Genomic DNA, 51,561 nt, shown 5'->3' with positions numbered 1-51,561 from the left:
GTGTGCCTGCACCAGCAGGGCCTTGGCTCTGTTGCCCTGCTCTCCTTTCACTGACTTGATGGCCGAGAGCTGGATCATGGCGGCATCCGTCTTGCCCTGTTGCAGCAGCAGTTCGGCGGCACGCATGGCGGCCTTGGGGTGAGCATGTTCCCGGGCAAGCAGTTGCCAGCTGTCCACAGCCTTCGGCCACTCACGTGCCCCTTCCCACAACTGGGCCAGCAATTGGCGATTCTCTGCGCTCTGCTTCATCTGTCCCTTGGCCATGGCAGACTCCAGCAGACGCGCACCGCGATAGGGCAGTCCCTGCCAGGCATACAGGCGGATCAGCTGGTTGCGGGCGGCGGCATCATCCATCAGTTGACGGTCGATGGCGGTTTGCAGCAGTGCAAGCGCTCGATCACCACGCTTGGCGGAGATATTGAGCGACACAGCCTGCTGCCACCACTTGCTCTCTTTCGGCTCGCTGCGGATCAACTCTTCGGCCTGATCCGCAGCCACGCCGTAACGCTGCAATGCAGTGAGGGAGGAGAGGCGGATGATGGCTGCCTGCTTCTGCCAGCTTTTCTTCAACAGTTGTTCACTCTGGCTGGCTGCCTCGCCGTACTGCTTGTTGTGGTAATAGAGGCCAGCCAAGCGCAGACGCAAGGTATCGTCAGCCTTGATGGCCAATGCGGCCTTGTAGCTGGCGATGGCGCCGGACCACTTGGATTGCTGGGCCTGGATATCCCCGCGCAGACGCAACAACTGAAGTCGTTGCTGCTCTGGCCACTCTTTATAGGCAAGAGCCTGCTCCACGTAGCGACTCGCCTGTGCGGTCTGCTGCAGATTGGCGGCCAGAGAGGCCTGTAACTGCGCCAGCCAGGCGTGCTCAGCCTCGGAACCGGGTTTGAGCACAGCCGCCTTGCTCTGGGCCTGTTGCCACTGGCCGGATTGATAGAGCTTCATCACGGGCTCCAGCTGGCGGGAGAAATGAGGGCTCACCTCCATCGCCAGACAGGCTTGGCTGACCAGGGCCAGCAGACAGATCCAGATCCGCAACATGGTTATGACTCCAATTTGAATTTGAGCGTGATGACTTGCACCAGCTTGTCGGTGGCGCCCGGCCTCGGCTGATAGCGCCACTTGTTGATCGCCTGAATGGCCGCTCGCTCGAACTGACGCTTCGGCTTGGCCTCGACCACCTCCACATCCTGTACCCGCCCATCGGCATCGACGCTGAAACGCAAGGTCACGGACCCCTCGATGCCGGCCTGCTGGGCCCGGTAGGGATAAACAGGCTCAACCCGTTGCAGTGGCATCAAGAGGTCACCGGCACCGATTCCAGCGCCCTGCTGCTGACCATGGAAATTGCCGCTCGCGACCGGAGTGGGACTGGTCGCCACGCCAGGGGCAAAGACCTGTACCGCACTCAGGGTCGAGACCAGATCCAGGCTCGGTTGTACCGAAGGCAACGGGGCCGCCGCCGGCATGGGCATCGGTGTCGAGGCCAGCGCGGCAGGCGGCTCCGGCAGGGGTTCCGGCTCCTGGGGTACCGGCCGCTCACGCACCTGTACCTCGGTCACCTCGTTCTGCATGTTGATGACGATGGATTTCTGCTCTGTGGTCGCCTTCTCCCCTCCGGGCGGCTCCACCAGGGTGGCCATGAACAACAGGATGCCCAGACTGAGGGCGATCCCCAGTCCCAGGCTCATCAACTTGTGTTTCATTTCGGTGCCACCGCCACGGCGATGTTGGCGATGCCTGCCGCCTTGGCTTCATCCATCACCCGCACCACCTTGCCGTGGGGTACCCGTTCATCGGCCTGGATCACCAGGCTTGCCTCGGGCTGCTCCGCCAACAGTCGGGCGAGGGTGGCCTGTACCCGCTCCACATCCACCTGTTTGCGGTCGAGGAAGATCTGCCCCTGAGCGCCGATCGCCAGCATGATGCTGGACGATTTCTGCGCCTTGGCCTGGCTGGCCTGGGGTCTGTGTACCTCAAGCCCGGCTTCGCGCACGAAGGAGGTGGTCACGATGAAGAAGATCAGCATGATGAAGACGATATCCAGCATGGGGGTCATGTCGATCTGCACTTCATCGCGCTGGCGTTTGGATTGCCGTCTCATTGCATTACCTTCTCTTCTCGCAGGCCGTCCCGGGTCTTGGCCAGCGCACGCTTGGCCTGACTCTCGAGCCGGCTAAGTAACAACACGCCGGAGAGGGCCACCACCATGCCTGCCATGGTGGGGATGGTGGCGCGGGAGATCCCGCCCGCCATGCTCTCCGGGTTAAAGCGGTTGGCCGCAGCCAGCGCATCGAATACGCCTATCATGCCGGTCACTGTACCCAGCAACCCCAGCATGGGGCAGAGCACCACCAGGGTGCGGATGAAGATCAGATGACGGTTGAGCGCCAGCTCCACTTCTGCCAGCCAGCGCCCGCGAATCGCGCGAGCGTGCCAGCTGTGACGCTCGCGACGCGCCTGCCAGCGGCCCAGCAGCTCACGCTGCAACGGTGCAAACCCCAGGTTGAGGTAGAGCAGCCGCTCGATCATCAGAATCCACATCAGCACCAGCAAGGCCAGAATGACCCAGAGCACCGGGCCGCCACGGCCCATGAAGCTCTGCAACTGCTGCCAGATGTCGAGCATCATGCTACCCGCTCCACCCTGTCACCATTGCTTTCGGCCCGCTCGGCCAGGATCCCGGCCACCTGCTGTTCCAGCACGTTGGAAAGCTCGGTGAAACGGGACTGCAACAGGCTGTGGGCCAGGATCAGCGGAATGGCCGCCACCAGACCCTGCACCGTGGTGACCAGGGCCATGGAGATGCCGCCCGCCATGATCTTGGGATCGCCGGTACCGAACTGGGTGATGGCCTGGAAGGTGCCGATCATACCGGTCACTGTCCCGAGCAGACCCAGCATGGGGGCGATGGCCGCGATCACCTTAACCATGCCGATGCCGCGCTCCAGGCGAGGGGTCTCCTGCAGGATCGCCTCATCCAGACGCAGTTCGAGGGTCTCCATGCTCAGTTCTGGATGCTTGTCAGCCACCGTCAGCACCCGGCCGAGGGCGTTGTCGGCATGATATTCACCGCTCTTGAGCTGGCGACGAACCCGACCCAGTTCGCGAGAGAGGCTCCACAGCCGTACTCCAGCGATCCCCAGGCCGATGGCTGCCAGCAGCACGATGATGGCGCCGACCTGGCCGCCCTGCTGGACTTGCTGCCAGAAGGTGGGCGCCTGGGCCAGCATATCGAGCAGAACACCGTGGGAGGGATCCAGCGGCAACGCTTCTCCCTCCTGACCCTGATAAGCGGCCACAGCGGAAAGCACGCTGCCTGGCAGGCCCAGCACCGGACTCAGGCCTTCGGCCTCCGGTTGCAAGAAACCCGCATCGCCCAGCAGGGCGAAGCTGCCGATCCGGGTCAACGTCTGCTCGCTGGCAACGCCCTGGGCATCGAGCACCTTGCCGTTGAACTGGGCAACCCGGCCCGATTCGCGGATCTCCTGCAGCAAGGTGGCTGGCAGCAGGGCAAGGGCGGCGCGATCAGGCACCTGTTTATCCTGTGCCATGGTTTTCAGCGGGGCGAGACGATCAGGATACTGGCCCTCGACGGCGGATTCGCTCAGCAACTTGACCGCATCGCTGGCGCCCTGACGGGTGACCGCAAAGATCTCGTTCATGTCGCCGGAGGCCTGCTCCCACTGGGTATTGAGATCCACCAGCTGCTTTTCATTGGCCGCGAACTGGCTGGCCAGCTCCTTGCTCAGGCGCTGGGCCTCGGCCAGCTTGGCACGGGCACTGCTCAGCTCCCTGGAGACAGACGCCAGATCCTGCTGAGCCTTCTGCTCACGGGCCTGTTCCTGCTGCTGCCAGGCTTCCTCGGCCACGGCGGCTGTGGTGCCCAGAGAGAGGGCGAGGGCAAGGGGTAACCACTTCATGGTGACGCTCATGACTGGGCCTCCTGACCACGGCTGACGGAAAGGGGGACATTCAACAACTGGGGAACTTTCTTGTCGGCAGCCATTTCCAACGCCTCGGCGATGGGGGAGAGCCACTGGCCGTCGAGGGCTTGCCACTGCTTGTGCTCGGCAGACCAACGCCACGCCTGGGAGCGATCGGCGGTCATCGCCAGCAGGGAGACCCGACCCAGAGCCAGCACATCGACCCGGCGCGGTGCGCCATCCAGCACCAGCTCGGCGGAATAATGGTCCAGCCTGCTGCCGTATTCGGCTTCAATCTGATAGGCCTGCAATAGCTGGCGGAACTTCTCCGCCTCGCTCACATCGGCTCTGGCCAGCGTCGCTTTCAAGGCAGCAACCCGCGCCAGACGATCCTCCCTGCGCAGCGGGATGTCATCCTGTACCAGCTGTTCCAGATCGGCTTGCATCTGCAGCATCAGGGGGACAAGCCCCTGCCTGGTCTCCTGTACCGCTTCCAACTGCTGGCTCAGCTTGCCCAGCTCGTTTTGCTGATCGGCCACCAGAGACTGCATGTAGCGGTTGTAGGCTTCCAGATCCCGCAGTTGCAGTTGGGCATTTTGCAGCTCAATCCTGGCGGCGACGGCTCCATCGGCGGCTTTCTCCACACGCAGCTGGGAGGCTTTCCCGTCGGCGATACTGTTCTTCAATGCTGGCGCAACCACTTCGTCGGCGGACACGACGCAATGAACGGCCATGGGTAACAAGGTCAGACCCCAAAACTTGTTCATGATATAAATCTTAACAATGATAACTATTCTCATTGTCTCAAAGAGTAGGGTCACTGGCAATCAGATGATTTTCTTGGCCTCTGGCCGAAAAAACAGGATACTTTTTAGACAAGTACGGGAATAACTGGCGTTGGTAGTCGCAACACCATTTTAAATAACTAAAAAATGTCTTTTCGATCAGCAAGATAAGTGATCGAAAAAGGAGACTTACATGTTTAACGATGCGATCTGGGAACACATAGATCGGTTCACCAAGGCGAAGAAGACCAGCGAGATCCAGCAACAACTGGAGCGCTTCAGTCATCAGATGGGGTTTGATTACTTCCGTTTGCTGATTATTTTCCCCATCAGTATGCAGAAATCCCATGTGGCCTTGTTCAACAACTGCCCCACCAGCTGGTTTGATGCCTATTCGGAACGGCACTACCTGACCCAGGATCCGGTCGTCTTCCTGGGACTGAAGCAGACCCAGCCCATCTTCTGGAACAAGCTCGATTGTGATGCCCCCTGGTTGCCCAGCGCCAGCAGGGAAGTAATGAACCTCGCCGCCGACTTCGGGGTGAGGAACGGCGTCTCCTTCCCGCTGCACACGCCGCAGGGGGAACACGGCATCCTCTCTTTCATCAGCAAGGAGAAGTCCAATTCCGATCTGATGTTTGAAAACGTTCCCCTGCTGTCATTCTGTGCCAGCTACATCTTCAACTCGGCCCTGACCCTCATCAAGGCCAGGCCAGACCTGATGAAATACCTGGCCGAGCTGTCGGATCGGGAGAAGGAGTGCCTGTTCTGGGCCAGCGAGGGCAAGACCTCCTGGGAGATCGCCACCATCCTCGGCATCAGCGAGCGAACCGTGAACTTCCACCTCAATCAGGTCACCAACAAGACGGACTCGCGCAACCGCAACCAGGCGATTGCCAAGAGCATCTCCAGCGGCATCATTGTGCCTTCCCTGGACGACGTCACCATCACCAACCTGCGGCTGTCATAGCCTGTTTTGCCAAAACAAAAAGAGCCGCAATGCGGCTCTTTTTTCATTTCCGGCGACGGCTTATTCCACCGTCACGGATTTTGCCAGGTTGCGCGGCTGATCCACGTCGGTACCCTTGATGAGGGCAACATGGTAGGAGAGCAGCTGCAGCGGCACAGTATAGACGATCGGCGCGATCACCTCTTCCACGTGGTTCAGGCTCATCACCCGCATGGTCTCGTCGCTCTTGAAGCCGGTATCGGCATCGGCGAAGACGTAGAGGATACCGCCACGGGCACGCACCTCTTCCACGTTGGACTTGAGCTTCTCCAGCAGATCGTTGTTCGGCGCCACCACTATGATGGGCATCTCGGCATCGATCAGCGCCAGCGGACCGTGCTTCAACTCACCGGCGGCATAGGCCTCGGCGTGGATGTAGGAGATCTCTTTGAGCTTGAGTGCCCCTTCCATGGCGATGGGGTACTGGCTGCCGCGACCCAGGAACAGGCTGTGGTGCTTGTCGGCAAACTCTTCGGCCAGGGCCTCGATATCCTTGGCCAGCGCCAGGCTCTCCTTGATGCGCAGCGGCAGGGCCTGCAGCGCCTTGACCAGCTCAGCTTCGGCGGCGGTGCTCAGGTGGCCACGGCAACGACCGATGGAGGCCACCAGCATCAGCAGACCGGCCAGCTGGGTGGTGAACGCTTTGGTGGAGGCCACGCCGATTTCGGCACCGGCTCGGGTCATAAAGGCCAGATCCGATTCACGCACCAGGGAGGAGCCCGGCACGTTGCAGATGGCCAGCGAGCTCATGTAGCCGGACTCCTTGGCCAGACGCAGGGCCGCCAGGGTATCGGCGGTCTCGCCGCTCTGGGAGAGGGTCACCAGCAGGCTGTTGGGGCGCACCACCGACTTGCGATAGCGGAACTCGGAGGCGATCTCCACGTCGCAGGAGACGCCGGCGATCTCTTCGAACCAGTAGCGAGCCACCATGCCGGAGTGATAGGAGGTGCCACAAGCGACGATCTGCACGTGATCGACCTTGTCGAAGATGGCGCGCGCACCATTGCCGAACGACTCGACCACCACGTGATCGCTGCCCAGACGCCCTTCCAGGGTGTTGGTGATGGCCTTGGGTTGCTCGTGGATCTCTTTGAGCATGTAGTGGCGATACTCGCCCTTGTCACCGGCGTCGTGGGAGAGTTCGGACTCCTGCTCTTCACGCACCACGGCCTCGCCGTGGGTATCGAAGATGTGCACGTCGCGACGGGTCACTTCGGCCACATCGCCCTCTTCGAGGAAGATGAAGCGGCGGGTCACCGGCAGCAGGGCCATCTGGTCGGAGGCGATGAAGTTCTCGCCGATGCCGCGGCCGATCACCAGGGGGGAGCCGGAACGGGCCACCACCACGCGGCTGTCGTCACGGCTGTCCATCACGACTGTGCCGTAGGCGCCGCGCAGTTGCTTCACCGTGACCTGCATGGCCGCCAGCAGGCTGGGGGCGGATTTCAGCTCGTGGTGCACCAGGTGGGCAATCACCTCGGTGTCGGTGTCGGAGCTGAACACATAGCCCAGCGCCTTGAGCTCTTCCCGCAGCTCTTCGTGGTTCTCGATGATGCCGTTGTGCACCACCACGATATGCTCGGAGACGTGGGGGTGAGCATTGCGCTCGGACGGCTCGCCATGGGTAGCCCAGCGGGTGTGGGCAATGCCGGTACCACCGTGGACGGACTGCTCCTCCAGTGCCTTGGCCAGCTCGGCTACCTTGCCGAGGCGACGCACCCGCTGCAGCGGCTGGTCGGCGCTGAACACGGCGACACCAGCCGAATCGTAGCCACGGTATTCCAGACGGCGCAGGCCCTCTACCAGGATTTCAGCCACATCACGTTGGGCGACGGCCCCGACGATGCCACACATAGACTTCTCCTTGAAACGTAAGACGTTAATTCGGTTGGATAATGGTTTGTTCAAATCACACGGCCACGGGGGCGCAAATCAGCGTGATCCCCCTGGCCTGAATCTGTTCTCTGGCCGCATTGCTCAGCCCCTCGTCGGTCACCAGGGTATGGATGCCGGACCAGGGCAGCTCGAGATTGGGGATCTTGCGGCCGATCTTCTCCGACTCCACCATGACGATGACCTCCCGCGACACTTCGGCCATGACCCGGGAGAGGCCCACCAGCTCGTTGAAGGTGGTGGTGCCCCGCTCCGGGTCGATGCCATCGGCACCGATGAAGAGCTGGTCGAAGTCATAGGAGCGCAGCACCTGCTCCGCCACCTGCCCCTGGAAAGATTCGGAATGGGGATCCCAGGTCCCGCCAGTCATCAGCAGGGTGGGCTCGTTTTCCAGCTCGCGCAGGGCACCAGCCACATTGAGGGAGTTGGTCATGACGATGAGGCCGCGCTTGTTGCCCAGCATGGGGATCATGGCGCTGGTGGTGCTGCCGCTGTCGATGATGACGCGGTTGTGATCGCGGATCCGCTCGGCGGCGGCGCGGGCAATGGCCAGCTTTCGATTCGAAACTTGTTCCGGGTTGCTGTCCACCACCATCTCGCTGGGGAGGGGAACGGCACCGCCGTAGCGACGCAGCAACAGGCCACCGGTCTCCAGCACCGCCAGATCTTTGCGGATGGTCACTTCGGAGGTGGCGAAGTGTTTGGCCAGGGCATCGACGCTGACTTCCCCCTGCTCCTGCACCAGACTCACTATGGTGTGACGGCGCTGCTGTGTGTTGCGTTTGGTCATCTTTAAATTTCGATTCGAAATAATGGCGAAATATTAATGCCTTTTCGGGAAAAATCAAACGGCAAATAGGATCCGATTTGGTTCGATGCCAGAATGAGGAGCCGATTTGCGACGAGGACGCCATGCAAAAACGACTCATCTGGCTGGTGGAAGATGAAGCCAGCATTGCCGATACCCTGATCTATGCCCTGCAGACCGATGGTTTCGAGGTGGAGTGGTTTCCCCTCGGTCAGCCGTTGCTGGCGCGACTGGAACAGACGCGACCGGATTTTTTGATCCTGGATGTGGGGCTACCGGACATCAGCGGTTTCGAACTGTGCAAGCGGGTGCGGGCACTGACCGATATTCCCCTGATGTTTCTCACCGCCCGCAGCGAGGAGATAGACAGGCTGATCGGGCTGGAGATAGGAGCAGACGACTATGTGGCCAAACCCTTCTCGCCCCGTGAGGTATGCGCCCGGGTGCGGGTCATCCTGCGCCGCAGCCAGCCCGCCCCCTACCAGCCGATACAGCCACTCGCCCTAGACGAGGAGCGGGCACGGATCTGCTTCCTGGGCCAGCCCCTGACGCTCACCCGCTATGAGTACCTGCTGCTCAAGACCCTGATGCTGGCGCCGGGTCGGGTCTACTCCCGCCAGCAGCTGATGGATCTGGTGTGGCAGGATGCGGAAGAGAGTCTGGATCGCACCGTCGACACCCACATCAAGACTCTGCGGGCCAAGCTGCGGGAGCGGGACCCTGACGCCAACCTGATCCTGACCCACCGCGGGCTGGGCTACAGTCTGGAGCTGGCATGAACTCAGAGTGGCCGGGCATCGGCAGGGGGATGAGATGAGAATCGGATTGCAACTGCTGTGCGGCCTGGTGCTGATCTTCGCCCTGGCTGCCTGGTTCGTGCTGGAGATCTTCGTCGAGGAGATCAAGCCCGGGGTACGCAGCGCCACCGAAGATACCCTGGTCGACATGGCCCAGATGCTGGCCCCCCTGGCCCTGGACGACATGCAGGAAGGAAAGATGGCGAATGGCCGGCTGGCCAGCGCCTTCGCCCGCCTCAACCAGAGTCCCATCAATGCCCTCATCGATGGCCACCTCAAGCAGCAGGCGGAGTACCGCATCTATGTGACCGACGCAAAAGGCAGGGTGGTCTACGACTCGGACGGGGTGGATCTGGGCAAGGACTACTCGCGCTGGAACGACGTCTACCTGACCCTGCGTGGCGAATATGGCGCCCGCAGCACCCGTACCGATCCCGACGATGCTGCCAGCTCGACCATGTATGTGGCAGCTCCGCTGCGGGAAGGGGCCGAGATCATCGGCTCCCTCACCGTCGCCAAGCCCAACAGCACCCTGCAGCCCATGATAGAGCGCAGCGAACAGCAGTTGCTGAAAGGGGCGGCCCTGCTGCTGTTCATCTCGCTGCTCATCGGCGCCTTGCTGGTGTGGTGGCTCAACCGCGCCATCGGCAAGCTGGTGCACTATGCGGATGCAATCAGCCAGGGTCAGCCCGCCAGCCTGCCGCGCCTCTACAGCCCCGAACTGGACAGGCTAGGCCACTCCCTGGAAACCATGCGCCGCCAACTGGACGGCAAGGCCTATATCGAGGCCTATGTCCACAGCCTGACCCACGAGCTCAAAAGCCCGCTGGCGGCCATTCGCGGGGCGGGGGAGATCCTGGCCGAGGCGCCGCCGCCGGACATCGCAAAGCGCTTTATCGGCAACATCAATCTGGAGACGGCCCGCATGCAACAGCTGATCGAGCGCATGCTGCAACTCGCCCGCCTCGAATCAGGGCAGGGGCTGGACAGACAATCCGTTGAGCCGGCCCGGCTGGGCAGACGGGTGCTCGACGCCCGCCAGATCCAGGCCCAGCGCCGCCAGATCGCCCTGCACGCCGAGCTGGGGGAAGGTCAGAAGCAGAAGTGGGATCCCCTGCTGGTGGAGCAGGCCCTTGGCAACCTGCTGGACAACGCCCTCGATTTCGCCCCCATCGGCAGTACCCTGGTGCTGAGCGGCGCCATGGTGGAGGGGGGTTATTGCTTCCGGGTGCGGGATCAGGGGCCAGGCATTCCCGACTTTGCGCTGCCCAGGATTTTCGAGCGTTTCTACTCCCTGCCAAGGCCAGACAAGGGAAAAAGCAGCGGCCTCGGGCTCAGTTTTGCCATGGAGGTGGCACGCCAGCACGGCGGCCATCTTGCTCTTGCCAATCAGCCGGACGGGGGGGTGCTGGCCACACTCTGGCTGCCCGGCAACTGAGGACACTTCACACCAAGCACACAGAGCCGGGCTAAGCTGCACCTCCTCGATGACGACCGTCCCCGTCGATGCGCATTCATATTAATCAAGGAGATAGATATGCCCCGTATGCTGTTGTCCGGTCTGCTTGCTGCTGGCCTCTTCTGTGCACTGCCTGCCAGCGCCGCTTCTGGCTGCATGCTGTTTGCCGACGGCACCGGCAAACCCGTCAGCACCCAGGGGGACTGTGCCGCCCAGTTGACCCCGGCCTCCACCTTCAAGATCCCGCTGGCACTGATGGGCTATGACAGCGGCTTCCTGGTGGATGAACAACTGCCTGCCCTGCCGTTCAAGGCCGGTGATCCTGATTTCCTGCCGGAGTGGAAACAGACCACCACCCCGAGCAGCTGGATGCAATTCTCGGTCATCTGGTACTCGCAGCGCCTCACCGAGTGGCTGGGAGAGGCTCGCTTCCAGCACTACGTGGACAGCTTCGACTACGGCAACCGGGATCTCGAAGGCAACCCGGGCAAGCACGACGGTCTGACCCAGGCCTGGCTCAGCACCAGCCTCGCCATCAGCCCCCAGGAGCAAGCCCGCTTCCTTGGCAAGATGGTGAGCGGCAAGCTACCGGTCTCCGCCCAGACCCTGCGCCATACCGCCAACCTGATGCGTCAGCCCGACATCGACGGTTGGCAGATCCACGGCAAGACCGGCATGGGCTACCCCAAGCTGCTGGATGGCAGCCTGGACAGGGAGCAGCAGATCGGCTGGTTCGTCGGCTGGGCCAGCAAACAGGACAAGACGCTCATCTTCGTCCACACCGTTATCCAGAAGCCGGGCAAGCAGTTCGCTTCCCTCAGGGCCAGGGAGGAGGTGTTCGCCGCCCTGCCGGCCCGGTTGAAGACACTCTGATGCCAGCAACACCGGCGCCTGGCGCCGGTTTTTTTATCCCCCTTCACCACCACTTCACACTGCCCCATCCTCCCTTCACGCGACCCCGGCACACTCCCGTTCAACAACAAGGAGACGTGTCATGGTCAAACAAATTTTCACCCACAAGATCGCCCTGCTGCTGCTGCTCTGCCTGCTGATGATGATCCCGGTTCACGCCATCATGGAGCTGAATCGGGAGCGCCAGGCCTATCGCAGTCAGGCCATTCACAGCATCATGGCCAGCCACAGCGGGCCCCAGCGCCTGATGGGGCCCGTACTGGTACAGCCCTATACCCGGACCGTCACCGTCGAGCAGGATGGCAAACATTTCGTTCGCAAGGAGCAGGTCTATCGCTACCTGCTGCCCCAGAGGCTGGACGTGCGGGCCAGCATGGAGGTGACCCCGCGCAAGCTCGGTATCTATCAGGCCCAGATTTATCACAGTCGGCTCTCCCTCTCCGGCCTGATGCCCACCAGCCTGGCTGACAAGGGGCTGGTGGCCGGCAACCCGAACCTGAGCTTCGACCCGGCGGATCCCGCCCTGGTGCCGGGCAAACCCTATCTCAGCCTGATCCTCTCCGATGCCCGGGGCATCAGCCGCGTACCCGAACTGCAATGGGGGGAGAAACGCATCCCGTTTGCCCCTGGTGCCCAGCTGGGGGACGGGCGAGTGGGGATCCATGCCCCGCTCGACGCCTTGCCAGACGAAGATGGCCGCTTTCACATCGAGCTGGATCTGCAGGGCATGAACGCGCTGGAAGTGTTGCCGCTCGGACAGGACAGCCGGTTTCACCTGAGCGGCAACTGGCCCCATCCCAATTTTCTCGGCGACTTTCTGCCCGGTGAACGCACCCTTGCGGATCAAGGGTTCGAGGCAAGCTGGCAGACCAGCTGGTTCGCCACCGACATGGAGAGTCGCTTCAACCGCATGATGAAGGGAGCGGGCACCAAACTGCCGTCATTCAGCGTCAGCCTGGTGCAACCGGTGGATCACTATCAGCTGAACGAGCGGGCCGCCAAATATGCCCTGCTGTTCATCGGCCTCACCTTCATCAGCTTCTTCATGTTCGAGCTGCTCAAGGGGCTGCGGGTACACCCCATCCAGTACGCGCTGGTGGGCATGGGGCTGGCCATCTTCTATCTGGTGCTGCTGGCGCTGACCGAGCATCTCGGCTTTGCCTGGGCCAATCTCATTGCCGCCCTGGCCAGTGTGGCCCTCAACGGCTTCTACCTGAGCCATGTGCTGGGCGGCCCGAAACAGGGCATGGGATTCGCCGCCCTGCTGGGGCTGGTCTACGCCATCCTGTTCGGGCTGCTGCAGGCCGAGGAGACAGCCCTGTTGCTTGGCGCCCTGCTGCTGTTCGCCACCCTGGCGCTGGTCATGGGGCTGACTCGCAAGCTCGACTGGTATCAGGTGATGGAGAACAGTCCCTCCGCCACCGCATGGGCGGCCCCCCAGCCATCGACCAATGACACCAGCCATCAGCCATAAGCAAAAAAACCGGCGCCCTCGGGCGCCGGTTTGCATTTCATTGATCGGGCATCACTTCTTCTTGACCGGGCGAGCCCAGTTCGGAATGTGGCGCTGGGGCACCCGGGTGATCACCAGCTCGTTTTCCGCCACATCCTTGGTGATGGTGGAACCCGCCCCCAGGGTCGCCCCCTTGCCGATCCGCACCGGCGCCACCAGCTGGGTATCGGAGCCGACGAAGACATCGTCCTCGATGATGGTCTGGAACTTGTTCACCCCGTCGTAATTGCAGGTGATGGTGCCGGCACCGATGTTCACCTTGGCGCCGACGTCCGCATCCCCCAGATAGGTCAGATGACCGCACTTCGAGCCCACACCCAGCCGGGCCTTCTTCATCTCGACGAAGTTGCCGACATGGGCATCCTGCTCCAGCACGGCACCCGGGCGCAGGCGGGTAAAGGGCCCGACCGAGCACTGGTCAGCAATTTGCGCACCTTCGATGACGGAGTAGGGTTTCACCTCGGTGTGGTCGCCGATCACGCAATCCTTCAATACGCTGCCGGCACCGATGCGCACGTGATTGCCCAGCACCACCTTGCCTTCGATGATGACGTTGACGTCGATCACCACCTCCTCCCCGATTTCCAGGGTGCCGCGCAGATCGAAGCGGGCCGGGTCGATCAGGGTGGCGCCGGCGATCATCAGCTTCTCGGCCTGCATCTGCTGGTAGCTGCGCTCAAGCGCAGCCAACTGCACCCGGTTGTTAGCTCCTTCCACTTCCATGGCGCTGTCCGGATGGACTGCAGCGATGGGGCAGTTGTCACCGTGGGCCATGGCAATGACGTCGGTCAGATAGAACTCGCCCTGGGCATTCTTGTTGTCCAGACGCGACAGCCAGCTGCGCAGCTGGCCGCCGTTGGCCACCAGCACGCCAGTGTTCACCTCGCGGATGGCGAGCTGCTCGGCGTTGGCATCCTTCTGCTCGACGATGCCGACCACCTGGCCATTGTCGCGCACGATGCGGCCATAGCCGGTCGGGTTGTCCAGCACCACGGTTAGCAGGGCCATGCCATCGCTTGCCTTGGCGGCCAGCAGCCGTTGCAGGGTCTCCGGCTGGATCAGCGGGGTATCGCCGTAGAGCACCAGCACGTCGTCTTCGTCGTTCCAGAACGGGATGGCCTGGGCCACCGCGTGGCCGGTTCCCAGCTGCTGGGCCTGCAGTACCCAGTTCACATCTTCCGCGACGATCCGCTCCTTGAGCAGCTCGGCACCGTGGCCATAGACCAGGTGCAACTGTTCGGCACCAATCTGGCGAGCGGTATCGATCACATGGGAGACCATGGGCTTGTTGGCCACGGGGTGCAGCACCTTGGGGAGAACAGAACGCATACGAGTACCTTTACCCGCAGCCAGGATCACGACATTGAGAGACATAGCTAGCCTTTGAAACAGGTGGAAATACTGGGCGGAGTCTATCCAACGGGCAAAAAAAAAGCGACCCGAAGGTCGCTTTTTGCATCACCGTGATTAGCGGTAATTCTTTTTGACGATATCGATAACCCGCAGCTGGGCCATCGCTTTGGCCAGCTCGGCAGACGCCTGAGCATAGTCGATATCACCATGGGAGCTGTTGATCCGCTCTTCGGCACGACGCTTGGCTTCCTGGGCTTTCGCCTCATCCAGATCGTCTGCGCGAATGGCGGTATCGGCCAGCACGGTCACGGCTTCGGGTTGTACTTCCAGCATGCCGCCGGAGATGTACAGCACCTCTTCGCTACCATTTTGCTTGATCAAGCGGACCAGGCCCGGCTTGATGGCAGTCAGCAACGGAGCATGACCGTGGCGGAGACCCAGCTCACCTTCGGAGCCTGATACCTGGGCGGATTGCACGCGACCGGAAAACAGTTTTCCTTCGGCGCTCACCACATCCAGGTGAAAGGAGATCATCTCAGCCATGGGCCCTCCTATCGAGGCTTACAGTTTCTTGGACTTCTCGACGACTTCGTCGATGCCGCCAACCATGTAGAACGCCTGCTCCGGCAGATCGTCATACTCGCCCTTCAGGATGCCCTGGAAGCCACGGATGGTTTCCTTCAGCGGCACGTATTTGCCCGGAGAACCGGTAAACACTTCTGCCACGAAGAACGGCTGGGACAGGAAACGCTCGATCTTACGGGCACGGGCTACGGTCAGTTTGTCTTCTTCTGACAGTTCATCCATACCCAGGATGGCGATGATGTCCTTCAGCTCCTTGTAGCGCTGCAGTACGGTCTGAACGCCACGAGCGGTCTCGTAGTGCTCCTTGCCAACCACCAGCGGATCCAGCTGACGGGAGGTGGAGTCCAGCGGGTCAACGGCCGGGTAGATACCCAGAGCCGCGATCTGACGGGACAGTACGACGGTCGCATCCAGGTGGGCGAAGGTGGTCGCCGGAGACGGGTCGGTCAAGTCATCCGCAGGCACGTAAACGGCCTGGACGGAGGTGATGGAACCGGTCTTGGTGGAGGTGATGCGCTCTTGCAGAACACCCATCTCCTCGGCCAGGGTCGGCTGGTAACCTACTGCGGAGGGCATACGGCCCAGCAGTGCGGATACTTCGGTACCGGCCAGGGTGTAACGGTAGATGTTGTCCACGAAGAACAGCACGTCACGACCTTCGTCACGGAACTTCTCGGCCATGGTCAGGCCGGTCAGCGCCACGCGCAGACGGTTTCCGGGCGGCTCGTTCATCTGACCGTAAACCAGAGATACTTTGTCCAGTACGTTGGACTCCATCATCTCGTGGTAGAAGTCGTTACCCTCACGGGTACGCTCACCTACACCGGCGAACACGGAGTAACCGCTGTGCTCGATCGCGATGTTACGGATCAGCTCCATCATGTTGACGGTCTTGCCTACACCGGCGCCGCCGAACAGACCAACCTTACCACCCTTGGCGAACGGACATACCAGGTCGATAACCTTGATGCCGGTCTCCAGCAGCTCGGTGCTGTTGGACTGATCTTCGTAGCTGGGGGCTTCGCGGTGGATGGACCAACGCTCTTCTTCGCCGATCGGACCCTTCTCGTCGATGGGGTCGCCCAGTACGTTCATGATACGGCCCAGGGTCGAGGTACCGACCGGTACCTGGATGGCCTTGCCGCTGTTAACTACTTCCAACCCACGACGCAGACCGTCGGAGGAACCCATGGTGATGCAACGCACGACGCCGCCGCCGATCTGTTGCTGAACTTCCAGTACCAGACCCTGGCCTTGGCCTTCGCTGACAACCTTCAGTGCATCGTACACCTGGGGCACGGCATTCTGCGGGAACTCGATGTCCACCACAGCGCCGATGATTTGGACGATGAAACCGTTACTCATGTCAAATCCTCTAAACCTTTGATAACCCTTGCCTTACACCGCAGCAGCACCGGAAACGATCTCTGTGAGCTCCTGGGTAATACTGGCCTGACGGGCCTTGTTGTATACCAGTTGCAGATCGTTAATCAGGTTGCCGGCGTTGTCAGTCGCGGCTTGCATGGCAACCATTCGGGCTGCCTGTTCACTTGCCAAGTTTTCTACCACACCCTGGTAGACCTGGGATTCGACGTAGCGAATCAGCAGGGTATCCAGCAGTTGCTTGGGATCCGGCTCATAGAGGTAGTCCCAGTGGTGCTTCTTGGCGAGCTTGCTGTCTTCTGTTACGGGCAAAGGCAGCAGTTGATCGACTTTTGGTTGCTGAACCATGGTGTTGACGAACTTGTTGTACACCAGATACAGCCTGTCAATCTCACCGTTGTCGTAAGCCTTCAGCATGACCTTCACTGAACCGATCAGGTCATTGACGCTCGGGTTGTCACCCAGTCCGGAGACGTGGGCTTTCACCTTGGCGCCGTGCCGTTCAAAGAAGTTGGAGGCCTTGTTACCGATCAATGCCAGGTCAACCTTGGCACCTTTCGCGCTCCATTGCTTCATATCATTGAGGGCAGCCTTGAACAGGTTGATGTTCAGACCACCACACAGGCCACGGTCGGTGGAGACGACGATGTAACCCACTCGCTTCACCTCACGTTCGATGAGGTAGGGGTGCTTGTATTCCAAGTTCCCCTGAGCGATATGGCCGATCACCTTGCGCATGGTTTCAGCGTACGGACGGCTGGCAGACATGCGTTCCTGCGCACGGCGCATCTTGCTCGCTGCCACCATTTCCATAGCGCTGGTGATCTTCTGAGTGTTCTTCACACTCCCGATCTTGTTACGTATCTCTTTTGCGCCGGCCATCTCTTCTCTCCATCAGGTGGCAGCTTGCGCTGCCACACACGCTTACCAGGTCTGGGTTGCCTTGAAGTCATCCAGCAACGCAGTCAGCTTGCCAACGATCGCGTCGTTGTAGTCGGCCTTGGCATTGATTTCAGCCATCAGCTCGGCATGCTGGGTATTGGCGTAAGAGAGCAGAGCGGCTTCGAAGTCGACGATCTTGCTCAGTTCGACATCGGCGAGATAACCCTTCTCGGCGGCGAACAGCACCAGGGATTGCTGGGCCACGCTCATCGGAGAGTACTGCTTCTGCTTCATCAGCTCGGTGACTTTCTGACCGTGATCCAGCTGCTTGCGAGTAGCATCGTCCAGGTCGGAAGAGAACTGGGCAAATGCCGCCAGTTCGCGGTACTGGGCCAGCGCGGTACGGATACCACCGGACAGCTTCTTGACGATCTTGGTCTGAGCAGCACCGCCCACACGGGATACGGAGATACCCGGGTCAACCGCCGGACGAATACCGGAGTTGAACAGCTGGGAGGTCAGGAAGATCTGGCCATCGGTGATGGAGATCACGTTGGTCGGAACGAACGCGGAGACGTCACCGGCCTGGGTTTCGATGATCGGCAGGGCGGTCAGGGAACCGGTCTGGCCTTTCACGGCACCATTGGTGAACTTCTCTACGTACTCGGCGTTGACGCGAGCAGCACGCTCCAGCAGACGGGAGTGCAGATAGAAGACGTCACCCGGGTAAGCTTCACGTCCAGGCGGACGGCGCAGCAGCAGGGAGATCTGGCGATAGGCAACGGCCTGCTTGGACAGGTCATCATAGATGATCAGTGCGTCTTCGCCGCGGTCACGGAAGTACTCGCCCATGGAGCAACCGGCGTAGGGAGCCAGATACTGCAGAGCAGCCGCTTCGGAGGCAGAAGCCACGACCACGATGGTGTTGGCCAGGGCGCCGTGCTCTTCCAGCTTGCGCACCACGTTGGCGATGGTGGAGGCCTTCTGGCCGATCGCAACGTAGACGCACTTAATGCCGGAATCTTTCTGGTTGATGATGGTGTCGATGGCGATGGCGGTCTTACCAACCTGGCGGTCACCGATGATCAGCTCACGCTGGCCACGACCGATAGGGATCATGGCATCGATGGCTTTCAGACCGGTCTGGACTGGCTGGTCAACAGACTTACGCTCGATAACGCCCGGGGCGATCACTTCGATCGGCGAGAAGCCGTCGTTGTCTACCGGACCCTTACCGTCGATCGGCTGACCCAGGGTGTTGACCACCCGGCCCAACAGACCACGACCGACCGGCACTTCCAGAATGCGGCCGGTACCCTTTACCTTCATCCCTTCGGCCAGATCGGCATAGGGACCCATTACTACGGCACCAACGGAGTCACGCTCCAGGTTCAATGCCAGAGCGAAGCGGTTGCCCGGCAGCTCGATCATCTCACCCTGCATGGCATCGGCCAGACCGTGGATACGAATGATACCGTCGCTTACAGAAACGATGGTACCTTCGTTACGCGCTTCGCTTTTGACATCAAACTGCGCAATGCGCTGCTTGATCAGCTCGGCGATTTCAGTGGAATTCAGTTGCATGCTCTAATACCCCAATCAAGATTGCAGCGCATCGGCCATGCGATCCAGCTTACCGCGGACCGTGCCGTCGATAACGAGATCACCGGCCTTGATGAGCACCCCGGCCATCAAGGACGCATCTGTGCTGCAATTCAGCTTCACTTTGCGCGCGAGACGTTGTTCCAGAGAAGCCTGAATATTGGCTTTCTGCTGGTCGGTCAGTTCGATCGCCGAAATCACGTCAGCCTGAACTTCTTTGTCCAGTTCAGCCTTGAGCGCGACGAATTCGGCAACGACCGCCGGCAGCACACCCAAGCGACCATTCTCGGCCATCACCCGGATCAGGTTCTGACCGTGCTCGTTGAGCTGCTCACCGCAGACACCGACAAACAGCTTTGCCAGTTCTTCGGCAGCAACGGAGCCGTTTACCAGGCTGTGCATGGTCTCGTTTTCTGCCACCTGAGCGGCGAAATCGAGCATCTCCAGCCATTGGTCAACCGCCTTGTGCTCAACGGCAAACTCGAAAGCAGCCTTGGCGTAGGGGCGAGCGATTGTAGTCAGTTCAGACATAGCCCCGTTCCCGTTACAGTTCTGCTACCAGTTTGTCGACGATGTCGCTGTTGGCAGCCTGGTCGATTTGGCGTGCCAGGATCTTCTCTGCACCCGCGATGGCAAGAGCAGCAACCTGCTTGCGCAGTTCTTCTTTGGCACGATGACGTTCAGCTTCGATCTCTGCACGGCCCTGAGCCAGGATTTTCTCCCGCTCAGCTTGGGCTCCGACAGCGGCCTCATCAATGATCTGGGCCTTGCGTTTGTTGGCCTGATCGATGATTTCAGCAGCCTGAAGCTTGGCTTCTTTCAGCTGATCGGTGGCGTTGGCCTTGGCCAGCTCCAGATCTTTCTTGGCACGCTCTGCAGAAGAGAGGCCGTCAGCGATTTCTTTCTGACGGGCTTCGATGGCAGCCATCAGCGGCGGCCATACGTACTTCATGCAAAACACTACGAAGATGAAAAAAGCAACTGCTTGGCCGAGGAGGGTGGCGTTGATATTCACAGCCGATGTCCTCTTTAGTTAGTTAATGGGTTCTGCGTGAGTCGTAATGACTTAGGCAACCGCAAACATCACATACAGACCCAGACCAACGGCGATCATCGGGATCGCATCCACCAGACCCATCACGATGAAGAACTGGGTACGCAGAACAGGGATCAGGTCAGGTTGACGGGCTGCACCTTCCAGGAACTTGCCACCCAGGATACCGATACCGATGGAGGCGCCGATAGCCGCCAGACCCATCATCATTGCAGCAGCGATGTACAGCAGGTCCATGTTCAAGTTTTCCATGAGGATCTCCATTTATTTAGATGTAATTGATTGTATAAAAAGGATTATTTGAGTTGCATCAACCATGGTCTTCCTGCGCCATCGACAGATAGACGATGGTCAGAACCATGAAGATAAACGCCTGCAAAGTGATGATCAGGATGTGGAAGATTGCCCAAGGCACGGACAGGATCCACTGTGACCACCAGGGTAACAAACCCGCAATCAGGATGAAGATCAGTTCGCCAGCATACATGTTGCCGAACAGTCGCAGACCCAATGAAACAGGCTTGGAAATCAACGTGACGGTTTCAAGGATGAAGTTAACCGGGATGGCAGCAGGGTGATTGAAAGGCTGAAGCGTCAGCTCCTTCACGAACCCGCTGATACCCTTGACCTTGATGCTGTAGTACAGGATCAAGAAGAACACGCCCAAAGCCATGGACATGGTGATGTTAACGTCAGCAGAGGGAACCACACGCAGATAGGGAACACCCATCAACTGTGCAGCGTGAGGGATAAAGTCAACGGGGATCAGGTCCATGAAGTTCATCAGGAAGATCCACACGAACACCGTCAGGGCCAAAGGTGCGATGACCTTGTTGCGACCATGAAAGATGTCCTTGACGTTACCATTCACAAACTCGACCAGCATCTCCACAAAGCACTGCAGCTTACCGGGCACACCGCTGGTGGCCTTGACGGCAACCTTGCGGAACAACCAGATAAACAGGGCGCCTAGCACGACGGAAAATATCATGGAATCGATATTCACCGTCCAGAACCCGGACCCTACCTGCAGGTGGGTCAGGTGGTGGGAGATATATCCCTGAGGAGTCAGGACTTCTCCGGTTGCAGACATGAGTTTTCCTAATAGTGGTTGTTAAGCGTGAATGAAACTATCCACTGTACAACGAGGGCGAGGATATAAGTGGCGAAGAACGAGGCGGTGTCGACCTCAATCCCGGCGCCAAACAGCAGGGCGAAAAGTCCTGTTGTAGTAATGAGCTTAATCCCTGCCCCACCATAAAAGTCCCGCAAAACCAGGCCTACGCTCTCTTTCGTCACCTTGCGGCGTAGAACCCAGAGCGTGAACAGGGCTTGAGGAACCCAGTACATCCCCCCTCCGTAGAGAGAGGATTGTCCGGCGAACTTTCCCGCCTGATAAAACCAGACGGTGGCGATCGCCAGGATCAGGACCAGCTGACAAACGAGCATAGCCAAGGCCAGCGTCAAACCTTCCAAGGCTATTTTCTGCTTCACCAACCTACCCCTGAACATTACAGAACTGTAAAAAATCGGGATCCGAAGACCCCAGGTTCACAGCTCGAAAAGCCGGTCAAATTATACCCGTGAAGACGGCTATTGCAACATGGCAAAAATCCTTAATTTTTGCGGCTTTCCGCGCGAAATTAAGGTTATGTTCATATCGAAAGTAATGGATGTTTTATTACTACAAAAAGCGTAAAAATCACGATTCTGACAGGCCAAAATAGCCCAATACCCGGTCCAAATCTGCCAAGTTATCGTAACTTATTACTAACTTGCCGCTATCTTTCTTGCCCGGCTGAAGTTGCACCTGATTGCCAATTTTTTCAGAAATCTGGCGCTCGAGATAACCAAACTGCGGATCGCGGACGGGTTCAACCCTGGTTTTTGCCGGTTCCAGTGCTTTTTGCACCAGCTTCTCGGTATCTCGCACTGTCAGCCCCTTCTGGGCCACCAGTTTGGCCAGCTCTGACTGGGCCTGGCCGCTCAGGGCCAGCAGGGCACGGGCATGCCCCATGTCGAGGTCGCCGTGCTCCACGAAGCGCTTCACGTCCTCGTTGAGCTGGTTGAGACGCAGCAGGTTCGTGACCGTGGTGCGGGACTTGCCTACCGCCTCGGCAACCTGCTGGTGAGTCAGTTCGAACTCCGTCAGCAGGCGCTGGAGGGCGACGGCCTCCTCGATGGCGTTGAGATCTTCACGCTGGATGTTCTCGATAAGTGCGATGGCGACGGCCGCCTCGTCGGCGACATCCTTGACCAGGCAGGGCACCACTTCGAGACGGGCCAGCTGGGAGGCACGCCAGCGGCGTTCACCAGCAATGATTTCGAAATGGTTTTCACCGATGGAGCGAACCACGATGGGCTGGATCACCCCTTGTGCACGGATGGAGTTGGCCAGCTCCTCCAGCGCATCCTGGGACATATCCTTGCGCGGCTGGTATTTGCCGGACTGCAACCACTCCACCGGCAGCTTGCGCAATTCCCCCTGATTGGTCGGGGCCATGGCCTGTTCGGTGCGCTGGTCGCTCATCACCTGTTTCTGGCGGGCGGCCGTGCTGGTGCTGAGCAGGGCGTCCAGCCCCTTGCCCAGCCCACGTTTCTTCGGCGTCATATGCTCTCTCGATCTGCGGTGAGCGGCTGGGACTCCTGTTCCTGGCGGCGCAGGATCTCGCCAGCCAGGGCCAGATAGGCCTTGGCCCCCACCGATGATTTGTCATAGTGCATGGCTGGCGCGCCAAAGCTCGGCGCCTCCGCCAGTCTTACGTTGCGGGGAATGATGGTGCGATAGACCTTGTCCCCGAAATGCTGTTTCAGCTGATCGGACACATCATTGGCCAGCCGGTTGCGATGATCGAACATGGTGCGCAGCACCCCTTCAATCTTCAGCTCCGGATTGACCACGGCTGCCAGCTTGCTGATGGTGTCCACCAGGGCGGTCAGCCCTTCCAGCGCATAGTATTCGCACTGCATGGGCACCAGCACGGAGTCGGCGGCGGCCATGGCGTTCACCGTCAGCATGTTGAGAGAAGGCGGGCAGTCGATGAAGACGTAGTCGTACTTGTCCCTGACCGAGGCCAGGGCGTTGCGCAGGCGGATCTCGCGGGCAAAAAACTCCATCAGGCGGATTTCTGCCGCGGTCACGTCGGCATTGGCGGCGATCAGGTGATAGCCTCCCGAGGTTTCGGGGATGATCACCTCGCCGATAGGGGCATCTTCGATCAGCAGTTCATAGGCGGTGCGTTCGACATCGTACTTGTCGACGCCACTGCCCATGGTGGCATTGCCCTGCGGATCCAGATCGATCACCAGCACCTTGCGCCGGGTAGCGGCCATGGAGGCGGCCAGATTCACACAGGTGGTGGTTTTACCCACTCCACCCTTCTGGTTGGCTATGGCAATGACTTTTCCCACACTGTCCCCTAAATGAATGCGGCGGCCCTATTCGGGCTGGATGGCTTTAAACTCCAGCAGATGGCGTTCGCCTTCCAGTTCCGGCACCACCAGCTTGTGGGTGGCAACCAGGCGAATGCTGGCAGGCAACTGTGCCAGTTCCTGCTCGGGGTATTGTCCCTTGAGCGCCAAGAAGCTGCCCTCGGGTGACGGCAGATGATGACACCAGCTCAGCATGTCCTCCAGGGAGGCGAAAGCCCGGCTCAGTACACCATCAAATCCGGTCTCGGGTTGATACTCCTCCACCCGGGATTTGACGGGGGTCACATTGGTCAACCCCAGCTCCAGGATCACCTGGCGGATGAAGTTGATCCGCTTGCCCAGGCTGTCGAGCAGCACGAACTGTTTGTCCGGATTGATGATGGCCAGCGGCAGTCCGGGCAGACCCGGACCCGTTCCCACATCGATGAAGCGTTCACCGTGCAGGTGAGGACTCACCACCAGGCTGTCGAGGATATGCTTGACCAGCATGGCGTCCGGATCTCGCACCGAGGTGAGATTGTAAGCCTTGTTCCACTTGTGCAGCAACTCGACCAACTGCACCAACTGGGTCTTCTGGGTTTCGGTGATAACAATTCCGGCCTGCATGAGCAGGCCGTTCAATCTTTGCAGCATGTTGTCCAACGGGGAATTCCTCAGGCGGTTTTACGCAGCAGGCCGTGTTTCTTCAAGTGCACCAGCAAGATGGAGATGGCGGCAGGGGTGATGCCGGAGATGCGGGACGCCTGACCAATGGTCTCTGGCTTGGCATCGTTGAGCTTGGCGATCACCTCGTTGGAGAGACCGTTCACGTCGCGGTAGTTCATATCCAACGGCAGCAGGGTGTTTTCGTTGCGCAGCTGTTTCTCCACCTCGTCGTGCTGACGCTCGATATAACCGGCGTACTTGATCTGGATCTCCACCTGATCCGCGGCAGCCGCATCGGTCAATGCAGGCCCCACACCCTCGATGGCCATCAGGGCATCGTAGGTCACCTCGGGGCGACGCAACAGCTCTTCCAGGCTCTGCTCCCGGGTCAGGGGAGTGTTGACCAGGGCGTTGACGGCCTCCAGAGACGGATGCTGTGGATGGATCCAGGTCGAGCGCATGCGCTGACGTTCCTGCTCCACCTGTTCCACCTTGGCATTGAACAGGCTCCAGCGATGATCGTCCACCAGACCCAGCTCGCGGCCGATGGCGGTCAGGCGCAGATCCGCGTTGTCTTCCCGCAGCAGCAGGCGATATTCGGCACGGCTGGTGAACATGCGATAGGGTTCGCGGGTCCCCAGTGTGGAGAGATCGTCCATCATCACGCCCATGTAGGCTTGATCCCGGCGTGGGTGCCAGGCTTCCTTGCCCTGGGCGCGCAAGCCCGCGTTCAGACCGGCCATCAGACCCTGGGCAGCGGCCTCTTCATAGCCGGTGGTGCCGTTGATCTGGCCGGCGAAGAAGAGGTTCTCGATGCACTTGCTCTCCATGTTGGCCTTGAGATCCCGCGGATCGAAGAAATCGTACTCGATGGCGTAGCCAGGGCGAGTGATATGGGCATTCTCGAAGCCACGGATCGAGCGGACGATCTGCACCTGCACGTCGAACGGCAGGCTGGTGGAGATCCCGTTCGGGTAGAGCTCGTGGGTGGTCAGGCCTTCCGGTTCCACAAAGATCTGGTGCGCCGTCTTGTCGGCAAAGCGGGTGATCTTGTCCTCGATCGACGGACAGTAGCGCGGACCTATCCCCTCGATCACCCCGGCGTACATGGGGCTGCGATCCAGGTTGTTGCGGATCACCTCGTGGGTTTGCTCATTGGTATGGGTCACGTAGCAAGGCATCTGGCGCGGATGCTGGCTGGCGTTGCCAATGAAGGAGAAGACCGGGCGAGGATCGTCACCATGTTGCTGCTGCATCACAGAAAAATCGACGGTGCGTGCATCGATGCGTGGTGGCGTGCCCGTTTTGAGGCGATCGATGCGCAGCGGCATTTCACGCAGGCGCTGGGCGAGGGCAATTGAGGGAGGATCCCCGGCGCGGCCCCCTTTGTAGTTCTCCATGCCGATGTGGATCAGACCATTGAGGAAAGTGCCAACGGTCAGTACGACCGTCTTGCCGCTGATGCGGATCCCGCTCTGGGTAACGACCCCGGCGACGCGATCCCCGTCCATGACCAGATCGTCACAGGCCTGCTGGAAGATCTTCAGGTTCGGGTAGTTCTCCAGGGTCTGACGCACCACAGCCTTGTACAGCAGGCGATCAGCCTGGGCACGAGTAGCCCGCACCGCAGGGCCCTTGGAAGAGTTGAGCGTGCGGAACTGGATCCCGCCGAGATCGATGGCCTGCGCCATGATCCCGCCAAGGGCGTCGACTTCCTTGACCAGGTGTCCCTTGCCGATCCCGCCGATCGCCGGATTGCAGGACATATGCCCCAGCGTATCTATGTTGTGGGTGAGCAACAGGGTATTGAGACCCATTCGGGCTGCCGCTGTTGCTGCTTCGGTTCCTGCATGACCGCCACCGACGACGATCACATCAAATTGTTCATGGTATTGCATTGGGGATCACCTTGATCTGCACGCCTGAAGATCTTTGTTTGCCTGGTCTGAAGGGCGGATCATTCTATCTGTTTAGCATCCGGAGGGGAACGTCTACTTCAGGATCAGTATGGATCAGGGATCGGTTAAATAGATCTTAAGGATCTTTAGATCGATCTTTTATTGGATCTTTTATTAGGATCCGAGACTTCTGTTGATAAGGCATTTTTGATCATAAAGATCATTCGGTTAAGGTCGATCGCTGCTTGTGGAAAAGCTTGGATCCAGAGGGGGCGAACGGGGGGATAACATGGGTTTTTATACACAGACACATGGTCGTCAAGATCTAATACATGAATAACTATAGGTTTTGCAGAGCTTAGCACCTAAGTTATACACAATTATCCGAGCTCATGTGGGGAGCTCTCGGGAAAAACTTATCCGGATCCCCCTGTTAATAACCTGGTGGATAGGGATCTGGGGATAACCAGGGAGATCGGGGGTCGTGACCGGATCTCCCTGTCCCTGATCAGCCGATCAAGGTCATCCAGTCGTGGATCCAGGTTTCTGCGGCATCTTCGGGGATCTCGTGCTGGGTCACGTCTATTTCCAGGAGATCCCCCAGTCGGCTGGCACCGCACCCGGCCAGCAGCCGATCCAGCGTCTTGCCGCCCTGGCAGAAGGTGTCATAACTGCGATCCCCCAGGGCGATCACTCCGTACTTGAAGGCGGCGAGATCCGGCTGCTGCTCGGCAAGATCCCGGGCAAAGGGCTGCAGATTGTCGGGTACATCCCCCGCACCATGGGTGGAAGTGACCACCAGCACGATGGCTTCTGGCTCGGTCAGGATCCTGGCCAGGCTGGCGGGGTTGTGGATCTCCGCCTGGTGGCCCGCCTGTTCAAGCAGGCCGACCACATGATCTGCGACATATTCGGAGGCCCCCAGCATGGAGCCGACGACGAGGTTGAGTTTGGCCATGGAATGGATCCTGATGTCATCGAAAAAGTGAAGAGGGGGGATCTTACCGCCAAAGCATGTGGATAAATATGGATAAAGCTTGGGGATAAGGATCCTGTCCACTTTTTTGCAGCCAAAACCGGTCTCGTGGCCGTCGTGGCGCCTTCTTTCCGCCTGTTGCGACCTCATCGCACCTTTCGTTGTCAAACGACACTTCAAAACATCAATTAACAATGCAGATGCAAATGATTAGCAATTATTGAATCGATTCGATCACAGCACCTGTAGTAGCATGGCGCTGCTTTATTCGCCTGAGGCGCCGGGCTGACCGGTCCAATTGGGCACCCATAATAAGAAATCAAACATAACTTATTGATATTTGAGACACTTATATGATTGCGCAAAAAAATACCCCGAATGCCGTGATGCGAAAGAGAGGCGCACAGCTGCTGCCGCTCTCCTGTCTGCTGGCGTCCCTGCCCGTGTTGGCGGCGGAACAGGCGGATAAAGAGTTGCCCAAGGCGGGCGAAACCATGGTCGTGACCGGGACCGCCATGAAGGTCGAGGTCCCCATGGCAGAGACCCCCCGTGCCGTTTCCGTGGTCAATCGCGAAGAGCTGGACCAGCACGCCGTACTCAAGCTAGACGAGTCCCTGCGCTATCGCTCCGGCGTCCTGTCCCAGTCCTATGGTTCGGACACGGATGCTGACTGGTTCAAGGTGCGCGGCTTCGATGCGGCTTCTTACCTGGATGGCAACCGCCTGTTCAGCACCGGTTACTATGTCTGGACCCCGGAGCCCTTCGGCCTTGAGAGCGTGGAAGTGCTCAAAGGCCCGGCCTCCATTCTGTATGGCGAAGCCCCTCCCGGAGGCGTCATCAACGCCATCAGCAAGCGTCCGACCGCGACCCCGCAGGGACTGGTGAACCTGCAACTGGGCAACCGGGATCTGCGCCAGGTCGGGGTGGATGTCTCCGACACCCTTACCGACAACAGCCGGTATCGTCTGGTGGCCCTCTACAACGAGCGGGACGGCGTGCTGGACGGCACCTACAACGAGCGCGCCTATCTGGCGCCGAGCGTGACCCTGGATATTTCGGATCGCACCACGCTGACGCTGCTCTCCAGCTTCAAGCACGATGAAGGGGTGCCGACCAACGGCTTCTTCCCGGTCTATGGCACCCTGAATACCTCCGGCGGCCAGATCGATCCCTCCACCAACCTGAGCCAGCCGGATTACGATCGCAATCGCAATACCCAGATCTCCGCCGGGTACGAGCTGGCCCACCAGCTCAACCAGACCTGGGAGTTCAAGCAGAACGTTCGCTTCAATTACAACGATCTGCTGCTGCGCCAGACCTATATCTTTCCGACCTATGAAGGCACCACCGCCTACCGCGGCCTGGTCTACCGGGATGGGGATACCAAGAGCGCCACCATGGACAACCAGATGGTGGGTTACTGGAACACCGACAGCACGGAGCAGACCCTGCTGCTGGGGGTGGATCTGCAGCGCCATGTAAATGAAGGTCAGGAAGCCGACAACTATGGCATGGGCGCCATCAACACCATGAACCCGGATTACAGCGGTTTCCCCGGTTTTGATGAATCCACCGCGACCCACCAGAAGAGCACCAAGGGTCAGAGCGGCCTCTATGCCCAGCACCAGATCCGCTGGGATGATCGCTGGCTGCTGACCGCGGGCGGTCGTTTCGATTACGTGGAAACCCACAACATCAGCGAAGCCAAGAGCAAGAACGAGAAACAGTACGACGACAACCTCTCTCTCTCCGGCAGCCTGATGTACCTGGCCGACAACGGTCTCTCCCCTTACTTCGCCTATGCGGAATCCTTCGAAGTGCTGCCGGGGATAGACCCCAACACCGGCAACTCCTACAAGCCGCTGGAAGGCAAGCTCTACGAGACCGGGGTCAAGTACGCACCCAGCTTCCTCGATGGCTACATCAACCTGGCGCTGTTCGATCTGGAGCAGACCAACTCCCTGGTCTCTACCGGCTCCGGCCAGCAGACCCAGGCCGGTGAAGTGACCTCTCAGGGGGTCGAGCTGGAAGGGAGCGTGCAGGCCACCGAGGCGTTGCGCCTGACCGCTGCATATACCTATACCGATGCCAAGACCAACGACACCGGCAACGGCGATCGTCGTGCGAGCCTGATCCCGCGCCACCAGGCCTCCTTCTGGGGCAACTACAAGGTGCAGCAGGGCCCGGTATCCGGTCTTGAGCTGGGTTCCGGCGTGCGCTATGTGGGTTCCAGCGTCGGCATCGGCGCGGTGAATGCGGACTACACCCCCATCTATGGTTCCGCCCAGGTACCGGCACACACCGTATGGGATGCGATGATCGGGTATGACTTTGCCAAGAACTGGCGTGCCCAGATCAACGTCAACAACCTGCTGAACGACACCTATGTGGCGAGCTGCGACTACTACTGCTACTACGGCGAGCCGCGCAGCATAGTCGGCACCGTCAACTACCGCTGGTAAGCGACAGGCCGGGCGGGGGCGAAGGCTCCCGCCCTCCTTCCATTCATCTACAGGCCTGTCATGGAACTCTTGTCACTGGTTTATCGCCAATACCGTTGGCCCTTCATCGCCATTACCCTGCTCAGCCTGCTGAGTGCTGTCAGCGGGATAGGCGTCATTGCCTTCATCAATCAATCACTTATCGAATCAGTCGGGGATCCGCTGCCGATCCTGGGTCAGCTTGTCGGCCTGGTCTTGCTGCTGCTGGTGATCACGCTCGGATCCCAACTGGCCCTGACCACCCTGGGTCACCATTTCGTCTACCGGTTGCGTGGCCGCCTGCTCAAGCAACTGCTGGATACCGACGTCGCCCGTCTGCGTCAAATAGGGCAGGGGCCGCTCCTGGCCTCCCTTTCCAGCGACATCGGTCAGATCACCATCGCCTTCGTGCGCCTGCCGGAACTGGTACAGGGTCTGGTGCTCACCCTGGGCTCCATCATCTACCTTGGCCTGCTCTCTCCCGCCTTGCTCGGTGTTACCGCCCTCTGGGTCACCGTGACCATGGTGGTGGGCTGGCTGCTGGTGAACCGGGTCTATCGCCACCTGGCGCACATGCGCCAGGCCGAAGACAGGCTCTACCAGAACTACCAGTCCATCATCGCCGGGTGCAAGGAGCTGGCGCTCAACCGCGAGCGTGCCCACTTCGTCTACCACCAGCTCTATGAGCAGAATGCCCGGGACTACCGGGAGCAGATCATCCGCGCCGATACCTACCACCTGAGCGCGGTGAACTGGTCGAACATCATGATGCTGGGTGCCATCGGCCTGGTCTTCTTCCTGGCCAACGGGTTGGGCTGGGCCAACACCAATGTGGCCGCCACCTTCGCCCTGACCCTGTTGTTCCTGCGCACTCCCTTGCTGCAAGGCATCGGAGCCCTGCCGACCCTGATCGCCGCCCAGGTGGCGTTCGACAAGATAGCTGCCCTCAATCTGGCAGAGCCGGACGAGGCGTTCCCGTTGCCGCCTGCGCCTCGCCCCTGGCAGCGCATCGAGCTGGATCAGGTGAGCTTTCACTACCAGGGGGAGGGCGGTTTCTCCGTGGGCCCCATCAATCTGGTGATCGAGCGGGGGGAGCAGATATTCCTCATCGGTGGCAATGGCTCCGGCAAGTCGACCGTGGCCATGCTGCTGACCGGGCTCTATCAACCGGTCTCTGGCCGGATCCTGCTGGATGGGGAGCCGGTCACCGATCGCAACGGCTATCTGGGGCTCTTCTCCGCCATCTTCACCGACTACCACCTGTTCCAGCATTTGCTGGGGCCCGAGCCGAAAGAGGCGCTGGTCGCCGAGTGGCTTGAGCGGTTGCAGATGGGCAGCAAGCTTGCCATCGAGGATGGCTTCATCGCCGATATCGACCTCTCCCAGGGCCAGCGCAAGCGGGTCGCCCTGCTGCTGGCCCTGGCAGAGCAGCGCGAGATCATGCTGTTCGACGAGTGGGCCGCGGATCAGGATCCCCAGTTCCGCCGCATCTTCTATCAGGTGCTGTTGCCGCGTCTCAAGGAGATGGGCAAGACGGTGATCGCCATCAGCCACGACGATCACTACTTCTCTCTGGCCGATCGCCTGCTGGAGATGCGCCAGGGCCGCCTCACCGAACTGACCGGCGAGCAGCGCGAGCAGGTGAGCCGGGATGCGGTCGCCCATCTGGATGGCAAGGTGCCGACCTGATGCTGGCACCGATGAGACTGGCAGCAAGCCAGCACAGGAATTGCTTATGTTCGAGATGAAATCCGCCAGCTTCGCGGTCAATGACCGCACGCTGCTGCACCCCACCAGCCTTCGCTTCGAGCAAGGTCGGGTCTATGGCCTCATCGGCCACAACGGGTCGGGAAAATCGACCCTGATCAAGCTGCTGGCGCGCCAGCAACCCCACAGCGGCGGGGAGATCCTGTTCGATGACCAGCCGTTGTCTGCCTGGGGCAACCGGGAGTTTGCCCGTCAGGTGGCCTATCTGCCCCAGCACCTGCCGAGTGCCGAAAACCTGCTCGGCCGCGAGCTGGTGGAGATGGGGCGCTACCCCTGGCGCGGACTGCTGGGCCGGATGGGAGCGGAAGATCACCGTCAGGTGGAGCGTGCCATCGCCCTGACCCACACCGAACGCTTTGCCGATCGGCTGGTGGATACCCTCTCCGGCGGTGAGCGGGGGCGAGTCTGGCTCGCCATGCTGCTGGCTCAGGAGAGCCGTTTCATCCTGCTGGACGAGCCGCTGGCCGCCCTGGACGTGGCCCATCAGGTGGAGGTGCTCACGCTCGTCAAGCAGCTCAGCCGCCAGCTCAACCTCGGGGTCATCATCGTCATTCACGACATCAACATGGCCTCCCGTTTCTGCGATCGGCTGGTGGCGCTGCACTCCGGCCGTCTGCTGACCCACGGCGAGCCCGAACAGATCATGACAGGGGAGACCCTGAACGCCATCTATGGCATCCCCATGGAGGTCATTCGCCATCCGGCCCATGACCACGCCATCGCCATCGTCTGACCGGGGGCCGCTCTTGAACCGTTTATTGAAGATGGCGCCCTGTTTGCTCAGTCTGCTGCTGCCCCTGGCAGGGGAGGCCGGGCAGCTTGTCACCGTCACCAGCGCCACGCCCCGCATCGCCACCGTGGACTGGACCATAGCCGAAACCCTGCTGGCGCTCGGAGTGACACCGATGGCGGTGGGGGATGTGGCCCCCTATCGCGCCTGGGTCGGTGAACCCCAGCTTCCTGCCGGGGTGATCGATATCGGGCTGCGTGCCCAACCCAACCGGGAACTGCTGGCGGAGCTCAAACCGGATCTTATTCTCATCTCGCCGCTGGCGGCCCCCCTGGCGCCGACCCTCTCCCGCATCGCGCCGGTGCACTCCATCGCTCTGTATGAACCGGGCACCGATCTGTGGCAGCGACTGCGGGAAGCGACCCTGACCATCGCCGCCCTGGTGGGCAAGACCGCGGAGGCCGAACGCCAGCTCGCCGCGCTGGAGCAGGATCTGGCACAGATGCAGGCGGCGCAGCCCGCCGATATGCCCCCCTTGCTGGTGGTGCAATTCATCGATGAGCGCCATGTGCGGGTGTTTGGCCATGGCAGCCTGTTCGAGGCTGTGATGCAGCGCCTCGGTCTTCGCAACGCCTGGCAGGGAGAGACCAATGCATGGGGATTCTCGGTCGCGAGCCTGGAGCAGTTTCTCGGGATGCCGGATGCCAGGCTGGTGGTGGTGGACCCCGTGCCCGTAGGAGTTGGTGAAAAACTTCAGGAGCCTGGATTGTGGCAGCATCTCCCGCTGGTACAGAACAATCCAGTGATCCATCTGCCTGCGACATGGAGTTTTGGTGGCATATTGGCGGCCCGCCGCTTCGCCACCCTGCTGGACGGTGCCTTGCGGGAGCAGGCTGTCCACAGAGCAACCGGGGGATCAAATCAATGAGCTCTTCTCTTTCTTCGCCCCTGCTGCGCCCGGGTCTCTGCCTGTTGGTGCTGACACTGGGGCTGGCTTGCGCCGAGCTGTCGCGTCAACTGCCGGGGGCGCTCTGGTGGCAGGCCCTGTTCTCCCCCGAGCTGGACGATGCCCGCCAGGCGGTAGTCCATTTCAGCTGGCTGCCGCGCCTTGCCATCTGCCTGCTGGCCGGTGCCGCCCTCGGGCTCACCGGTACCCTGATGCAGCAGGTGCTGCGCAATCCCCTGGCCTCGCCCACCACCCTGGGGGTGGCCTCTGGCGCCCAGCTGGCGCTGATGATGGTGACCCTGCTCGCCCCCTCCTGGCTGCTGATCGGGCGGGAGTGGATCGCCATGGCCGGGGGAAGCCTGGCCATGGGGCTGGTCTTCGCCCTGGCTTGGCGCCGTCAGCTCAATCCCGTGGTCATCGTTTTTGCAGGGCTGGTGATAAACCTCTATCTGGCCGCCATCAGCATGGGATTGCTGCTGTTCTTCCAGGAGGAGCTCAAAGGGTTGCTGGTGTGGGGGAGCGGATCTCTGGCCCAGAACAGCTGGAGCGGCGTCGGCTATCTGCTGCCACGGTTGCTGTTGGCCGCGATGCTGGCGGCGGTGCTGGTGCGCCCGCTGGCAGTGCTGGAGCTGGACGATGCCAGCGCTCGCAGCCTGGGGGTCTCTCTCAAGCACCTGAGATTCGCCGGCCTCGGCCTCGCGGTCTTCATCACCGCCTGCGTGGTGAGCGTGGTGGGGCTGATCGGTTTTATCGGGCTGGCGGCGCCCGCCATGGTGCGGCTGCTGGGGGTCAGAAAACTGGCCCAGCGGCTGCTGTGGGCGCCCATCCTCGGCGCCCTGTTGCTGGCGGCCACCGATCTGCTGCTGCAGACCCTGAGCCGGTTCTGGCCTGTGCTGATCCCGACCGGCGCCATGACGGCCCTGTTGGGGGCGCCGCTGCTGCTCTGGCTGATCCCGCGTCTTGGTATCAAGCAGAGTGCGCCTAAGGCGAACTCCTCCCTGCAGTTGGCCCGCCATCCGGCGCCAACTCGCCTTGTCGGCCTGATGGTGTTGGGGCTGGCTGCGGCGGTGATCGCCTCCCTGTTGTTTGGGCAGGGAATGGGCGGCTGGGGCTGGCCGAGCTGGCTGCGGTGGCAGGTCCAGCTGGAGTGGCGCTTGCCGCGCACGCTGGCAGCGGGTGCCGCAGGCGTGTTGCTGGCGCTGGCAGGCACCCTGTTGCAGCGAGTCAGCAACAACCCTATGGCGAGCCCCGAACTGCTGGGGGTGAGCGGTGGCACCTTCATGGGGGTGATTGCGGCGGCCCTGTTGCTGCCCGCCTTGCCGCTGCCCATGATGCTGCTGGGGGGGCTGGTGGGCGCCTTCGCCTGCCTGTTGCTGCTGGTGCTTATCAACCGGCGCAACGGCTTCCAGCCGGAGCGGATACTGCTGTCTGGCATCGCCATCACGGCGCTGTTCGAGCCGTTGCAGGCCATCGCCCTGGCCAACGGCGACCTGTGGGTGCAGCAACTGCTCTCCTGGATGTCCGGCTCCACCTATTACGTCACCCAGCCGGTGGCCCTTGCCCTGGTGGTACTGGCGCTGCTGATGCTGGCAGCCTGCCTGCTGGTGAGCCGCTGGCTCGATCTCATGCCCATGGGGCCGGCGGTAGCGACGGCTCTGGGGATCCATCTCGGCCGTGCCCAGCTCACCATCCTGCTGCTGGTGGCCGTGCTCACCGCCAGTGCCACCATGGTGATAGGCCCGCTCTCCTTTGCCGGTCTGCTGGCGCCGCACCTGGCCAGATTGATGGGGCTGGTGAGGGCGCGCTGGCACCTGCTCGGCGCCGCAGGCTGTGGCGCTTTGCTGATGGTGTCGGCGGACTGGATCGGCCAGCAGATCCTCTTTCCCCAGGAGGTGCCCGTCGGTCTGGTCTCCACCCTGTTAGGGGGTGCTTACTTCATGTGGTGCCTGCGCCGCCTCTAGGTCGGTGGATGAAAAGCGCACAAAAAAGCCCGGGATGAACCCGGGCTTTTCATTGCCTGCTCTGCGGACTTACTTGCCGATGCAGAAGCTGGAGAAGATGCGGCCCAGCAGATCGTCGGAGCTGAACTCGCCCGTGATCTCGGACAGGGACTCCTGGGCCAGGCGCAGCTCCTCGGCTACCAGTTCGCCAGCCACATAGACCTCAAGCTGCTCCCTGGCTACCAGCAGCCGTTCGGCGGCGCGCTCCAGTGCGTCCAGGTGGCGGCGGCGGGCCATGAAGCCCCCCTCGGTATTGCCCTGGAAGCCCATGCAGGCCTTGAGGTGCTCGCGCAGGGCGGGCAGCCCCAGCTCGGTCTTGGCGGAGATGCGATAGACGGCGTGGCCCTGCTCCTGGCTCGGTGCCAGATCCTCGCCGGTCAGGTCCGCCTTGTTGCGCACCACGGTGAGGCCGATGTTTTTTGGCAACCGATCAACGAATTCCGGCCAGATATCGTGGGGATCGACGGCATCCGTGGTGGTGCCGTCCACCATGAACAGCACCCGGTCGGCCTGTTCGATCTCGGCCCAGGCACGCTCGATGCCGATCTGTTCCACCTTGTCCTGGGTATCGCGCAGGCCCGCGGTGTCGATGATGTGCAGCGGCATGCCATCCAGATGGATGTGCTCGCGCAGCACGTCGCGGGTGGTACCGGCGATCTCGGTGACGATGGCGGACTCGCGGCCTGCGAGGGCGTTGAGCAGGCTCGATTTGCCAGCGTTGGGGCGACCGGCGATCACCACCTTCATCCCCTCTCGCAGCAGGGCACCCTGCTTGGCCTCGCCGCGCACGTCGTCCAGCTCGGACATGATGGCGTAGAGGTCACCCGCCACCTTGCCGTCGGAGAGAAAGTCGATCTCTTCATCCGGGAAGTCGATGGCCGCTTCCACATAGATGCGCAGCCGGGTGAGGCTCTCCACCAGCTGTTGCACCTTGCCGGAGAACTGCCCCTGGAGGGAGTGCATGGCGCTGCGGGCGGCCTGCTCGCTGGAGGCTTCGATGAGATCGGCGATGGCCTCGGCCTGGGCCAGATCCAGCTTGTCGTTGAGGAAGGCGCGCTCGCTGAACTCGCCCGGGCGGGCGGGGCGGATGCCGTCGATCTGCAGGATGCGGCGGATCAGCATGTCGAGAATGACGGGGCCGCCATGGCCCTGCAGCTCCAGCACGTCTTCGCCGGTGAAGCTGTTGGGGGCCTTGAACAGCAGGGCGATGCCCTGATCCAGCGCCTGGCCCTGCTCGTCCCTGAACGGCAGATATTCGGCATAACGCACCCTGGGGAGCTTGCCGAGCACTATCTCGGCGACCCGCTCGGCGGCAGGGCCGGAGACGCGGACTATGCCGACGCCGCCACGGCCGGGGGCGGTGGCCTGGGCCACGATGGTATCTGTTGTCATCTTGCTTGACTCGCTGGTTGGCTGAATGAGTAAGAGGGTGGGGGACATTGTAATAAAAAAGGCGGCCCGAAGGCCGCCTCTTTTGTCATCAGGAAAGATGGGCTGCGCATCAGTTGCGTGAGTGCAGGCCTTTCTTCTCCAGCTGACGATAGATGATGGTCTGCTGGATGATGGAGATGACGTTGCTCACCAGCCAGTACAGAGTCAGACCTGCCGGGAACCAGAGGAACATGAAGGTGAAGATGATCGGCATGAACTGCATCACCTTCTGCTGCATCGGGTCCGTGATGGTGGTCGGGCTCATCTTCTGCAGATACCACATGGAGGCACCCATGAGGATTGGCAGCACGAAGAAGGGGTCCTTCACCGACAGGTCGGTGATCCACAGGGCAAACGGCGCGTGGCGCAGCTCGACAGACTCCATCAGTGCCCAGTAGAGGGCGATGAAGATGGGCATCTGTACCAGGATGGGCAGGCAGCCGCCCAGCGGGTTGACCTTCTCCTTCTTGTACAGCTCCATCATGCCCTGGGACATCTTCTGGCGATCGTCACCGAAGCGTTCCTTGAGCGCAGCCAGCTTGGGCTGGAGCATGCGCATCTTGGCCATGGAGGTGTACTGGGCCTTGGTCAGCGGGAACATGATGCCGCGCACCAGCAGGGTCAGCATGATGATGGCCAGACCCCAGTTCTGGACGAAACCGTGGAACACGGTCAGCAGCCAGTGCAGCGGTTGGGCGATGAACCAGAGCCAGCCGTAGTCGACGGTCAGATCCAGGTGGTTTGCCACCTTGGCCATCTGATCCTGCAGCTTGGGACCGATCCACAGCTTGCCGCTCACTTCGGCCTGCTGGCCGGCAGCGACGTCAACCAGCGGCGCCTTGTAGCCGATGATGGCCTGGTCCTTGTCCGGGATCACGCGGCTGTAGAAGCTGTTGGTGTCGTTGGCATTCGGGGCCCAGGCAGAGACGAAGTAGTGCTGCAGCATGGCGACCCAACCACCCTGGGTGGTCTTGTTCAGGTCGGCATCCTTCATCTCGTCGAAGGTGTACTTCTTGTAGCGGGAGTCTTCGCTGGAGAAGGCACCACCACGGTAGGCACTGGCCACCATGGCATGACCTTCCTGATCCTTCGGCGTGGTCATGGTCTGCTTCAGCTGACCGTAGAACTGTACCTGGACCGGCTCGGCAGACTTGTTGTCGATCTTGTAGTCGACGCCCACGGCGTAATCACCGCGCTTGAGCACGAACTCCTTGGTGAAGACCACACCCTTGCTGTCGGTCCAGGTCATCGGAACGACGACTTGATCCTGACCATCGGCCAGCTGATAGCTGGTCTGGGCGGCTTCATAGGTGGGACGACCCTGGGCCTGGCTGTCCGGACCATTGCGACCGACCAGACCGCTCTGGGCCACATAGAGGTGGGCAGGCTGGCTGGTCAGCAGGGTGAACGGCTGTTCCTTGCCTTCTTCCAGCTTGTGGGCCAGCAGCTCGGCAGAGACGATGTCACCGCCCTGGGTGTCCAAGGTCAATTTGAGCACGTCGGAGGAGACGGTGATCAGCTTGCGCGCGGCGTTACCATTTGCTTGCTCGGAAACCTGAGGAATATCACCGGTCTGACCGGCTTCAGGTACGAAATGTTCGGTTTGGGCCACGGTAGTCGGGGCCGGCTTCGGAGCCTTGTCGGACTCCCACTGTTGCCAGAGCAAGAAGCTCACGAACAGCAAACCGATCAGGAGTAAATTGCGTTGTGATTCCATAGTCTTCAGTTTCTTCGCTTTGGTTGCGGAACCGGGTCATAACCACCCTCGGATAAGGGATGGCATTTTAATAGACGTTTGCTGGCTAACCAAACGCCTTTTATGAAACCGTGAAGTCGGATTGCTTCTATCGCAAATTGGGAACAAGTCGGGGTGAAACGGCAGCGCGGCCCGAGCAGGGGACTAATGATTAGCTGATACAGGCGTATCAGTTTGATTGCTACCCATTGCAACGGCGTGACAGAGTGCGCCATAGCTTTTCCAGTAACTTGAACAGCGCTTCGTTGTCCATCTCCTTCACGCCACCCTTGGCGATCACGACGATGTCGATAGCGGGCAGATTGGCTTGATTGAGGCGAAAACTTTCCCGAACCACTCGTTTTACACGGTTGCGCCAGACGGCACGCTTGAGCGCCTTTTTGGGCACGGCGAGGCCAAGACGGGGGTGTTCGAGGGAGTTGGGGCAAGCAAGAAGCGTAATTTGCGGAGAAGCGGCCCGGACAGGCTCGGCGAAAACGCGTTTGAAGTGTTCGGGAGTTAACAGACGTAACTCCCGAGAGAAGGTGTGCTGGGTAGGCATTAGACTACCAGGCGGGCACGACCCTTGGCACGACGAGCGGCCAGAACTTTGCGGCCGTTGGCAGTAGCCATGCGAGCGCGGAAACCGTGAGAGCGCTTGCGCTTCAGGTTGGACGGTTGAAAAGTACGTTTCATGATTCGATTCCGTATTTCTGTACAGTTTTGATTGTCACACTTAGCCGACGCGCCAGCTATAGCGTGTGACGACTAGCAAAAGAGGCCGAATTCTAAACAGAGTTCAGCTTCTCGTCAATCCGCCGTTCCTTTCCATCTCGCCCCGTTCGTCGACCGAGCGGGGTAATCTGGCAGGATCCGGAGGATCAAGGGCCCCGAATTATACTGGCAACCCGGGGTTAAACAAGGATCCCTCAAGAAAAAAGGCGGCCAGGCCGCCAAAGAGAGAGCTATTTAAGTACTTTGCGCAGGAACTCCCGGGTACGGGGATCCTGCGGATCGACCAATATCTGATCCGGCGGGCCCTGCTCCACGATCCGGCCTCCTTCCATGAAGATCACCCGATCGGCGACATCACGGGCAAACTCGATCTCGTGGGTCACCACCACCATGGTCTGGTGCTGGCGGGCGAGCTGCTTCATCAGGCCCAGTACCTCGTCGACCCACTCGGGATCGAGGGCGGAGGTGGGCTCGTCAAACAGGATCACCTTGGAGTGAGCCGCCATGGCCCGGCCGATGCCGACGCGCTGTTGCTGGCCGCCGGAGAGGGAGGCCGGGTAGGCATCCTGTTTCTCGGCGAGGCCGATGTCCTTGAGGATGCCCAGGGCAGTGGCACGAGCCTCCGCCTTCGGCTGTTTCCAGACGGTGATCAGCCCCTCGGCAATGTTGTCCAGCGCCGTCTTGTTGGCGAACAGGGCGTAGTTCTGGAACACGAAAGAGGCGCGTTTGCGCAGTTCGATGGCCTGCTGGTCGCTGGCCTTGGCCAGATCCACGGCGAGGTCATCGATGACGAGCCGCCCTGCATCCGGGGTTTCCAGCAGGTTGAGGCAGCGCAGCAGAGTCGACTTGCCGGTACCGGAGGGGCCGATGATGACGACAATCTCCCCCTTCTTTACCTCAAGATCGATGCCGTTGAGCACCTGATTTCCGTCATAGGCCTTGGAGAGACCCGTTAGGTTGATCATGACAGGCCTCCTTTAATAAGCACGGTTCAGCCGCACTTCCAGCAGATGCTGCAAGCGGGTGAAGAAGATGACCACCACCCAGTAGATCAGCGCCACCGCCATGAAGCTCTCGAAGAACTTGAAGGAGGAGGCCGCTTCCATCTGGGCCTTGCCCATGATCTCCGCCACACCCAGGGTAAACGCCAGGGAAGTGCTCTTGATCATGTCGATGAAGTAGTTCATCAGCGATGGTGTCGCGATGCGGGCCGCCTGGGGCAGGATGATCCGCTGCATCGCCTGCAGCCGGCTCATGCCGATGCTGAGGGCGGCTTCCATCTGGCTCTTGTGGATGCCGAGAATGGCTGCCCGGATCGACTCGGCCATGTAGGCGGCGAAGTGCAGGGTCAGGCCGATGATGGCGGCGGTAAAGGCATCCATCCCCACGAAGATGGGGAAGAGCTGCGGCAGCCCGTAATAGAGCAGGAACAGCTGGACGAGCAGCGGTGTACCCCGGAAGAACGAGATATATAGCATCGCCAGCCAGTGAAGTGCGGGAACGCGAAACACCCGTACTATCGCCAGGATCAGCGACAGTACGAGTGCCAATACGAATCCCCACAGGGCCATTTCCATCGTGGTGCCCAGGTATTTGAGCAGGATGGGAAACAGCCCTAGCGTGTACTCGAGGTCAAATTCCATCATTTATTTGCTGGTGATGTCCGCTGCGAACCATTTTTCGGAGATTTTGGTCAGGGTGCCGTCTTTGCGCATGGCGGTGAGGGCATCGTCAACCTTCTTCAGCACGGCCTGCTTTTCCGGGGTCTTCAGGAAGGGCAGGGCGTTCTCGATGGTTTCGAACGGTGCACCGGCCTGTTGCAGCGGCAGCTTGGATTCCTTGATCAGCTGGGCGGTGGAGACGCGGTCCATCACGAAGGCGTCGATGCGGCCCAGGGCGACATCCTGCTCGAAGGCGGAGTCATAGGTGCGGATGTCGATCTTCTTGTTGGGGTCGTTCTTGCGCAGCAGCTCTTCGAAGTTGGAGCCCAGGTTGACGGCGACTTTCTTGCCTTCCAGATCCTTGATGCCCTGGATGGTGTTGTTGCCCTTGCGGACCACGATCTGGGCACCGTCATAGACATAGGGCTGGGAGAAGGCGTACTTGGCCTTGCGCTCGTCGGTGATGGTGATCTGGTTGGAGATGGTGTCGACGCGGCCGGTTTCCAGCATGCCGAACAGGCCGGAGAAGCTGGCGGTCACGAACTCGACCTTGTAGCCGGTGCGCTCACCGATCTGGTTCCACATGTCCACTTCGAAGCCCTGCAGCTTGTCCTGCTTGACGAAGGTGAACGGGAAATATTTGCCGGACATGCCGACCTTGATGGTTTCCTGGGCGATGGCCTGGCCGGACAGGCTGGCCAGCAGAATGGCGGCGCCGGAAATCAGCTTGATGGTGGTTTTCATGGGGATTCCTCTCTCTGTAGTGCTGTATTTTTAGTTGTAATCACGGGTTGGCGCTGATGTTATTGGAATAAAATATAAAAAATAAATGATATTTGGTTATATAAAATAACTATGGTCGCAGCGCGCCATTCTGTCCACATTGCCTATATCCGGCTGTGGGTAACTTTGGGGATGAAATGGGATCCTGGGGCGTTGGATCCTTGAAAGTCAAGGATCTTATTTGCTGGATCCGTGCGGCAGCAACTGGAGATCCGGCCACTAAAAACGTAGAATAGCCGGTCTTTACTTAATCAATTGACGGGAGTCTAGAGTGACTGCTTCGCTATGGCAGCAGTGCCTTAACCGGCTGCAAGATGAGTTGCCCTCGGCAGAATTCAGCATGTGGATCCGGCCGCTTCAAGCGGAGTTGAGTGACAATACTCTGACCCTGTATGCACCGAACCGCTTTGTTCTGGACTGGGTACGCGACAAGTACCTGCTCCGGGTCAACGGCATCATCAACGAGCTGTGCGGAGCCGACGCTCCCACCCTGCGTTTTGATATCGGCAATCGCCCTCATCCCGTCGCGGTCGCCAGGGCGCCGGCCCGTGGTGTCGATCCTGTGAATAACTCTCCCAAGAGCTGGGAAAACAAGGCTGAAAACAAGCCCGAGCCAAACCACAAGAGCAACACCAACGTGAACTATACCTTCGAGAATTTCGTCGAGGGTAAGTCCAACCAGCTGGCCCGTGCGGCCGCCCGTCAGGTGGCCGACAATCCGGGTGGTGCCTACAACCCGCTGTTCCTCTATGGCGGCACTGGCCTTGGCAAGACCCACCTGCTGCACGCCGTTGGCAATGCCATCAAGGATCGCAAGAAAGACGCCAAAGTCATCTACATGCACTCCGAACGGTTCGTGCAGGACATGGTGAAGGCGCTGCAGAATAACGCCATTGAAGAGTTCAAGCGTTATTACCGTAGCGTCGATGCCCTGCTCATCGATGACATCCAGTTTTTCGCCAACAAGGAGCGCTCCCAGGAGGAGTTCTTCCACACCTTCAATGCCCTGCTTGAAGGCAACCAACAGATCATTCTGACCTCGGACCGCTATCCGAAAGAGATCAACGGGGTGGAAGATCGTCTCAAGTCCCGCTTCGGCTGGGGACTCACGGTGGCGATCGAACCGCCGGAGCTAGAAACCCGGGTGGCGATCCTGATGCGCAAGGCGGACGAGAACCAGATCCACCTGCCGGACGAAGTGGCCTTCTTCATCGCCAAGCGGCTTCGCTCCAACGTCCGTGAACTGGAAGGCGCCCTCAACCGGGTGATCGCCAACGCCAACTTCACCGGCCGCGCCATCAACATCGACTTCGTGCGCGAGGCGCTGCGCGATCTGCTGGCGTTGCAGGAGAAGCTGGTCACCATCGACAACATCCAGAAGACGGTGGCGGAGTACTACAAGATCAAGCTGGCTGATCTGCTCTCCAAGCGCCGCTCCCGTTCCGTTGCCCGCCCGCGCCAGCTGGCGATGGCGCTGGCCAAGGAGCTGACGAACCACAGTCTGCCGGAGATCGGGGATGCCTTTGGTGGCCGTGACCACACCACGGTTCTTCATGCCTGCCGCAAGATCGAGCAGCTGAAGGAAGAGAGTCACGACATCAAGGAAGACTATTCCAACCTGATCCGTACCCTTTCTTCCTGATAACGGAACGGAGTGCACAGATGCAGATTGCATGTTCCAGCCTGATCCGAACCCTTTCCTCCCAATAACAACGGAGAGCACAGATGCAGCTCGAAATTAGCCGTGAGGCCCTGTTACGTCCCCTGCAACTGGTGTCCGGTGCCCTGGGTGGCCGGCCGACCCTGCCCATCCTCGGCAACGTCCTGCTCGATGTCAGCAATGGCCTGCTGTCGCTGACCGGGACCGATCTCGAGGTGGAGATGATCGGACAGGTCTATCTCAACAGCGACAGCCAGGATGGCCGCACCACGGTGCCGGCGCGCAAGCTGCTGGACATCTGTCGCGGTCTGCCGGAAGGGGCGGAGATCCGCCTCAGTACCGAGGGAGAGCGCCTCATCATCCGTTCCGGCCGCTCCCGCTTCAACCTGTCGACCCTGCCGGCGACCGAATACCCGAACATCGAGGATTGGGAATCCGTGCTCGAGTTCGACATCAGCCAGCTGGAGCTGAAAAAACTCATCGACGCGACCCAGTTCTCCATGGCGAGCCAGGATGTGCGTTACTACCTGAACGGCATGCTGTTCGAGAGCGAAGGTCACGGCCTGCGTACCGTGGCGACGGACGGTCACCGGCTGGCCACCTGCCGCCGCGAAGTGGTGCAGGAATCGCTACCCGATCATCAGGTCATCCTGCCCCGCAAGGGGGTGCTGGAGCTGGTGCGCCTGCTGGAAGCGGAAGACAAGCCGGTACGGCTGCAAGTGGGCCGCAGCAACCTGCGCGCCGCCCTGGATGGCTTCATCTTCACCTCCAAGCTGGTGGATGGCCGTTTCCCGGACTGGCGCCGCGTCATCCCGAGAGGGAGCGACAAGGCCCTGATCGCCGGTCGCGAGGATCTGCGCCAGGCCTTTGCCCGTGCCGCCATCCTCTCCAACGAGAAATTCCGTGGGGTGCGTCTCAATCTGCAGGAAAACCTGCTGCGCATCACCGCCAACAACCCGGAACAGGAAGAAGCCGAAGAGCTGCTTGACGTACAATACGCCGCTGGCGAGATGGAGATCGGCTTCAACGTCTCCTATGTGCTGGACGTGTTGAATACGTTAAAATGTGACCAAATCCGGATCAGCCTGAGCGATTCCATCAGCAGCGCCATTATTGAGGATTTTGAGAACCAAGATGCCCAGTACGTGGTGATGCCGATGCGGATCTAGTCGTGTCCCTGGTCAAACTCCAGCTCAGCGACTTTCGCAACATCCAGCACGCCAGTCTCGCGCTGTCTCCCGGCCTCAATATCCTGGTCGGGAGCAACGGCAGCGGCAAGACCAGCGTGCTGGAAGCCATTCATTATCTTGGTCTCGGCCGCTCGTTTCGTACCCATTTGACCGGGCGGGTCATCCGCCAGGGCGAGCGGGCCTTTACCCTGTTTGCCCAGTGCGAGCTGGAGGGGCGTCAGGTGCCCATCGGGCTTGCCAAGGACAAGGGGGGCGAAACCCAGCTCAAGATCGCCGGTGCCCAGGCCCAGCGCCTGGCCGATCTGGCGGAGCTGTTGCCGGTACAGTTGATCCACCCCGATGGTTTCAGCTTGCTGACCGGTGGGCCCCAGGCTCGCCGGGCCTGGCTCGACTGGGGTGTTTTCCATCAGGAGCCGACCTTCTTCTCCCTCTGGGGGCGGGTGCGTCGGCTGTTGAAGCAGCGCAATGCCTTGCTGCGCCAGAGCACCCAGTATCGTCAACTGGCGTTCTGGGATCAGGAACTGGTGCGACTGGGTGGCGAGCTGGCGGGGTTTCGCGCCAGCTATTGTCAGGCCATTACGCCCCTGATCAAGGAGATGACGGCGGATTTTCTGCCGGAGTTCGACATCAGTCTTGGATTCTATCGAGGCTGGGAAAAAGACACTCCCCTCGATGCATTGCTGGAGGCGGGGTTCGAACGGGATCGTTCGCTGGGGTACACTGGGGTCGGTCCGCAGAAGGCGGACGTGCGGCTCAAGGCGAACGGCGTGCCCGCGCAGGATATTTTGTCCAGGGGTCAGCTGAAGTTGCTGGTCTGTGCCATGCGGCTGGCCCAAGGGCTCTATTTGAATCAACATAGCAGCCGCGGCTGTATTTTTTTAATTGATGATTTTGCCTCTGAACTGGATGTCGACAAACGTCGTCTGCTGGCCGCAAGGCTGAAGCAGTGCGCGTCCCAGGTGTTCATCACCGCCATCGATACCGGTCAGCTCGCAGACATGATGGATGCGAGTGACTGCAAGCTGTTCCACGTGGAACAAGGCAAGATCTCCGAAACGTTAGAGAAGGCAGAGAGTAAGCTATGAGTGAAAATACTTACGACTCCTCGAATATCAAGGTGCTCAAGGGCCTGGATGCGGTCCGCAAGCGCCCGGGGATGTATATCGGCGATACGGACGATGGATCGGGCCTGCACCACATGGTGTTCGAGGTCGTCGACAACTCCATCGACGAGGCTCTGGCTGGCTACTGCTCCGATATCCAGGTCAAGATCCATTCCGACGGCTCCGTCTCCGTGCGCGACAACGGTCGCGGCATTCCGGTGGACATCCACCCGGAAGAGGGTCGCTCCGCCGCCGAAGTCATCATGACCGTGCTGCACGCCGGCGGCAAATTCGATGACAACTCCTACAAGGTGTCCGGCGGTCTGCACGGTGTGGGCGTCTCCGTGGTGAACGCGCTTTCCGACAAGCTGCTGCTGACCATTCGCCGCAACGGTCATGTCTACGAGCAGACCTATCACCTGGGCGAGCCGCAGGCACCCCTCAAGCAGATTGGTGACAGCACCGGCACCGGGACCGAAGTTCGCTTCTGGCCGAGCCCGACCATCTTCAGCGACACCCTGTTCCACTACGAGATCCTGGCCAAGCGTCTGCGCGAGCTCTCCTTCCTGAACTCCGGCGTCTCCATCCGTCTGATGGACGAGCGTGACGGCCGCGAGGCGCACTTCTGCTACGAAGGGGGCATCAAGGCCTTCGTCGAGTACCTGAACCAGAACAAGACCCCGATCCACCCCAAGGTGTTCCACTTCACCACAGAGCAGGACGGCATCGGTGTCGAAGTCGCCATGCAGTGGAACGACGCCTATCAGGAAGGGGTCTACTGCTTCACCAACAACATTCCGCAGCGGGATGGTGGTACCCACCTGGTGGGCTTCCGTACCGCGCTGACCCGGACGCTGAACAACTACATGGACAAAGAGGACTACAGCAAGAAGGCCAAGTCTGCCGCCAGCGGCGACGACGTCCGTGAAGGTCTGATAGCCGTCATCTCCGTCAAGGTGCCGGATCCCAAGTTCTCCTCCCAGACCAAGGACAAGCTGGTCTCGTCCGAGGTGAAGACCGCCGTGGAACAGGCGATGGGCGAGAAGCTGGCAGACTTCCTGCTGGAAAACCCGGGCGACGCCAAGATCGTGGTCAACAAGATCATCGATGCGGCCCGTGCCCGCGAGGCGGCCCGCAAGGCCCGCGAATTGACCCGCCGCAAGGGGGCGCTGGACATCGCCGGTCTGCCCGGCAAGCTGGCGGACTGCCAGGAGAAAGACCCGGCCCTCTCCGAACTCTACATAGTGGAAGGGGACTCTGCTGGCGGCTCCGCCAAGCAGGGTCGCAACCGGAAGAACCAGGCCATTCTGCCGCTCAAGGGCAAGATCCTGAACGTGGAGAAGGCCCGCTTCGACAAGATGATCTCTTCCCAGGAGGTGGGCACCCTGATCACCGCCCTGGGCTGCGGCATCGGTCGCGACGAGTACAACCCGGACAAGCTGCGCTATCACAACATCATCATCATGACGGATGCGGACGTCGATGGTGCGCACATCCGAACCCTGCTGCTGACCTTCTTCTATCGTCAGATGCCGGAAATCATCGAGCGTGGCTATGTCTTCATTGCCCAGCCGCCGCTCTACAAGGTGAAGAAGGGCAAGCAGGAGCAGTACCTGAAAGACGAAGACGCATTGTTGCAGTACCAGACCGCCATGGCGTTGGACGGTGCGACCCTGCACGTCAACGAGTCTGCCCCGGCCATCGGTGGCGAGGCGCTGGAGCGTCTGGTCAACCAGCACCGTGCCGTCTCTCACCTCATCACCCGCATGTCCCGCCGTGCGCCGGAAGCCGTGCTGACCCAGCTGATCTATCAGCCCGAGCTGAACGAAACCCTGCTGGCCAGCGAGAGCGAGCTGCAGGCCTGGTGCCAGAGCATGGAAGCCGTGCTCAACGAGAGCAACCACGGCATCCAGTACCAGATGCAGGTACGCCGCGACGAAGAGCGCAGCCTGTTCGTGCCGCACGCCGTGGTACGCCAGCACGGGGTCGACCGTGAATACCCGCTCAGCTACGACTTCCTGCAGTCCGCCGAGTACCGTCAGCTGGTCTCTCTGGGCAAGGAGATCGCCAACCTGATCGAGGAAGGCGGTTACATCAAGCGTGGCGAGAAGGTCAAACCGGTCGCGAACTTCGTGGAAGCGGTCGAGTGGCTGATGGGTGAAGGCAAGCGCGGCATCTACATCCAGCGCTATAAAGGGCTGGGGGAGATGAACCCGGAGCAGCTGTGGGAGACCACCATGGATCCGGAAGCTCGTCGCATGCTGCGCGTCACCATAGACGACGCGGTCGGCGCCGACCAGCTCTTCTCCACCCTGATGGGGGATGCCGTAGAGCCCCGTCGCGACTTTATCGAGACCAACGCCCTGCGGGTTGCCAACCTCGACGTCTGATCAGACGGTCCGACAACCATCAAAAGCCGCTCCTCGTGAGCGGCTTTTTGTTTTCTGGGGCAAGGAAGAGGGCGCGTTCCACGTGAAACATGAGGGACCTAGACTCTGTCACCGCGAAAGGTGCGGCGCCACTCCCGCGGCGACACCCCGAAGCGGGCGCGAAAGTGCTTGCGCAATATGGTGGCAGACCCGAGCCCCACCAGTTCGGCGATGCGTTCCACTGTGTGGGCGCTGGACTCCAGCAGCGTCTGGCTGCGGCGCAGGCGCTCCGCCATCAGCCACTCCCCGAGGGAGAGACCGGTGGCAAGCTGGAAGCGGCGGCTAAAGGTGCGTCGGCTCATCATGCAATGTTCCGCCAGGCTATCCAGGGTGTGGGGCGCGGCCAGGTGCAGGCGCAGGTGATCGAACAGCTGGTTGATCCTGGCATCCCGGGTGGTGGCGGGCACCGGCTGCTCGATGAACTGGGCCTGGCCACCCTCCCGGTGGGGAGGCACCACCAGCCGCCTGGCCAGCTTGTTGGCAATCTGGCTGCCGTGATGCTGGCGAACCAGATAGAGGCAGCAGTCCAGGCTGGCGGCGGTGCCAGCCGAGGTGATGAGCCCGTCGTCGTCGACGTAGAGGGCATTGGTATCGAGCCGCACCCGGGGGAAGCGCTGGACGAACTCCTGTTCAAATTCCCAGTGGGTGGCTGCACCGCGCCCGTCCAGCAGGCCGGCATAGGCCAGCACATAGGTGCCGAGACAGAGCCCCACGATCTGGGCTCCCCTGATCCGGGCGGCAACCAGGGCATCGAGCAGGGGTTGGGCGGGGCGCTCGGCCGGATCGCGCCAGAAGGGGATGATGATGATATCCGCCTCCAGCAGACCCTCCAGGCCATAGTCGGCCTCCATGCGAAAGCCCTGGGAGGAGGCGGGTTGCCGCGTGTTATCCCCGGTGCAGAGTCTCAGCTCGAACAACGACTGGCCCGGCATCATCTTGTCGCCAAAGATGAGGCAGGGCACCGAGCAGTGAAAGGGGCTGAAGCTATCGAAGGTGATGACGGCGACGATGAGGGGACGGGGCATGGTGGCAAACTCCTTTGCACTCGGATCCCCATCATACGGGGCAGCAACAGAAAGCCGAAGAGCCATGTGGTGCCCGGCCCCTCGCTCAGAGCACCATGGTGTCGCCATCCTCGGGCACCCTTACCCGGGCGGCCATCCCCTGGCTGTCCAGATAGTCGCGCAGCTCCCGCCGGGACAGCAGGGCATGATTGACCGCCTCCATGTGGCTGGCGATCAGGGTGGCCTGCGGGGCGGCCTGATAGACGGCGGCCACATCCTCCTTGCCCATGATGATGGCGCCCAGACCCGTCACCTGGGCATCACCGCAGTTGAGGACGACAACCTCGGGTTGGTGCCGGTGCAGCGCTTGTTCAACCTGGGCATTCCAGACGGTGTCGCCGGCCAGATAGAGGGTCTTTTCGGCGGGATGGGAGAAGACCACTCCGCTGACCTCGCCAAGGCGATCCCCCAGCAGGGCCATGATGGTATCGCTGCCGTGTCGGCCTTCCGTCTGTTGCAGGCAGATGCCGGCGAACTCGCCGACCTCGCCCAGCAGGCGCACATCCTCGAAGCCGCATCCCCTCATGGTGTCGGCATCTTTTTGATGCTGCACGAACAGGGGAAGGTGCTTGGGGATCTTCGCTTTCGCGACATCGTCCCAGTGATCCAGATGGTCATGGGTGACAATCACCGCATCCACCTCCAGCAGGGTCGCCATGGGCAGCGGCAGATCGACCAGGGGGTTGCGAAGATGGCTGTTGGCCATGCCTTCGAAGCCGGGGTAGCTCCCCTTGGGGGCCAGCATGGGGTCGATGAGGAAGCGGGTTCCTGCGTAGTGGATGAGCAGGGTGGCGTTGCGAACCTGGGTAATCTTCATGGCGTGCTCCGGTTTCTCGTTGGGGACACGGCCAGTATGGAGGGATGAGGGACGGATCATGAGTGGCCCGCAGGCCTATTATCGATCTAATCGGGCCATTCTTGATGGCCTGCATTTCTTTTGTTTTTACCCCTTGAAAGCCAAATGCTGGCCCCTATATAGATAACAAGGCCGGAACGCTCGACAGAGGTTTCGACCAGGCGCCCGTCCATCAGGAGGGCAAACAATCCGTTATCGCTCACAAGAGGGTAATACTATGCGTTCTATCGACTTTTCTCCGCTCTATCGTTCTGCCATCGGTTTCGATCGTCTGGCCACTCTCATCGAATCTGCCGCCAGCAATGGCAATTCCGGCTATCCCCCCTACAACATCGAGCAGCTGGGTGACAGCGACTACCGCATCAGCATGGCGGTGGCGGGCTTTACCCAGGAAGAGCTGGAGCTGAGCTTCCAGGAAAATCTGCTGACGGTGAAGGGCAGCAAGCAGGCCGACACCGAGCGCAACTACCTCTACCAAGGCATTGCCGAACGCGGCTTCGAGCGTCGCTTCCAGCTGGCCGACTATGTGCGGGTGAAGGGGGCCGACCTCAAGAACGGTCTGCTGCACATCGACCTGGTGCGCGAAGTGCCCGAGGCGATGAAGCCCCGCAAGATCGAGATCAACGGCTGACAGCCTGACCTCGTTGCATTGCTGATGTTTCCCGGGTGCCGATGGCGGGCCCGTGGAGAGTAAACCCTGTTGCTTGTTAGAAGGATAGGATCATGCGTAACCTCGATTTTTCTCATCTCTATTCCAATGCCGTCGGCTTCGAGCGGATGGCCCGCGAGCTGGAAGGCCTGTTCGATCAGAAGACCTCGGCCTACCCCCCGTACAACATCGAAAAGCGGGATCACGACAGCTACCTCATCACGGTTGCCGTGGCCGGTTTCGATCGCAATGAGCTGGAGCTGGAGACCGAAAACGGTACCCTCAAGGTGAAGGGGCGCAAGGTCGCCACCATGGGCGAGCGCCAGTTCCTCCATCAGGGGATCGCCGAGCGGGACTTCGAGCTCGCCTTCAAGCTGAGCCAGCACGTGGAAGTGCAGGGGGCCAGGCAGGAGCACGGTCTGCTGACCATAGAGCTGGCCCGGGAGCTGCCGGAAGCGCTCAAGCCCCGCGCCATTCCAATCGGCAAACCCGAGCAACTGGCGCTGCCCGGTTAAGCAAACCGGATCGCGACAAACAAGAGAGGCCTGCATTTGCAGGCCTCTCTGTTTTTGCAGCATGGGGTTAGCCGGCGTAGAGGCTGTTGATCTCGTCGGCCAGGATGGCGATGCCGCGGCGCACCAGATCTTCGCTCTGGGCATAGTTGAGGCGGATGCACTCCTGGCTGTGGCGCCACTCGGGGTCGTCGATGCCGGGGAAGAAGTAGTGGCCGGGCACGATCAGCAGGTTCTTCGCCTTCAGTCGCTCATACAGCTCCTGGCAGTGGATCGGCAGGTCTTCGAACCAGAGCCAGAGGAAGAGGGCTCCCTCCGGCTTGTGGATGTGGAAGCGCGGATCCGGAATGGCCTCGCGCAGCAGCTGGACCGCGAAGGTGGCTTTCTGCTGGTAGAAGGGTTTCACCACCTGTTCGCTCAGGGTGATGATGTCACCGCTCTCGATCATCGGAATTGTGATGGCCGGACCCAGGCTGCCCGGCGCCAGATTGATGATGCCGCTCAGGTTGGTGATGGCCCGGATGATCTTTTCGTCGGCGATGACGATGCCGCAACGGGTGCCCGGCAGGCCGAGCTTGGAGAGGCTCATGCAGAGGATGGTGTTGGCGTTCCAGAACGGCTTGGCGTCGCTGAAGATGATGCCGGGGAAGGGCACGCCGTAGGCATTGTCGATGAGCAGCGGGATCCCTTTGTCACGGGCGATCTGATCGAGGTGCTCGATCTCCTCGTCGGTGAGCACGTTGCCGGTGGGGTTGGTCGGCCGGGAGACACAGATCACCCCGATGTCGTCGCCCACCTGCAGGCTTTCGAAATCCACGTGGTATTTGAACTGGCCGTCGGGCAGCTTCTCGATGGTGGGTTTGTAGGCGACGAAATGATCGTCCGAGAGGGCCGAGTCGGCATAGCCGATGTATTCGG

The 51,561-nt window shown here is 60.6% G+C and carries 50 protein-coding genes (2 of these 50 cut by a window edge); 16 read left to right on the top strand and 34 right to left on the bottom strand.

The window, feature by feature from the left end:
• The 6 genes in view from I6L36_RS12820 to I6L36_RS12795 are tightly spaced (at most 2 nt apart) and all read right to left on the bottom strand, a layout consistent with a single transcriptional unit that may run on beyond the window.
• Positions 1 to 1,041, bottom strand: the 5' portion of a protein-coding gene (locus tag I6L36_RS12820) for a lipopolysaccharide assembly protein LapB (protein ID WP_216986707.1). It extends 138 nt beyond the left edge of the window; only the first 1,041 of its 1,179 coding nucleotides appear in the window; its start codon is at positions 1,039 to 1,041; the stop codon falls past the left edge of the window.
• Between the two features lie 2 nt (positions 1,042 to 1,043).
• Complete coding sequence (locus tag I6L36_RS12815; protein WP_053288921.1) at positions 1,044 to 1,706, bottom strand: energy transducer TonB; 663 nt, start codon at positions 1,704 to 1,706, stop codon at positions 1,044 to 1,046.
• Entirely contained in the window at positions 1,703 to 2,104 is a 402-nt protein-coding gene (locus tag I6L36_RS12810; protein ID WP_010672232.1) for a biopolymer transporter ExbD, read from the bottom strand. The genes I6L36_RS12815 and I6L36_RS12810 overlap by 4 nt, the downstream gene beginning before the upstream one ends.
• Entirely contained in the window at positions 2,101 to 2,631 is a 531-nt protein-coding gene (locus I6L36_RS12805; protein ID WP_010672233.1) for a MotA/TolQ/ExbB proton channel family protein, read from the bottom strand. Before I6L36_RS12805 ends, I6L36_RS12810 begins: the two co-directional genes overlap by 4 nt.
• On the bottom strand, positions 2,628 to 3,935 hold the full coding sequence (locus I6L36_RS12800) for a MotA/TolQ/ExbB proton channel family protein (protein ID WP_053288922.1): 1,308 nt from the start codon (positions 3,933 to 3,935) through the stop codon (positions 2,628 to 2,630). Before I6L36_RS12800 ends, I6L36_RS12805 begins: the two co-directional genes overlap by 4 nt.
• Positions 3,932 to 4,693 (bottom strand): DUF3450 domain-containing protein, encoded by a 762-nt coding sequence (locus I6L36_RS12795; RefSeq protein WP_053288923.1) that lies wholly within the window; start codon positions 4,691 to 4,693, stop codon positions 3,932 to 3,934. The genes I6L36_RS12800 and I6L36_RS12795 overlap by 4 nt, the downstream gene beginning before the upstream one ends.
• Before the next feature lie 211 nt (positions 4,694 to 4,904).
• Between I6L36_RS12795 and I6L36_RS12790 the strand changes: the two genes are divergently transcribed.
• Complete coding sequence (locus I6L36_RS12790; protein ID WP_010672236.1) at positions 4,905 to 5,681, top strand: LuxR family transcriptional regulator; 777 nt, start codon at positions 4,905 to 4,907, stop codon at positions 5,679 to 5,681.
• Positions 5,682 to 5,741: 60 nt separating this feature from the next.
• Here the strand turns inward: I6L36_RS12790 and glmS are convergent, their stop codons facing one another.
• On the bottom strand, positions 5,742 to 7,574 hold the full coding sequence (glmS, locus tag I6L36_RS12785; protein ID WP_201922420.1) for a glutamine--fructose-6-phosphate transaminase (isomerizing): 1,833 nt from the start codon (positions 7,572 to 7,574) through the stop codon (positions 5,742 to 5,744).
• A gap of 55 nt (positions 7,575 to 7,629) precedes the next feature.
• On the bottom strand, positions 7,630 to 8,403 hold the full coding sequence (locus I6L36_RS12780; RefSeq protein WP_010672253.1) for a DeoR/GlpR family DNA-binding transcription regulator: 774 nt from the start codon (positions 8,401 to 8,403) through the stop codon (positions 7,630 to 7,632).
• Between the two features lie 122 nt (positions 8,404 to 8,525).
• Here I6L36_RS12780 and blrA point away from each other — a divergent pair, with 122 nt between their 5' ends.
• From blrA to creD, 4 genes are all read left to right on the top strand, one after another.
• Entirely contained in the window at positions 8,526 to 9,200 is a 675-nt protein-coding gene (blrA, locus tag I6L36_RS12775) for a beta-lactam response regulator transcription factor BlrA (protein WP_041212060.1), read from the top strand.
• Positions 9,201 to 9,234: 34 nt separating this feature from the next.
• Positions 9,235 to 10,656: a beta-lactam sensor histidine kinase BlrB gene (blrB, locus tag I6L36_RS12770; protein WP_143238269.1), complete on the top strand. Its 1,422-nt coding sequence runs from the start codon at positions 9,235 to 9,237 to the stop codon at positions 10,654 to 10,656.
• A 99-nt stretch (positions 10,657 to 10,755) separates the two neighbouring features.
• Positions 10,756 to 11,550, top strand: coding sequence for a class D beta-lactamase OXA-1160 (locus tag I6L36_RS12765; RefSeq protein ID WP_010672256.1), 795 nt, complete (start codon positions 10,756 to 10,758; stop codon positions 11,548 to 11,550).
• A 121-nt stretch (positions 11,551 to 11,671) separates the two neighbouring features.
• Positions 11,672 to 13,063, top strand: coding sequence for a cell envelope integrity protein CreD (gene creD, locus I6L36_RS12760; protein ID WP_216986706.1), 1,392 nt, complete (start codon positions 11,672 to 11,674; stop codon positions 13,061 to 13,063).
• 51 nt (positions 13,064 to 13,114) lie between these two features.
• On the opposite strand, the gene glmU is transcribed toward creD, so the two are convergent.
• The 15 genes from glmU to mioC form a co-directional block, all read right to left on the bottom strand.
• On the bottom strand, positions 13,115 to 14,476 hold the full coding sequence (glmU, locus tag I6L36_RS12755; RefSeq protein ID WP_053288927.1) for a bifunctional UDP-N-acetylglucosamine diphosphorylase/glucosamine-1-phosphate N-acetyltransferase GlmU: 1,362 nt from the start codon (positions 14,474 to 14,476) through the stop codon (positions 13,115 to 13,117).
• 93 nt (positions 14,477 to 14,569) lie between these two features.
• Positions 14,570 to 14,998 (bottom strand): F0F1 ATP synthase subunit epsilon, encoded by a 429-nt coding sequence (locus I6L36_RS12750; RefSeq protein ID WP_010672259.1) that lies wholly within the window; start codon positions 14,996 to 14,998, stop codon positions 14,570 to 14,572.
• 18 nt (positions 14,999 to 15,016) lie between these two features.
• Entirely contained in the window at positions 15,017 to 16,405 is a 1,389-nt protein-coding gene (atpD, locus tag I6L36_RS12745) for a F0F1 ATP synthase subunit beta (RefSeq protein WP_010672260.1), read from the bottom strand.
• 33 nt (positions 16,406 to 16,438) lie between these two features.
• Positions 16,439 to 17,305, bottom strand: coding sequence for a F0F1 ATP synthase subunit gamma (atpG, locus tag I6L36_RS12740; protein ID WP_010672261.1), 867 nt, complete (start codon positions 17,303 to 17,305; stop codon positions 16,439 to 16,441).
• A gap of 42 nt (positions 17,306 to 17,347) precedes the next feature.
• The gene (gene atpA, locus I6L36_RS12735) at positions 17,348 to 18,889 is read right to left on the bottom strand and encodes a F0F1 ATP synthase subunit alpha (protein ID WP_010672262.1); all 1,542 of its coding nucleotides are present in this window, start codon (positions 18,887 to 18,889) and stop codon (positions 17,348 to 17,350) included.
• Between the two features lie 15 nt (positions 18,890 to 18,904).
• A complete protein-coding gene (gene atpH, locus I6L36_RS12730) occupies positions 18,905 to 19,438 on the bottom strand; it encodes a F0F1 ATP synthase subunit delta (protein ID WP_010672263.1) in 534 nt (177 codons plus the stop codon).
• A 13-nt stretch (positions 19,439 to 19,451) separates the two neighbouring features.
• On the bottom strand, positions 19,452 to 19,922 hold the full coding sequence (gene atpF / locus I6L36_RS12725) for a F0F1 ATP synthase subunit B (RefSeq protein WP_010672264.1): 471 nt from the start codon (positions 19,920 to 19,922) through the stop codon (positions 19,452 to 19,454).
• Positions 19,923 to 19,973: 51 nt separating this feature from the next.
• Positions 19,974 to 20,213, bottom strand: coding sequence for a F0F1 ATP synthase subunit C (gene atpE, locus I6L36_RS12720; RefSeq protein WP_010672265.1), 240 nt, complete (start codon positions 20,211 to 20,213; stop codon positions 19,974 to 19,976).
• A 58-nt stretch (positions 20,214 to 20,271) separates the two neighbouring features.
• Complete coding sequence (gene atpB, locus I6L36_RS12715; RefSeq protein WP_010672266.1) at positions 20,272 to 21,054, bottom strand: F0F1 ATP synthase subunit A; 783 nt, start codon at positions 21,052 to 21,054, stop codon at positions 20,272 to 20,274.
• 8 nt (positions 21,055 to 21,062) lie between these two features.
• Positions 21,063 to 21,473 carry an ATP synthase subunit I gene (locus tag I6L36_RS12710; protein WP_048209371.1) on the bottom strand — a complete coding sequence of 137 codons (411 nt, stop codon included), beginning with the start codon at positions 21,471 to 21,473 and terminating at the stop codon, positions 21,063 to 21,065.
• Between the two features lie 190 nt (positions 21,474 to 21,663).
• Entirely contained in the window at positions 21,664 to 22,572 is a 909-nt protein-coding gene (locus I6L36_RS12705; protein ID WP_053288928.1) for a ParB/RepB/Spo0J family partition protein, read from the bottom strand.
• Positions 22,569 to 23,372: a ParA family protein gene (locus tag I6L36_RS12700; RefSeq protein ID WP_029313362.1), complete on the bottom strand. Its 804-nt coding sequence runs from the start codon at positions 23,370 to 23,372 to the stop codon at positions 22,569 to 22,571. Before I6L36_RS12700 ends, I6L36_RS12705 begins: the two co-directional genes overlap by 4 nt.
• A 27-nt stretch (positions 23,373 to 23,399) precedes the next feature.
• Positions 23,400 to 24,026: a 16S rRNA (guanine(527)-N(7))-methyltransferase RsmG gene (gene rsmG, locus I6L36_RS12695; RefSeq protein WP_053288974.1), complete on the bottom strand. Its 627-nt coding sequence runs from the start codon at positions 24,024 to 24,026 to the stop codon at positions 23,400 to 23,402.
• Between the two features lie 20 nt (positions 24,027 to 24,046).
• Positions 24,047 to 25,936, bottom strand: coding sequence for a tRNA uridine-5-carboxymethylaminomethyl(34) synthesis enzyme MnmG (gene mnmG / locus I6L36_RS12690; RefSeq protein WP_010672271.1), 1,890 nt, complete (start codon positions 25,934 to 25,936; stop codon positions 24,047 to 24,049).
• Positions 25,937 to 26,444: 508 nt separating this feature from the next.
• Positions 26,445 to 26,894, bottom strand: coding sequence for an FMN-binding protein MioC (gene mioC, locus I6L36_RS12685; RefSeq protein WP_039040628.1), 450 nt, complete (start codon positions 26,892 to 26,894; stop codon positions 26,445 to 26,447).
• Positions 26,895 to 27,265: 371 nt separating this feature from the next.
• Here mioC and I6L36_RS12680 point away from each other — a divergent pair, with 371 nt between their 5' ends.
• The 5 genes from I6L36_RS12680 to fhuB are packed head-to-tail and all read left to right on the top strand — an operon-like array spanning position 27,266 to position 34,796.
• Positions 27,266 to 29,374 carry a TonB-dependent siderophore receptor gene (locus I6L36_RS12680; RefSeq protein ID WP_029313364.1) on the top strand — a complete coding sequence of 703 codons (2,109 nt, stop codon included), beginning with the start codon at positions 27,266 to 27,268 and terminating at the stop codon, positions 29,372 to 29,374.
• A 60-nt stretch (positions 29,375 to 29,434) separates the two neighbouring features.
• Positions 29,435 to 31,081 carry a multidrug ABC transporter permease/ATP-binding protein gene (locus tag I6L36_RS12675; RefSeq protein WP_053288929.1) on the top strand — a complete coding sequence of 549 codons (1,647 nt, stop codon included), beginning with the start codon at positions 29,435 to 29,437 and terminating at the stop codon, positions 31,079 to 31,081.
• Between the two features lie 46 nt (positions 31,082 to 31,127).
• The gene (locus I6L36_RS12670; protein WP_010672275.1) at positions 31,128 to 31,892 is read left to right on the top strand and encodes an ATP-binding cassette domain-containing protein; all 765 of its coding nucleotides are present in this window, start codon (positions 31,128 to 31,130) and stop codon (positions 31,890 to 31,892) included.
• Between the two features lie 31 nt (positions 31,893 to 31,923).
• Positions 31,924 to 32,817, top strand: coding sequence for an ABC transporter substrate-binding protein (locus I6L36_RS12665; RefSeq protein ID WP_053288975.1), 894 nt, complete (start codon positions 31,924 to 31,926; stop codon positions 32,815 to 32,817).
• Complete coding sequence (gene fhuB / locus I6L36_RS12660) at positions 32,814 to 34,796, top strand: Fe(3+)-hydroxamate ABC transporter permease FhuB (protein WP_053288930.1); 1,983 nt, start codon at positions 32,814 to 32,816, stop codon at positions 34,794 to 34,796. Before I6L36_RS12665 ends, fhuB begins: the two co-directional genes overlap by 4 nt.
• A gap of 69 nt (positions 34,797 to 34,865) precedes the next feature.
• Here the strand turns inward: fhuB and mnmE are convergent, their stop codons facing one another.
• The 8 genes from mnmE to I6L36_RS12620 form a co-directional block, all read right to left on the bottom strand.
• On the bottom strand, positions 34,866 to 36,227 hold the full coding sequence (gene mnmE, locus I6L36_RS12655; protein WP_010672278.1) for a tRNA uridine-5-carboxymethylaminomethyl(34) synthesis GTPase MnmE: 1,362 nt from the start codon (positions 36,225 to 36,227) through the stop codon (positions 34,866 to 34,868).
• Between the two features lie 109 nt (positions 36,228 to 36,336).
• On the bottom strand, positions 36,337 to 37,983 hold the full coding sequence (yidC, locus tag I6L36_RS12650; protein WP_053288931.1) for a membrane protein insertase YidC: 1,647 nt from the start codon (positions 37,981 to 37,983) through the stop codon (positions 36,337 to 36,339).
• Between the two features lie 5 nt (positions 37,984 to 37,988).
• Positions 37,989 to 38,237 (bottom strand): membrane protein insertion efficiency factor YidD, encoded by a 249-nt coding sequence (yidD, locus tag I6L36_RS12645; protein WP_010672280.1) that lies wholly within the window; start codon positions 38,235 to 38,237, stop codon positions 37,989 to 37,991.
• Entirely contained in the window at positions 38,204 to 38,563 is a 360-nt protein-coding gene (gene rnpA / locus I6L36_RS12640; RefSeq protein ID WP_010672281.1) for a ribonuclease P protein component, read from the bottom strand. Before rnpA ends, yidD begins: the two co-directional genes overlap by 34 nt.
• Positions 38,563 to 38,697 carry a 50S ribosomal protein L34 gene (gene rpmH / locus I6L36_RS12635; protein ID WP_005307156.1) on the bottom strand — a complete coding sequence of 45 codons (135 nt, stop codon included), beginning with the start codon at positions 38,695 to 38,697 and terminating at the stop codon, positions 38,563 to 38,565. Before rpmH ends, rnpA begins: the two co-directional genes overlap by 1 nt.
• A 269-nt stretch (positions 38,698 to 38,966) precedes the next feature.
• Positions 38,967 to 39,701, bottom strand: a complete 735-nt coding sequence (locus tag I6L36_RS12630; protein WP_010672282.1) for an amino acid ABC transporter ATP-binding protein — start codon at positions 39,699 to 39,701, stop codon at positions 38,967 to 38,969.
• A 12-nt stretch (positions 39,702 to 39,713) separates the two neighbouring features.
• A complete protein-coding gene (locus tag I6L36_RS12625) occupies positions 39,714 to 40,382 on the bottom strand; it encodes an amino acid ABC transporter permease (RefSeq protein ID WP_010672283.1) in 669 nt (222 codons plus the stop codon).
• A complete protein-coding gene (locus I6L36_RS12620; protein WP_053288932.1) occupies positions 40,383 to 41,141 on the bottom strand; it encodes an amino acid ABC transporter substrate-binding protein in 759 nt (252 codons plus the stop codon).
• 310 nt (positions 41,142 to 41,451) lie between these two features.
• Between I6L36_RS12620 and dnaA the strand changes: the two genes are divergently transcribed.
• The 4 genes from dnaA to gyrB all read left to right on the top strand — a co-directional run bounded on the left by dnaA (position 41,452) and on the right by gyrB (position 47,523).
• Positions 41,452 to 42,822 carry a chromosomal replication initiator protein DnaA gene (dnaA, locus tag I6L36_RS12615; protein WP_039040645.1) on the top strand — a complete coding sequence of 457 codons (1,371 nt, stop codon included), beginning with the start codon at positions 41,452 to 41,454 and terminating at the stop codon, positions 42,820 to 42,822.
• An 83-nt stretch (positions 42,823 to 42,905) separates the two neighbouring features.
• Positions 42,906 to 44,009, top strand: coding sequence for a DNA polymerase III subunit beta (gene dnaN, locus I6L36_RS12610; RefSeq protein ID WP_053287949.1), 1,104 nt, complete (start codon positions 42,906 to 42,908; stop codon positions 44,007 to 44,009).
• 2 nt (positions 44,010 to 44,011) lie between these two features.
• Entirely contained in the window at positions 44,012 to 45,115 is a 1,104-nt protein-coding gene (gene recF / locus I6L36_RS12605; RefSeq protein ID WP_010672287.1) for a DNA replication/repair protein RecF, read from the top strand.
• On the top strand, positions 45,112 to 47,523 hold the full coding sequence (gene gyrB, locus I6L36_RS12600) for a DNA topoisomerase (ATP-hydrolyzing) subunit B (protein WP_053287950.1): 2,412 nt from the start codon (positions 45,112 to 45,114) through the stop codon (positions 47,521 to 47,523). Before recF ends, gyrB begins: the two co-directional genes overlap by 4 nt.
• 98 nt (positions 47,524 to 47,621) lie before the next feature.
• Here the strand turns inward: gyrB and I6L36_RS12595 are convergent, their stop codons facing one another.
• Positions 47,622 to 48,587 (bottom strand): GlxA family transcriptional regulator, encoded by a 966-nt coding sequence (locus I6L36_RS12595; protein ID WP_053287951.1) that lies wholly within the window; start codon positions 48,585 to 48,587, stop codon positions 47,622 to 47,624.
• Between the two features lie 85 nt (positions 48,588 to 48,672).
• Entirely contained in the window at positions 48,673 to 49,443 is a 771-nt protein-coding gene (locus tag I6L36_RS12590) for an MBL fold metallo-hydrolase (protein ID WP_053287952.1), read from the bottom strand.
• Positions 49,444 to 49,699: 256 nt separating this feature from the next.
• Here I6L36_RS12590 and I6L36_RS12585 point away from each other — a divergent pair, with 256 nt between their 5' ends.
• Positions 49,700 to 50,113: an Hsp20 family protein gene (locus tag I6L36_RS12585; protein WP_053287953.1), complete on the top strand. Its 414-nt coding sequence runs from the start codon at positions 49,700 to 49,702 to the stop codon at positions 50,111 to 50,113.
• Between the two features lie 92 nt (positions 50,114 to 50,205).
• The gene (locus I6L36_RS12580) at positions 50,206 to 50,646 is read left to right on the top strand and encodes an Hsp20 family protein (protein WP_216986705.1); all 441 of its coding nucleotides are present in this window, start codon (positions 50,206 to 50,208) and stop codon (positions 50,644 to 50,646) included.
• A 67-nt stretch (positions 50,647 to 50,713) separates the two neighbouring features.
• Here the strand turns inward: I6L36_RS12580 and I6L36_RS12575 are convergent, their stop codons facing one another.
• Positions 50,714 to 51,561, bottom strand: the 3' portion of a protein-coding gene (locus I6L36_RS12575) for a valine--pyruvate transaminase (RefSeq protein WP_053287955.1). 403 nt of this gene lie beyond the right edge of the window; the window shows 848 of its 1,251 coding nt (coding positions 404–1,251); its start codon lies off the right edge, out of view; its stop codon occupies positions 50,714 to 50,716.

The sequence above is a fragment of the Aeromonas sp. FDAARGOS 1406 genome, assembly GCF_019048565.1.
Classification (GTDB): Bacteria; Pseudomonadota; Gammaproteobacteria; order Enterobacterales; family Aeromonadaceae; genus Aeromonas; species Aeromonas caviae.
The sequence above is the reverse complement of the archived record's forward strand: the minus strand, read 5'-3'. Positions and strand labels throughout refer to the sequence as shown.

Coding starts and splice junctions, on each gene's coding strand:
- I6L36_RS12815 (WP_053288921.1), bottom strand. CDS start 1,706: ATGAAACACAAGTTGATGAGCCTGGGACTGGGGATCGCCCTCAGTCTG.
- I6L36_RS12810 (WP_010672232.1), bottom strand. CDS start 2,104: ATGAGACGGCAATCCAAACGCCAGCGCGATGAAGTGCAGATCGACATG.
- I6L36_RS12805 (WP_010672233.1), bottom strand. CDS start 2,631: ATGATGCTCGACATCTGGCAGCAGTTGCAGAGCTTCATGGGCCGTGGC.
- I6L36_RS12800 (WP_053288922.1), bottom strand. CDS start 3,935: ATGAGCGTCACCATGAAGTGGTTACCCCTTGCCCTCGCCCTCTCTCTG.
- I6L36_RS12795 (WP_053288923.1), bottom strand. CDS start 4,693: ATGAACAAGTTTTGGGGTCTGACCTTGTTACCCATGGCCGTTCATTGC.
- I6L36_RS12790 (WP_010672236.1), top strand. CDS start 4,905: ATGTTTAACGATGCGATCTGGGAACACATAGATCGGTTCACCAAGGCG.
- glmS (WP_201922420.1), bottom strand. CDS start 7,574: ATGTGTGGCATCGTCGGGGCCGTCGCCCAACGTGATGTGGCTGAAATC.
- I6L36_RS12780 (WP_010672253.1), bottom strand. CDS start 8,403: ATGACCAAACGCAACACACAGCAGCGCCGTCACACCATAGTGAGTCTG.
- blrA (WP_041212060.1), top strand. CDS start 8,526: ATGCAAAAACGACTCATCTGGCTGGTGGAAGATGAAGCCAGCATTGCC.
- blrB (WP_143238269.1), top strand. CDS start 9,235: ATGAGAATCGGATTGCAACTGCTGTGCGGCCTGGTGCTGATCTTCGCC.
- I6L36_RS12765 (WP_010672256.1), top strand. CDS start 10,756: ATGCCCCGTATGCTGTTGTCCGGTCTGCTTGCTGCTGGCCTCTTCTGT.
- creD (WP_216986706.1), top strand. CDS start 11,672: ATGGTCAAACAAATTTTCACCCACAAGATCGCCCTGCTGCTGCTGCTC.
- glmU (WP_053288927.1), bottom strand. CDS start 14,476: ATGTCTCTCAATGTCGTGATCCTGGCTGCGGGTAAAGGTACTCGTATG.
- I6L36_RS12750 (WP_010672259.1), bottom strand. CDS start 14,998: ATGGCTGAGATGATCTCCTTTCACCTGGATGTGGTGAGCGCCGAAGGA.
- atpD (WP_010672260.1), bottom strand. CDS start 16,405: ATGAGTAACGGTTTCATCGTCCAAATCATCGGCGCTGTGGTGGACATC.
- atpG (WP_010672261.1), bottom strand. CDS start 17,305: ATGGCCGGCGCAAAAGAGATACGTAACAAGATCGGGAGTGTGAAGAAC.
- atpA (WP_010672262.1), bottom strand. CDS start 18,889: ATGCAACTGAATTCCACTGAAATCGCCGAGCTGATCAAGCAGCGCATT.
- atpH (WP_010672263.1), bottom strand. CDS start 19,438: ATGTCTGAACTGACTACAATCGCTCGCCCCTACGCCAAGGCTGCTTTC.
- atpE (WP_010672265.1), bottom strand. CDS start 20,213: ATGGAAAACTTGAACATGGACCTGCTGTACATCGCTGCTGCAATGATG.
- atpB (WP_010672266.1), bottom strand. CDS start 21,054: ATGTCTGCAACCGGAGAAGTCCTGACTCCTCAGGGATATATCTCCCAC.
- I6L36_RS12710 (WP_048209371.1), bottom strand. CDS start 21,473: ATGTTCAGGGGTAGGTTGGTGAAGCAGAAAATAGCCTTGGAAGGTTTG.
- I6L36_RS12705 (WP_053288928.1), bottom strand. CDS start 22,572: ATGACGCCGAAGAAACGTGGGCTGGGCAAGGGGCTGGACGCCCTGCTC.
- rsmG (WP_053288974.1), bottom strand. CDS start 24,026: ATGCTGCAAAGATTGAACGGCCTGCTCATGCAGGCCGGAATTGTTATC.
- mnmG (WP_010672271.1), bottom strand. CDS start 25,936: ATGCAATACCATGAACAATTTGATGTGATCGTCGTCGGTGGCGGTCAT.
- mioC (WP_039040628.1), bottom strand. CDS start 26,894: ATGGCCAAACTCAACCTCGTCGTCGGCTCCATGCTGGGGGCCTCCGAA.
- I6L36_RS12680 (WP_029313364.1), top strand. CDS start 27,266: ATGATTGCGCAAAAAAATACCCCGAATGCCGTGATGCGAAAGAGAGGC.
- I6L36_RS12675 (WP_053288929.1), top strand. CDS start 29,435: ATGGAACTCTTGTCACTGGTTTATCGCCAATACCGTTGGCCCTTCATC.
- I6L36_RS12670 (WP_010672275.1), top strand. CDS start 31,128: ATGTTCGAGATGAAATCCGCCAGCTTCGCGGTCAATGACCGCACGCTG.
- I6L36_RS12665 (WP_053288975.1), top strand. CDS start 31,924: ATGGCGCCCTGTTTGCTCAGTCTGCTGCTGCCCCTGGCAGGGGAGGCC.
- fhuB (WP_053288930.1), top strand. CDS start 32,814: ATGAGCTCTTCTCTTTCTTCGCCCCTGCTGCGCCCGGGTCTCTGCCTG.
- mnmE (WP_010672278.1), bottom strand. CDS start 36,227: ATGACAACAGATACCATCGTGGCCCAGGCCACCGCCCCCGGCCGTGGC.
- yidC (WP_053288931.1), bottom strand. CDS start 37,983: ATGGAATCACAACGCAATTTACTCCTGATCGGTTTGCTGTTCGTGAGC.
- yidD (WP_010672280.1), bottom strand. CDS start 38,237: ATGGCGCACTCTGTCACGCCGTTGCAATGGGTAGCAATCAAACTGATA.
- rnpA (WP_010672281.1), bottom strand. CDS start 38,563: ATGCCTACCCAGCACACCTTCTCTCGGGAGTTACGTCTGTTAACTCCC.
- rpmH (WP_005307156.1), bottom strand. CDS start 38,697: ATGAAACGTACTTTTCAACCGTCCAACCTGAAGCGCAAGCGCTCTCAC.
- I6L36_RS12630 (WP_010672282.1), bottom strand. CDS start 39,701: ATGATCAACCTAACGGGTCTCTCCAAGGCCTATGACGGAAATCAGGTG.
- I6L36_RS12625 (WP_010672283.1), bottom strand. CDS start 40,382: ATGATGGAATTTGACCTCGAGTACACGCTAGGGCTGTTTCCCATCCTG.
- I6L36_RS12620 (WP_053288932.1), bottom strand. CDS start 41,141: ATGAAAACCACCATCAAGCTGATTTCCGGCGCCGCCATTCTGCTGGCC.
- dnaN (WP_053287949.1), top strand. CDS start 42,906: ATGCAGCTCGAAATTAGCCGTGAGGCCCTGTTACGTCCCCTGCAACTG.
- gyrB (WP_053287950.1), top strand. CDS start 45,112: ATGAGTGAAAATACTTACGACTCCTCGAATATCAAGGTGCTCAAGGGC.
- I6L36_RS12595 (WP_053287951.1), bottom strand. CDS start 48,587: ATGCCCCGTCCCCTCATCGTCGCCGTCATCACCTTCGATAGCTTCAGC.
- I6L36_RS12590 (WP_053287952.1), bottom strand. CDS start 49,443: ATGAAGATTACCCAGGTTCGCAACGCCACCCTGCTCATCCACTACGCA.
- I6L36_RS12585 (WP_053287953.1), top strand. CDS start 49,700: ATGCGTTCTATCGACTTTTCTCCGCTCTATCGTTCTGCCATCGGTTTC.
- I6L36_RS12580 (WP_216986705.1), top strand. CDS start 50,206: ATGCGTAACCTCGATTTTTCTCATCTCTATTCCAATGCCGTCGGCTTC.